The sequence below is a fragment of the Microcoleus sp. PH2017_12_PCY_D_A genome (assembly GCF_020738565.1).
Classification (GTDB): domain Bacteria; phylum Cyanobacteriota; class Cyanobacteriia; order Cyanobacteriales; family Microcoleaceae; genus Microcoleus.
Genome location: NZ_JAEQCI010000055.1, coordinates 1 through 44245, shown reverse-complemented (window position 1 = coordinate 44245; position 44245 = coordinate 1). Strand labels below are relative to the sequence as shown.

Here is a 44245-nt window from a genome sequence, read left to right as displayed (position 1 = left end):
GGCAAATTGAGTAATCCGTCAAGATGAAAATCCATAAGCTTAGCCTCTAGCGTAAAGTTCCTATATTATACAGTTTTCACCGCAAACCCAGAAGAGCCGCTGCATCTTTCCCTGATTCGCACTAATCCGCTCTAAAATTTGAATTTGTTCTGATGCTTCAGCATTGGCATAAATTGCCAATCGCGCCAACGAATCATAGAAGTAAAAATTGGGAACTCTGACCTTAGAAACAGCCACCATTAAATATTGTTCTACCTGCACTGCATTTTCCAGCGCCGCACCGTATTCGCCCAACAAATAACAAAGCTGAAGCTTGTAACGATAGAAGTCAAAAAGCCCGAACATATCGCTTGCTTGCAGGTGAACCGGCAGCATTTCCTCTTCGTTATAAGCAGCACCGATCAGCAAACAGGGATTTGCGCTTGCTCCCAATAAATTTAAGACTGCTTGCTCCGCGATTAAATTGCAGTACAACACTCTTTCTTGCTTGATTTGCCGGAGAAAATGATTGTATTGGGTAATTTCTGGCCCTAAATCTACTAAATTGTAACCACGTAAATATGCAGTGCTGCAATACTCGGCTATACCGTAGGCTGTAAATTCCCAATCTCCGGTTTCCAAACCCAACGTGTAAATTTCTAAGAAAAATTTTAAAGTATCTCTAATATGTTGCTGCCAAGGTTTAATGCAAGAGGCGACTGGTAACAATACCTTGACTCTCATCTCCGGCCTGTGAAACTGCGACACTAAAATCATAGCGAGTTCGCCAAATTGATATCCAGTTTCGAGATCGCCGATAATTCCGCAGAGAATTAATCCATAATTAGCATAACCAAAAGCAGAATCAGCAGCGTTGCCGTATTTAAGCGATAAATCGATTTGTTTTAAAGTAACTAGCGGAAACAAAGCTGGGGTTACGGTAAATGCCAGCGGAATCAAGTTCGACAGCATCCGCATTGCTGCTAAAGCTTCAGCATCCGTCATTTGTGGCAAATTAATTAAATCTTGAATCGATTGATTGGCTAATTTTGCACTTATCTGCTGAAAATCTCGCTGAAAATCTGACGGATTTGGCTGTTCAGGAAACTCTACGCCAAACATTTTTAACAAGCCAAGTGCGAGATTGACCGCTTCTTGTCCTTGGTTTCTAGCAGCACAAGCTTGAATTTTTACTTCATAAGCTTTGACTTGCTCTACCGCTGTTTTAGCCTGCGCCCAAATTATTTGCACTAATTGTTCCATCGCTGCTAAATCTCCGCCAAAATATGCAGTTTCTGCCGCTAGATTATGCAATTTTAATGTCAGTCGATACTGAGTTTCCCAGCAATCGGCGTTCAGCAATCCCAAGCCGATTGTGGCATATTTGCTGGCAGTAACATAGGCAGTTGATGCTCTAGCTTTGTGTCCGGCTGCCAAGTTTAACTCAGCGAGTTGTTGCTGTTTGTCTGACCCAACTAGCAAATCAACGCCATAGTTTAATTGATTGACAATCTCAAAAATCTTCTCATCTAGCTCTGCGGCAGATGTACGCTGGAGCAGCAGTTGTCCTATTTGCAAGTGAGTTGCTTGTTTTTGGTTTTCCGGAATCAATGAATAAGCAGCTTGCTGGACGCGATCGTGCAGGAATTTGTAGCTGACAATTTCCGCAGTCTGCGGCGCCTCTTCTCTGGCTCGTCCGAGATAAAATTTGTACACTTCAGTGGTCGGCAAAATCAAGCCTTCTTGCAATGCTTGCCACAAATTTGTTGCTGTTTCCGCTGACAATTCTTCTGTGACAGTCGCCAAAGTTTCTAAATCAAAAGAGTTGCCAATACACGCGGCTTTCTTTAACAATTCTTGCGTGGATTTTGGCATTTTTTGCAATTGCAACGCCATAAACTCAACGACATCATCAGTCAGAGCTAATGCTTTGACTTTGGCAATATCGCAGTGCCAATTACCAGCAGCAAAGTCAAACTGAATCAGCCCATCATCGTGCAGCAGTTTCAGAAATTGCGTGCTAAAAAATGGATTGCCTTTGGTTTTTTGATAAATTAGTTGAGTTAATGGTAGTGCGATGGCTTCCGCACAGGTAAGCGTATCGGCAACGAGTTGATTTAAACTCGTTTCAGTCAGCGCTGCTAATCTAATCGTATTGATTGTAGCTTGTGCTTTGCGAATTTGTTCTAGCGCCAACATCAAAGGATGAGCGGCAGCAACTTCATTGTCGCGATAAGCTCCAATTAATAGGAGATATCCGCCGTCTGATTCGCTCATCAACAACTGCATCAATTTCAAAGATGCCGAATCAGCCCACTGCAAATCATCGAGAAAAATGACTAACGGATGTTCTTTGGTGGTGAATACTTGCAGGAATTTTGGCAACAGTAAATTAAAGCGGTTCTGTGTCGCTGTTCCAGACAGTTCTGTGGCGGTTGGCTGTTGACCGATAATTTGCTCTAATTCGGGAATTACCTCGATAATTACTTGGGCGCTGTCACCGAGTGCCGCTAAAATTTTGGTTTTCCAATTTGCTAATTCAGCGTCGCTTTCACTCAGCAATTGTCCCATTAATTCTCTAAATGCTTGCACGAAAGCACCCAAGGGAATATTGCGGTTGAATTGGTCGAATTTGCCTTTGATGAAGTAGCCGCGCGCTCCGACAATTGGTTTGTGTACTTCGTTGACAATCGCGGTTTTACCAATCCCGGAAAAACCCGCGACTAACATTAACTCGCGCTTTGACTGGCTCCTCGCTATAGTTTCGGAATTAGAAATGCGATCGAACGCAGCCAATAATTGAGCAACTTCGGCTTCTCTACCGTAGAGTTTCTCTGGGATGAGGAAGCGATCGCACACATCCCGACTGGCGATCGCAAAGCCTTGTATTTTCCCACTTTCTGCAAATTGACGCCCACACAATTCTAAATCAAATTTTAGCCCCAAAGCGCTCTGATAGCGGTCTTCAGCATTCTTTGCCATCAATTTGCTGACAATCTCTGAAAGTGCCTCCGGGATTTGCGGATTGATTTGGTGCAGCAATGGCGGTTGTTTGGCAATATGAGAGTGTACCAATTCCATCGGATCGTTGCTTTGAAACGGCAACTTACGCGCCAACAACTCGTAAAAAGTGACACCCAGAGAGTAAAAATCAGTACGGTAGTCAACGCCGCGATTCATCCTTCCCGTTTGTTCGGGAGATAAATAGCCTAATGTGCCTTCGAGCCGGTTGGGATTCATCAGGGTTTGAGTTTCCCTCGGCAGCACTGATGCGATGCTAAAGTCAATGAGTTTGACTTGTTTTGTTTGGGGATTAATCAGAATGTTGGCGGGTTTAATGTCTTTGTGAATGATGCGCTGGCGGTAAAGTATATCTAATGTATTGGCGAGAGCGATCGCAATTTGGAAAAACTCCACCAGAGATTTAACTGTTTCGCCTTTCCCCGTCCATGCCTTCAGAGAAATTCCCCCGAAGTCTTCGACAATCAGCGCATAGCCGTTGCGGTAGGATTCCAAGCTGTAGGTTTGGATGATTCCGGGAAAATTTAGGTTTTTGGCGATCGTGTACTGATTGCGAAAATGCAACAGTTCGCTGAAGCTGGGATACTCGTTCCGCAAGACTTTGATGATGACGGGTGTTCGATCGCCGAGGCTGCGGGCGCGATAAACCTGGGTGCGAGTCCCTGAATAAATGCGATCGAGAATTTGATAACCTGTTAGTTCGATCATAGCAAAAAATTTTATTATTAAATTAAATTTTCTACTATTATAATCTATTGACAATCCGATTTTGCCCTCGTATAAATACTGAAAAATCCCACAAATTTCCCAACCAGCGAGCAGCTAACTGTTAACGGTTAACCGTTAACAGTTAAGAGAATTAACTCATTCGGGCTGTCAAGGCATCTCGCGCTTGTTCTCGATCGTCAAAATGGACTTTTTCGGTGCCCAAAATCTGATAATCTTCGTGTCCTTTTCCTGCAATCAGCACGCCATCTCCGGGTTTAGCGTCGATAATAGCAGCGCGAATTGCTGCGGCGCGATCGCACATCACGACGGGTTTTACGGTGGCAGGAATGCCTGCGATCACGTCTTCTAAAATGCGATCGGGATTTTCGGTACGCGGATTGTCGGAGGTAACAACGGCTAAGTCGGCCAACTCTGCCACGATTTTACCCATAATTGGGCGTTTCGTGCGATCGCGATCGCCACCGCAACCAAACACACAAATCATTTGACCGGGAATAAACGGCCGCGAAGCCTTCAACAAGTTCTCCAAACTATCTGGAGTGTGCGCGTAATCGACAATTACACTAATATCTTGATCGGAACTAATTTGCACCCGTTCCATCCGTCCCGGAACTCCCGAAAACAAAGCTAATTTCTCCACAATTGCGGACAAATCTAAACCCAATTGTAAAGCAGCACCGACAGCAGCCAACATATTAGATAAATTGAACTGACCGACTAAAGGCAAAACAAAAGCAGTTTCGCCCTTGGGAGTGTGCAGCATTCCCTTAACTCCATTGGGCTGATACTGCAAATCAAAAGCATACAAATCAGCAGTTTTGTCCGTAGTGCTGTAACTCCATACTTGCTCGGATTTGAGGCTTTCAACAATCCGCCGTCCGTAGGAGTCGTCAATATTAATTACAGCGCAATTCTTGAGGTAATCCGAACCGAACAACAGAGATTTTGCCTCAAAATAATCCTCCATATCGCGGTGATAATCGAGATGGTCTTGAGTCAAGTTTGTAAACACAGCAACTTCAAAAGAACAGCCCAAAACTCGCTGCTGTGCCAAAGCGTGGGAACTGACTTCCATCACGCCGTATTTGCATCCGGCGGTGACAGCTTCTGCTAGCTGTTTTTGCAAGTCGATCGCAAAAGGTGTAGTGTAAAGAGCAGTTTGTTGAAAACCAGGCCAGCGAGTGTAAAGCGTGCCGAAAATTGCTGCCGGCAACTGCATTTGATTGAGCAAAAATTCGATTAAATGAGTTGTTGTAGTTTTGCCGTTAGTTCCGGTAACGCCGACAAGTTTTAATTTGCTAGCAGGATTGCCGTAAAATGCGGTGGCTATTTGACCGCAAATTTGAGCCATATCGGCTACTGGGATGACGCAGGGAAGCTCTTCTAGCCCCCCCTTGCTAAGGGGGGGTTGGGGGGGTGTTTTCTCGGCGGAGGAGGTGGAAATTATGGCGGCAATTGCACCGCTGGCGATCGCACTTTGCCAAAAATCTCCCCCATCAACGCGAGTTCCCGGCATTCCCAAAAACAAATCCCCCGCCCCACAAGCATGGGAATTAGTAGATAAACCCTTGACTTCGGCATCGAGGGCCCGATGTTGGATGTCAAAGGAAATGCCGGGAAGTGTTGCTAATAATTCTCTCAATTTCATCTGAAAAACTCCTCACTTGGATGTTTTGAATATGACTTGCGCCAGAAATTGTTCGATCCGCTATCTACAAGCCTTTTCGGTGTGAAATCCGCACTCTCCGGGCCCAGAGTGCGGGCCCGGCACCCGAAGGGCTTGATTTTTTGCGTAAATCATATTATTGTGACGGATCTATTTGCAAATATTTCTGTAACATTTGCTCCAATTGTGGGACTGTACAGCGGGGAGAAGGACGAGGTAATTGTTCTTCTGGGGAAAATGCAGCGTCGCCACCAGAATTTTTGCGTTGGGAGTCAACTTTAAACAAAACTGGTACTTCGTACTGGTAAGCTTGAAACCAGTCATCACGTTCGGTAATGTCTCGTACTTCCAATTGAAACTTGAGGCTTTCAATCTGTTCGAGTTTTTCTTGCAACCCTTCGCACAAGTGGCATCCGGGTTTGCTGTACAAAATCAATCGCATCATCAGAGTACAATTAGACTTGATATTAAATTCTCGAAAGTGCGAAAAGTGCGATCCTCTTCGAGGGCTTCGCTAACGGAAGTTGGCGAACCAGACTTCGCAAGAAGCAACTCCTGGCATGATTGACCTCAACGCACGATCGAGGCTATCTTAGCATTGGTGGCGAACCGATTACTACAATTTGCCATCTCAATGCAAATGCCAGCCGATCGAACCCTACACTTTTTCTGTAAAAAATGCAAATTACGCCGGAAATATCTTGCCGAATTAAATTATTGCGTCTGCCTCTCATCATTGGGATTGTTACTATTCACTCGTCCATCAATTCTGTGGGATATGCTGACAAATTTTTCCAGACGTTGATTGCGGGGACTTGGGGCGGTTCTTGCGTGGCTTTTCTGTTCATGCTTTCAGGCTTCCTGTTTTTCAGAAATTTTAATTTATCGCTGAATTCTTATAAAGAAAAGCTCCAATCTCGGTTTTGGACTCTCCTGGTTCCCTATTTATTTTGGAACTTATCTTTATTGACTGTGGTGTTAATTGTCATGAACGTACCGGCAACGAGTGCAATTATCCAAGGGCATTACAAGGCATATATTGGGGACTACAGCTTTGCTAATTTTATAGATTGTTTGACCGGATATAAAAGCCTTTATCCGATCGCATTTCATTTCTGGTACGTCCGGGATTTAATCGCGATGGTGATTCTATCTCCGATATTTTTGATAATCGCTAGAAAGATACCTTATCTAGGTGTAGCTTTGTTTGCCGCGCCTTGGTTGCTGAATTTGCAAATTGGTTTGAGTATCCAGTGGTTGGGGCCGTTGTTCTTTTATTTGGGATGTCTGATTGCTGTTCAAAAATTGGATTTAACTTGGCTCGATAGACGAAAAAGTGCGATTATCGGTATATACTTAGGGATGGCTCTTGTGCTGGCAATGACGCAAACAGCAGACATTAAAACTTTTCAACACCAGTTTGAATGCTGCACGAGAGTAATGGGTACGGCGGCGATTTGGTGCGCTTCAGATTTAGTGTCGGGAAAGCTAGAAAAAGCTTGTTTGAATTTTTCGGGTTTGGCATTTTTTGTTTATGCTATTCACGAACCGACGGTAACAGTTTTTAAGGAAGTTTTTGACAAGTTATCAAAGCCTTCTAATTCAATAACTGTCATTGTATACTATTTGTTGACAATCATCCTGGCAACTTTAGTTACGCTGGCGGTGGGGAGTTTTTTACAAAGATATACGCCTAGGTTTTTTCAAACGGTCACAGGTGCAAGGGGATAATCGGACTATTTTGGATTTTGGATTTTAGATTTTGGATTGAAGATTTTAAGATTGAAGATGAGCAATGATTGATGGCATAATGCCTTGAAGTACAAGGTTTGTAGTGCGGACTTCAGTCCGCAGCATGAAAGCGGACTGAAGTCCGCACTACGAACTGCTTTTTGCGGACTGTTTTTGTTATAGTAATCGACCAGACATGATATAAATCCTGGTTTTGTGCTTGCTTGACTAATGAATCAAGCTTGAGTATACTTTACAAGTAGCCCTACAAAAAGGAGGCATTATGGAGTGCACCGAATACGCAGAAGCCAAGCGAAAAGCAGCCAAAAAAATTAGCGCCGATATTCGAGAACGCTGGAACAATCGCATCGTCACGCGGGGATTGCACTTGATGGGTGAAGCGGGGGCGGTGCAGTATTTAGCTGATTACGGGCGCGGCATTGGTACGGCAAAAGTTATCAGTTTTGCACTGTGTGCCGAGTCGGAAGGATATCCAGAAATGGCGATCGGCTTTTGGAAAAGAGCGTTTGAATTGGAAACGGGAGAAAAGCCGGCTAAAAACACTCCAAACAAGTCTACCACCAATGCTGCTCCTGCGGCAAAATCAAAGGCCGCGGCTAAAGTTGAGACTGCCAACAATCCAATTGTCCCCGAATTACCTCCGCACTTGCAGCCGGGAAGGATTGTGACGATGCAGCCGGTTGACGCGCCCAGCGAACGTTCTTATTATATCGAAAATCCCGAGTATTGGGGACAGCCAAAACGCGATGGCAACCGAGTTGTGGTCGTGGCGACGCTAGATAAAGTATACTACCAATCGCGATCGACTAACCTGCGGCAACAAGCGTCAATTGCGATCGATCGCACTTTAACCGACACAGCAGCTAAAATTGGCATCTTTGTTTTAGACGGCGAACTGTATTACAAAAGCTGTACGGGCAGCGAACACCGCACGGGCGCCCAAGCTGCTACAGTTAATATTGAAAGCGGTTTTCCGACAACCCAGCCCACCGCAGTTTATGCCATTTTCAAAGCTTTGTTTTTCCAGGGAAATGACCTGACCAAAACCGCCGAATCAGAAAGAATTGCCGCCGGAGTTGAAGTTGGCGAAATGCTGTTAAGTTTATCTGCGGAATTTGAAATTGTCCCGACATCTCGCACCGCAGGCGAAAAACTTTTGCTAGCGCAGCAACAGGAAGCTGAAAACAGAGAAGGCGAAGTTTGGATTTTGCACAACTGCCGCTACGTAGGCGGCAAAGATGTTAAGAAATTCCCGATGGTAAGGACTAAATACTGTCAGGAATACGACTTATTTATTGTGGGATTGACTCCGACAAAAGTTGCGGGGCGGCCGTTTAGCGCGATCGAAGTCGCGCAAGAAATCGACGGCAAATTAGTACCTGTCGGAACAGTGGGAACGGGCTTTAGCAGCGGGGAAATGCTGGAAATCGCCAGACTGCACGAGGCAAACCCCCGGGGAGTCAAAATCAAAGTGCGATCGCAGGGATTGACAGAAAGTGGCAAACTGTGGCACGCCCGATTTCTAGAATTGTGTTAAAATAGCACGGCGGTTCAAACCGCGTCTATACAAACAATGTCTGCCTCCGCAGACTGAATAAAATAACATAATTTTAGCCGTCCGGTATTCAGCGATGTCCTAGGCGGATCTGCAAATTTAAACAAATATTATCGCACAGGTTCGTAGTAAGGACTTTAGTCCTTCTTCAGCATCAGGTTCGTAGTAAGGACTTTAGTCCTTCTTCAGCGTCCTTCTTCAGCATCAGGTTCGTAGTAAGGACTTTAGTCCTTCTTCAGCATCAGGTTCGTAGTAAGGACTTTAGTCCTTCTTCAGCATCAGGTTCGTAATGAGGACTTTAGTCCTTCTTCAGAAGCAAAAGAAGGACTGAAGTCCTCACTACGAACCTAAATTAAGTCCTCACTACGAACCTAAATTACAAGTCACAAACCCAAAAACAATGATTAAAATTCTTCACCTTTCAGACATTCACATGGGAAGCGGCTTTTCCCACGGGCGCGTCAATCCAGAAACCGGGTTAAATACGCGGCTGGAAGACTTCGCGGCGACGCTGAGTAAATGTATGGATAGAGCAATTTCTGAACCCGTAGATTTAGTCATATTCGGCGGGGATGCTTTCCCGGATTCAACGCCGCCACCGTTTGTCAAAGAGGCTTTTGCGCGCCAATTCAGCCGCTTGGTTGAGGCGCAAATTCCGACGGTTTTGCTAGTAGGAAATCACGACCAACATTCCCAGGGACAGGGCGGCGCGAGTTTGGGAATTTACCGGACTTTGGGAATACCTAAGTTTATTGTAGGCGATCGCCTGGAAACACACCTCATACACACCCGCAACGGCGCCGTACAGGTGGTTACACTGCCTTGGTTGACGCGATCGACCTTAATGACTAAATCAGAAACCGAAAGCCTGTCTGTAGGCGACGTTAACCAATTATTAACCGAAAAACTGACGATCGCCATGGAAGGTGAAATCCGCCGCCTCAATCCCGAAATACCAACCGTACTATTAGCGCACTTAATGGCAGATAAAGCAAGCTTGGGCGCCGAGCGTTTTTTAGCAGTCGGCAAAGGATTCAACATACCCGTTGCCATGCTAACACGCCCTTGTTTCGACTACGTAGCCCTCGGTCACGTCCACAAACACCAAAATCTCAACGCTTCCAACAATCCGCCCGTAATTTATCCCGGAAGCATCGAACGAGTTGACTTTAGCGAAGAGAAAGAAGACAAAGGCTTTGTGTTGATTAATTTGTCACGGGGTAAAGCCGAATGGGAATTTTGCACCTTACCCGTGCGGGTGTTTCAGACGATTAAGGTGAACGTATCTGAATCGGAAAGTCCCCAAGCCGACTTGGTGAAAGCCATTGGGAAGAAGGAAATCCAAGATGCTGTCGTGAGATTGATCTACCAATTGCGATCGGAACAATTAGACTTAATTGATAACGCCGAATTGCACGCACTTCTCGGCGCAGCCCACAGCTACACAATTCAGCCGGAATTAGTCAGCCAGCTAGCAAGGCCGAGGTTGCCGGAATTGAATGCTAATAATAGTATAGAACCGTTAGATGCTTTGAAAACTTATTTAGCAAGTCGCGAAGATTTGAAAGATATTACTGAGAGTATGTTAGAAGCCGCGCGGGATTTGTTGGGAGTTGAAGAAGAAGCTTTAGTCGAATTTTAGTAAGTTATAGTGGTTCTCAGAAAGATGAGGTACGTTGTTGGGCTTCAGCCCTCTTAGTCTAAGCGGTTATAATAAGCCGTCAGTCATCTTTTTAAGAAAGGCTATATATCAATTCCGGCTGTACCGTCAGGTGATTTAACCGCAGAGAACGCAGAGAACACAGAGGAAGAGAAGAGAGAAATCAATAATTCCAATACTAACGGATTTGATATAAGTAGAGGGAAAAATGAGAATAAATAAAATTTCTGTCACCAAACTTTTTGGAGTGTTCAACCATCCGGTTTCGCTCAATATGGAAGATAGGATCGCGATTATTCATAGTCCAAATGGATTTGGCAAAACAGCCTTATTTAGGTTAATTAATGGATTTTTCAATTCACTTGACTCAGAACTTTGGACTATCCCATTTACAGAGTTCCGGTTAGACTTTGATGATGGTAGTTGTCTACAAATAACTAAATCGATCGATGCACCTGAACATGAGAAAGATAAAAATTTAATGTTTTACTTTGCTAAGCCTGGTGCAGCAAAAGAGATATTCTCACCGAATTTAATAATGGACTCAATAGATGATTTCTCAGCGGGAATCAATGTGTCTTCGGATATCACAGATGATACACTACAGTCATCAGGTGACATAGACACACCAACTCAAGTTTCAGAATTAGAATTAGAACGTATTCTCGTCTTTAAAGCTAGACAGTTAATATCAAGGTTAGCAAAGAGCGTTAAGAAAGAACCAAAATGGCTGTCAGAACTAAGAAGTTCTATCGATGTTCATTTTATCGAAACTCAACGTTTGTTAACTCCCTCAAGTTTTCCTAAACCAGCGGTAGATACAAAACACCCTTCAATGATTCCATCGGTTAGTATCTATTCCCAGGAACTCGCAGAAGAGATTCAAGCAAAACTGGCTGAATACGGTGCATTATCTCAATCCCTTGAAAGAACCTTTCCCGCAAGAATTTTTAATAACAAATCACCCTCCAATATCACAGAGAAAACGCTGCATAACAAATTAAATGAAATTGAGCAAAAGCGTTCTCTTCTCAGAGAAATTGGTCTTTTGGATAAAGACGAAAATCCTGATTTTCAAATTGAACAACATATTGATAATACCACAAAAAATATTTTGTCAGTTTATGTTGAAGATGTAGAACAAAAACTCATGGTTTTCAAGGAACTCGCTACTAAAATAGAACTTTTTACGAGAATTATTCAACAGCGATTTCTATACAAGCATATGAGTATCAGCAAAGATAAAGGTTTTACCTTTACAACGGCTGATGGTAAGCCTTTGTTGGCGACAGACTTATCTTTCGGAGAACAACACGAACTGGTAATGCTTTACGAGTTGTTATTCAGAGTTAAACCTAACTCACTGGTTCTCATTGATGAACCTGAAATTTCGCTTCACATAGCATGGCAAGTTGAGTTTCTCAAAGATTTGCAAGCAATTATTAAGTTGGCAAACTTTGACGTGCTTATCGCATCTCATTCTCCAGATATTATAGACGATCGCTGGGATTTGACAGTGGAATTGAAAGGGCCAGTTGAATGACAAATAATCTTAAACCGGATCGTATTGCCAACAAACTTCGCTTGCTGAGAACTCAATCTAAATATACTGGATCTTTTGTAATTGCTGAGGGAGATACAGATGCGCGGGTGTGGAAAAACTTGATAGATTCCACAAAGTGTCGTGTGGAAATTGCCCATAATAAGGACAATGTTGTAAAAGTGCTCAATATCCTTGAAAAGGATAACTTTGCGGGCGTGTTGGCTATTGTTGATGCTGATTTTTGGATACTAGAAGGTACTGTTACATCTAGTTCTAACTTACTATTAACTGATACTCACGATCTTGAAACTATGCTGCTGAAATCGCCAGCACTTGAAAAAGTTCTTTCCGAACACGGTTCTGAACAAAAAATCAATAATTTTGGTAAAGATATTCGCCAAACTTTACTGGAAAGTGCCAAAGTTATTGGTTATTTACGATGGGTTTCGTTAAAGTTTAATTATGCTTTAAAATTTGAAGGTTTAGCTTTTAGTAAATTTGTAGACGATAAAACCTTGGAACTAAATGAGTCAAAATTACTGCAAACTGTGAAAAATAACTCTCAAAAACTGGGACTTGATGAGGCAGAAATTATAGCAAAGATGGATAGCTTAAAAACAAATGCTCAAGATATGTGGTATGTTTGTTGCGGTCACGATATGATTTGTATTTTGTCGATCGCACTTTGCAAAGCCCTAGGCACCTGCAACTCCAAGCAAGTTGAGCCAGATGTACTAGAAAAAGACCTTAGACTTGCTTACGAGTCCTCTCATTTCCAACTGACACAACTTTACACAGCCATTCAAGATTGGGAAAAAACCAATCAACCCTTCCAGGTACTTTCTAGCCTGTAGCTTCAACTTTCCCAAAAATCTCACCCGCCGTCAACCGAGCACCATTGGCAAAATCCACCCCAGACTGAACTTTTTTACCAGCCAACTGCACCTCCCGCAATAATAGCAAACCATCGCCTGTTTGGACGATCGCCCCTAAGCCCTTCACAACCTTCACAACCTCCCCATTTGCGCCCGACAACTGGGCCAAAACAGGCCATTCCCGTTCCAAAACCCTCAACTCCGGCGGTAATTGCAGCCAATATTCCGGCCCCACCGGCACAGTTGCAATCACCTTCAGAGAGTTACCGCGAAAAGTCGTCGTGCAATTCGGGAAAAAACCCCTAACTTGATTGTGAAGGGCGATCGAACTTTTCGACCAATCCAGCACAAAATCAGCCGCCTCAATCATCGGCGCATAAGTCGCCTCACCATCATCTTGAGGTACACCTTTAACTTCCCCATCCCTCAATTTAATCAAAGTTTCCACCAACAAATCCGCCCCAACATCCGCCAACCTATCCGCCAAAGAATCAGCATTATCCAACAGCGAAATACCAGCAAAAGCCTTCAACAACATCGCCCCAGTATCCATACCAGCATCCATCAGCATAGTAGTAATTCCAGTAGCCTTTTCCCCATTAAAAAGACAGCGCTGAATCGGCGCCGCCCCGCGATACTTCGGCAAAATAGAACCGTGAACATTCACACAAGCCAAACTAGGAATATCCAGAATTTCCTGAGACAGAATCTGCCCGTAAGCCACCACCACAAACACATCAGCCTCCGCTTCCCGCAACTTAGCAAGCGTTTCCACATCCTTCTTAATTCGGCGCGGCTGCCAAACCGGAAGACTGTGATTTAAAGCCACATCTTTTACAGGTGAACCCATCAATTTATTGCCCCTTCCCCGGCGTTTGTCCGGCTGAGTCACCACACCCACAACCTCAAAATCCGGGTGACTCAGCAAACTGGATAAAGTAGGAACAGCAAAATCAGGAGTGCCAAAAAAAACAATTCTCATCAATTTTTAGTTAAGTAGAAAAGATCCCAAAAACTATAATATATTACAATACGGTTCAGTTAGCGTTGTCCGAAGAGAGAAACGAAGCAATCGCATTGTCTATGTTTCACAGTGTTTTATCGCTAGGACTCTCTTATCGGAACTGTATTGTAACCTATTGTTGCTTGTTACTTTCGCTCTGCCTGGTAACGCAGATCCGGAGGAAGAGCCTCCTTTTAGCTCGCAGCTTACATGAGAGAGGATTATAGGTGTATTTAAGTTATTAAATTTTCGCTCCTAAAATCGACTAACAGATTCTTTTTCATAGGTAGCGATTGGCTGATTTGTAATAATTGAATACAAAACATCTGGGTCTAAATCGGCTCCATTTTCCCAGTAAACCGTTCCCAAATCAGGATTAACTTTGACTTGAACAAAGTAACTCAAGTCTTGTAGGGGGGAAAAGATGCCCGTGAATTCGATCAGTTCACTGATATCAACAACTCCCTCTATACAGTCTTCAAACTTGAGATGTAGTTGATAGAATTCTAACGGTTTAACCGAGATAATATCTTTAAGCATTTTCTACTCCAACGGTGTGATAGGCTCTAAAGGAGATTGAACTCTAGCTAGTTCCCAGTTTTGCATTAGTTCTGTCTGATGAATAGCCGCCCATTCTATAACTAGACCTAAGATGCGGGGGGAAAGTTTACCTTCTAAAATCGAAAGAGTTGCGATATCAATGATAGCTTTTTGTTGATTGTAGCGGACGTGAAAATGTGGAGGCGGGTGGTCTTTGTAGGACATAGTGATGATGATACCTAAAAAACGGCTGATTTCTGGCATTATCTCGCCTTCTCCATTATCGGTTGGAAAATTATTCCTGAACTCTTTTTATACATCCAATAAATTCCAATTTGCTAGCCTAGGAACTAGGGTATTATACTATGGCAAAATCTTAACTATTTCGCACATCATCAGCCTGACACACGTTACAAGTTTGGTAATTCATTTATAGTTTTATCTAATAAATCGGGCAACTCTTCGGAATCCCTACCAAGCTACCCGATTTGGTTTTATTTTCGGATGAAGTCACCCCATCACAGGAACAAGTCTGGACTCTTCTTACACGCCCGACAAATTCCCATTTGCCAGTTCCGATAGCGAAGAGTGCTCACAGGGAAGACAGGGAGGAAGGGACAGCCAAAGCTACCGCTACACGAAAACCCCTGTTCCTGTTCGAGTTGCCCGCAGAGTTGTAGTTGCGGTTGGCAGCACGGCAATTGACCGCATTGTTGTTCCACGAACCTCCACGCTGCACTCGGAAGTGCTTGTCCCTTCTCCACCCTCTCACTTGCGCGAGAAAAATGGATACTTATTTACTATCTCAAAAAAAGGGATATTTCTCAACCTTTTTTCTCATGACTTACGCAATGAAACCGGGTTTCTACGAAAAATCTTGGTTTCTCAACTAATACCAATTTAAAAAAAGAATGCAACAGTATTCTTGTCCCCCCCCTTAGCAAGGGGGGGCTAGGGGGGGTCGAAGAGTGTTGCGCGATTTTAGTAAAATGGTATAAACATCTACCAAGAAACCCGGTTTCTACCTACCCATCGCCACTTCCCCGAAAAAAAAATTGAGCGCTAGCGCGCTAGAGGGAAAAGGAAAAAGAGCAAAGCGCAAAAGGGCAAAAGAGCAAAGAAGAGTCCTCACAGGGAAGACAGGGAGGAAGGGACAGCCAAAGCTACCGCTACACGAAAACCCCTGCCCCTGTATGAGTAGCCCGCAGAGCCGTAGTTGCGGAATGCAGCACGGCAATCGACCGCATTGCCGTCCCACGAACCTCCACGCAGCACTCGGTTACTATCTCCGCCAGTTGTCCGCGAAGTACCATCAGATGGCGCGCCATTGTAACTACCATGCCAAGGATCAGCGCACCATTCCCAAACATTGCCGTGCATATCGTACAAACCAAACCCATTCGGGGGAAAACTTCCCACCGGAGTAGTTTCTTGACGATAAAGTCCTTTCGGTGCAGAACCGTAGGGATTATTGCCGTCATAATTAACTAAATCTGGAGTAATAGTCTCCCCAAAGTGAAAAGCCGTAGTTGTTCCAGCCCGACAAGCATATTCCCACTCGGCCTCACTCGGCAAACGATAGGTTTTTCCAGTTTTCTCAGACAACTTCTGACAAAAACTTACCGCATCATTCCACGATACATTTTCTACAGGCCGTTTCTCACCTTTAAAACCAGAAGGGTTATTTCCCATCACCGCTTGCCACTGTTCTTGAGTAATGGCATATTTCCCTAAATAGAATGGCTGGGCAAAAGTTACCTGATGTTGGGGGCGTTCACTATCACTACCTTCTCCCGACGGTGAACCCATCATAAAACTACTCGCCGGGATATGCACCATTTCCAGTTTCACCCCATTACCCAAATCTTCCTCTTTTTGATAAGCTTTCCCCGACTGCTTGCTAGTTTGTTTCCCGTACTTATCCACCGCGATCATTTCAAAAGTAAATGCTTTACCTTTACTAGCTTCTTCCTCCCGCCGCAAACGTTCCGCTTCGGCTGCCTGATGTTGACGTTCCCTTTCCTTTGCTTCTTGACGCAAACGTTTCGCTTCCGCCTCCCGTTTTCTCTCCTCCAATACAGCCAAAGCCACATCGCGGATATGCAAAACACCCGGTAAACTCGGATTAATTTGCAACGCCAGATTAAAATCTTCAACTGCCCGTTCTAACTGTCCCAGCTTCTGATAAACTAACCCGCGATGGTGGTAAACACTAGCTTCATTCGGATTCAGCCGCAATACTTGGTCAAAATCAGCGATCGCGCCCTGATACTCTGCAATTTGATAATAAGCCAAACCCCGCTGAAAATTCGCCTCAAACCGAGAACCGTCTAACTGCAAAACCTGATGAAAATCTGTAATCGCCGAAGAATATTCCCCATTTTTTGCCCGTTGCAAACCCCTCCGCCAACAAGACTCAATGATACTTAACTGCAAACTCGCCCCCAAAACTCGCAAACATTCATTTAGCTTAGTTACATAGGGTTCATCATCAATCGTCAAAGCCGCCGCCAAAACATTTAATAACTGACTTTGTTCGGGAATCGGCAAACCGTGCAGCCTCAACCAATCTTGAACAGACAAATACAACTGTGCAGCAGCCCACTGCTTGTCAGCCAAAATCAACAGAGATATAGCTAAATCCAAACGCAAATCAGGAATCAGTGCCGACTCTTGTTCAGCCAAACAATCATATAATTGCTGATAATAACCAACCGCAATTTCCGTCAGAATATTCTGTTCGTCAGCGGGCATTTTTTTCAACATTTCCGGGAGTAACTGCGGTAGAAAAGGTGTTTTTCGCTCATCTGGAGGCAAAAACATCAGACAATATTCATCAACAATTAACCCCGCGATCAAAGCATGGCAAATGCAAATAAATTTTGTTAAATCATCGGAATCATTTTTGTGAAAATGATAAGGGCGATGAATTTCGCTTAAATCTTCTCCTTCCTCTAGGGCTTCCCGTTCAATTTCCAAGATTCGTAAATTTTCCTGATAGCGTTTAACTGTTTCCTCACCAAAACGAAGATCGAAATCAGCCACAGGCTTACCAGAGTCAATATACGCTTGTCGTTTTGTTTGCCAATTCACAGCCCGTTGTTTGGCAAAATCATACAATATCTCAACCCAAGGTAACTGATTGATGGGAGTTTTGTAGCGATACTTTTTGAAATTAATATGCCAAAAGCCAAAACGCAGGTAAAACTTATCATGGGTAGCGGATGAGTCTAGAATCAGGGTAGGAATCACGCGCAAACCGGCAAATAAGTTTTCCGCCGCCGCCTCTTCCCGAAAAACATTAGTCCGCCAAGAACCGCCATAAATTGTACTGGCCGACCATCGCTGATATACTTATCTAGGAAGGTTCGCAAATAGTTGCTTAAAAACTCCTCAGATACCGGAAAGTTTTGATTACCTTTAGCCGGATCGTGAGTCAATACTGGAGGTGATAAGAAAACTCGTAAAGTGGGTGTATCTTCGGGGTTGATGTTGGCAATAATGTTTTCGGCGGTGACTAGAATCGGGGAATTTTCTAAGTTTTTTTGCTTGACAATGGCGGCAATTGCTGTTTCGCGATTTACCTGAGCAATTTCTCGTGCTAGAAGTGCGTCTAACTGTTTTAATTCTAGTTGAAGTTGACGCTGTTCGGCGATGCAGAATTTTTGCAATTCAGCGCGCAATACTTCAATTTGGGCGCTGTGTTCGCGGTTGAGTTTGCCTTCATTGGCTTGAAAATCTCGATTGAGTCGGGCTAATTTGTCTTGTAATTCGCGATTCAGCGTGCCTTCATGGGCTTGAAATGCGATATTCATTTCGGCGAGGTATTTTTGTAAACCTCGGTTCAAATCGCCTTGTTCTTTTGTGATATCAAGACTGGCTTGATGTTGCAAGTTTTGGACGATGGTAATTTTTTGTTGTAATTCTCGTTGTTTGTTGGCGTTTTCAATGGCAGTCTCTGAATTAATTGTAGCAGTAACAATGCCAGTTTCTAATATGCGGTCTTGCCGATATTTTTCTGGCATAAATATGGATTTGCAAGCATCGCCTATGTTACTCCAAAATCCTTTTTTTCCTGGTAATGCTTTGGTCATAAATAATCGCTCCTAGGGTGTATGTTTAAGGGTTTAACCCTGTTGTATTAATACCCGACAGAAACCGGGTTTTTCGGAAATCTTGGGGGACAATCAAATATTTGGGAAAAAACCCGGTTTCTGGGCCTCTCGTCTACCCGACAGAAACCGGGTTTTTTGGGAGTTTTTGGGTGAGAATTAAGTATTTGGGAAAAAACCCGGTTTCTGGGCCTCTCGTCTACCCGACAGAAACCGGGTTTTTTGGGAGTTTTTTTGTAATAACGAAGTATTTGGGAAAAAACCCGGTTTCTCATCTCCCGTGTAGCCATGATTAATCAATTAAGTTTTTGCGCCGCCTCCTACTGCAAATAATAGGTGGGCTGCACCTTCTAAATTTGTATCGGCACGTCCTATTTCTTTATGGTCTACATTATAAATGTGACCATTCTCTATTTTACCGATATAATTATCCGCTGAGTGATAATTATATTTATAGACTTCTCCATTGTCTTTGAAGTAACCGACTTCCCACCCAGATGAATTATACATTGCATGGCCTCGAACATCACCGACATCAACGGTGTGACCGTTTAGCTGATGCAGATAAATGTGGCCGTTGTCCCGGATATCTATGTGGGGGTCGTTCATGGTACGATCGCCCCCAGGAACAGTGGCATAGGATGAGTTGACTGTCCAAGCTTGTTGATGATGGGAATCGAGGGCTGATGTTTGATGCCAGTCTTGATGTTGCGGGTGCTCAACCCATCCAGATTGGTGGAAATCTGGAATGATTTCTGGTTGGTTGACTGGGTGATTTAGATGCTGTGAATCTAGGGCTGATATTTGATGCAAGTCGTGGTGTTGGTGAGAGAAGTCTTGATGTTGGGGATAGTCTGCCCATCCAGGTTGAGAGAAATCTGGTAAAATATCCGGTTGGTTGGTGCGAACAAAATTAGGCTGTTGAGAGCGATCGGGTAAATGATTTTGTGGTAAGCTCAGGTCGGAATGCGGATCTGAATGTTGAACGGTGTGTGGCGTGTCGATGCCTAAAGATTGCAGAAAATCATTGAGTTGAAATTGCGGGATATTTTGTCCGGCATCGGGAAGATGATTATTCATGGCGAGTTACCAAAATAATAGCTAGGTCTTGATCGTAGCGGAAATTTTAAAATTCATACAGGGATTACGCAAAGTTGTTTTACAGGCTAGATATAGAACTATAAAGTTCAGTTAACGAAGCGTGTCATACCAAATCTGGGTATCCTAGCCCCTTTATGACTTGGCGGTTGAAACCGCGTCTATACAAACAAAGTGTCCTCGGCCGACGGTCGAAATAAAGGGGGTTTAAAACCCGGATTTGGTATCATTGCGAGGCCCGAAGCAATCACCAAGACTAAGATTGCTTCGTTCCTCGCAATGACAGATATATAGCGGTTTTCAGAAAGATGAGGTATGGCTGACAGCTTATATAACCACTAAACGTATAGGGCCCAAGCCCAACTACCTACCTCACCTTTTTGAGAATTGCTATAGATATTTATTTGTGTCAATAATTCAATGCTTTGATGTCGAGAATCTAATTAGTTATACAAGGGATTTAAAGGGTGTATCTCATTTTTATAATAAGCATTTTTTAAAGAGCGGACTGAAGTCCGGACTACGAACCTTTTTTGAGCGGAACACTGTAAATGCAAAACTGAGATGCTCCCGATTTAAACTTGTTTTTAAAACAATAAAATTATGCCATCAATTCATCCACCGCCACGCTAAAACCCGGCAACACAAGCTGAGTCTTCGCCACCTCACCAGGCTTAAATAAAACTGTCGCACCTTGAGTAATTACTAACACCCAACTACTCTTCGGAAATAGCAGCCAAACTTCCAAACAACCAGACTCTAAATACTCTTGTGCTTTGGCAAAAACATCATCAGCAAAATCGTTAGGCGAAACAATCTCAGCTAGCAGCGGAAAACTCTGCGGCAAAACTGAAAACTCTCCAACTTGCGCCAACAGTTCAGGAGTAATATAAGATACATCTGGTATCCGTCCTTTTTTCCGAGTTTGACAAGTAACTTCCACATAAACCTCGCCCCCTTGAGCGCTTGAGTCCATGTAAATGCCCCAATACCGTACTAATCTGGCTTGAATGCGACGAGTCTTTGCAGTCATTCCCGGTTTCCCTACTACTTCTCCATTGACAAATTCTACAGGATGTTTAACTATAACTTTACCGTCCGCCCACTCCGTCCCGTCAGGAGGATTTTGCATCCATTCTTCCAAAGTTAAATCTAATTGCTCTACACTAAAAGTTGTCATCTGATTCACCAATTTTACTTACCATGTCGATTTTATCATATCTGCCAAAACATGAAAAAATCCTTGAATATGGGGCAGCCAGCCAGTCGCAGCTTGTTGGCAGATACCCCACAACCAGAGTAATATATTCATAACGAACAAGTCAGTCAATGGCTATTAACCGGGAGCATCTCAATTTTGCAAGAAGCATTTTTTAAAGAGCGGACTCTACTGACGTACTACGAACCTTTTTTGAGCGGAACACTGTAAATACAAAACTGAGATGCTCCCTATTAACCGAATTCCCGCATTCGGGCGCGTCGAAATGCCTAACTTGGCAAAATATCGATCGCACTTGACAGCAATTTCTTGCGATCGGATGTGCCCGCAAGATACACTAGGAGGCGGAGTTTTCAGGGTTTTGTTTCAAAACACCTCCCCCAGACTTCTGAGATTCAACCAGTTTCACCAACCTCTAACTATCCGCGTCCATCCGCGTTCATCTGCGGTTAAAAAAATCTTCCCTGAACACTAAAAAATGATTTTATCCCAATTAGCCAAAGCCCTTAAAAAGCAACTAAAACTAGCAATCTGCCTTTTACTTGCCTTAAATCTACTAATATTAAGCGGCTGTCAAAACACCCCAAAAAATAGCGAGACAATCAAGCTCACACTGTGGCACGGCATCAATCCCCCGCCAAATCGCGACGTATTTAAAACCCTCACGGACAAATTCAACCAAACGCATCCCCACATCCAAGTAGAACAAATTTACATCGGTCAGCCTGACCAACAACTGCCAAAAATCCTCACATCAATAGTAGGAAACGCACCGCCAGATTTGCTGTGGAACAATCCCACAATTGCGGGTAAACTAGCAGAAATGCAAGGAATTCAACCCTTAGAAAACTGGCTCGACAAATCCCCCATCAAAGCCGAAATCGATCCGTCATTGTTCGAGTCAATGGAACTCGGCGGACACATCTGGTCAATTCCCCTAGGCACTAGCAACACAGGCATATTTTACCGTCCCAGCTTGTTTGCAGCAGCAGGAATCAAAGAAGTGCCGCAGAATTGGGCGCAATTAAAGCAAACAGCCCGATCGCTCGCACAGGACACCAACGGAGACGGACGCACAGATCGACACGGCATAGTGCTCCCCCTAGGCAAAGGAGAATGGACAGTATTTACATGGCTGCCATTCATGTTCAGCGCAGGCGGCGAACTCCTGAGAGAAACATCTCAAACTCCTGTACCCCAAATAGACAATCCGGGTTCTCTCGCGGCCTTGGAATTGTGGAAGGACTTGTTAACAGAAGGTTCAGCAATACTGTCAGCACCCGAACGCGGTTACGAACTCGACAACTTTATCGCGGGTAAAGTCGCAATGCAAATCACCGGGCCGTGGACTCTAGCACAATTGCAGCAAAGTGCGATCGACTACGCAGTGATGCCTATACCCGCCCTCAAGCGCTCCGCCGCTGTTGTTGGGGGTGAAAACCTATTTTTAATGAAAACCTCACCAGAACGCGAAAAAGCAGCCCTTGAATTTTTAGAGTACGTTCTTGGTGAAGAATTCCAAACTGCCTGGGCCTTGGACACAGGTTACTTGCCAATTAACTTAAAATCGAGACAGAGCCGAACTTATCAAAGTTTTGTGAAAAAAAATCCTGTTTTGGGAGTATTTTTAGAACAAATGAACTCGGCTCGATCGCGCCCAATTATCTCAGGTTACTCTCGCCTGTCAGAAAATCTCGGCCGCGCCATAGAAGCAACTCTTCTCGGGCGCAACCCCCAAGATGCTCTTAAAGAAGCTCAAGAGCGTTTGACATTAACCTTAGATATTGCTGTCAAGTGAGGTAGTCATTGGTCATTGGTCATTGGTCATTGGTCATTGGTCATTGGTCATTGGTCATTGGTCATTGGTCATGTTTTGCTGTCCCATTCGAGCGAAGGTTATTAGTCATTAGTCATTAGTTATTAGTCATTGGTGATTGGTGATGGGCAAGACAAATGGCGATTAGACAAAAATTTAGAATGGCTCTATTTCAGCAAAAAAAATGAAATACAGAATGATTTTTTTTTGGGGTATTTGTTTATTAGACTGCATTCAATCGCCAGACTCGAAGCCGGGATTAATTGGTGGAAAATCCAGTGAAAATCAGCTTTCAGGCAATTGTAGTCAGAAGCCGGGTTTTTTGCCCCGCACTTACCTGAAAGCTGAGATGTTGCGCGGGTGTTATCGGCTCGTTAGATATTATTGAGCATGGTGCCTGATGTTAGAGTGAATAGAGTTGCGATCGCCCGACACGAAAAGACACCCGCAGTCGCTCGGTAATAAATCTTTAGCAAAAACCAACAATTAACAGACCGAATGCTTAGCCATCACAGATATATTGGCAAACAAGGGATGCTCCCGCAATTTATGCCCAGATGCTATCCGTCGCACAGCAAAAAAAACCGAACCCTCAACGGCGTCACAAAAAATTATCTTAACAGGTTATTCCCTACCTACCACCCATGACCTACGATCGCCTAACAGACAGATTTTTCCTACCCCGTGCCTGTCCCGTGCTACCTACAGAAACCAAAACCAGCATCCACCTTTTCCCCAAACGACAATGCAGAAAAAGTTCCTTAACGCAATCAAAGGACATTCCTGGCGGTACTTCTTCGCAGTAGGGGCGATCGCCGCGATCTACTATTTGGCATCGCAATTCGCCATTGCCACCCTCACCCTGAGCTCAGAAATCTACCCCATGTGGCCAGCAGCAGGAATTGCCCAAGTCGCTCTGCTGCTGTTTGGGCGGCAACTGTGGCCCGGAATTGCGATCGGCGCCTTCCTGTTCCTCATGAGCGCACCGGGGGCCAACATCGGCACTGCTTTGATCTCAGCGGGCGCCAGAACCCTGCAAGCGTGGACGGGAACTTATCTGCTACAGCGCATTAACTTTAGCGCCGGACTCGATCGGCTCAAAGACGTTTTAGGAATAGTCGGACTAGCAGCCCTAGGATCTACCCTCATCAACTCCACCACCGGCAGCATCATCGTGTGCCTGAGCGGTTTATCTAGCTGGAGCAATTTTGGCACGATTTGGGGGACTTGGTGGGTGGGAGACGCCATGGGAATTTTGCTCGTCGCCCCGCTGCTGCTGACGTGGCACAAATTGCCCAAAATCTCCACCCCTCGCAAACAGATAGCTGAACGAGTGATTTGGCTGCTGCTGCTGCTAGCAATCGGCTGGCTAGTCTTCTGTTCCCGCACCCGGGCCGCCTACGCTCGCTATCCCCTAGAATACTTACCATTTCCCCTAGTAGTTTGGGCAGCCTTTCGATTCGGCCAGCGCTACACGGCCATCGCCAACTTCATCCTCTGCGGCTTTGCCATCTGGGGCATCGCCCGGGGCAGCGGCCCCTTTCTCAAACACGCCAGCAGCATCCCCCAAGCACTGTTATCCCTGCAAGCCTTCATCGCCGTCATCGCCGTTACCGGCTTAGTTTTAGCCGCCACCGTCGCCGAACGCCACCAAGCAGAAGCCTCCCTGCGCGCCAGCGAAGCCAGCCTCGCCAACGCCCAGCGCATCGCCCAGCTAGGTAACTGGGACTTAGATCGCAACACGCAGCAATTGCGTTGGTCAGAAGAAATTTATCGCATCCTGGGAGAACGCCCGAGAACTTTCGATCCCAGCCTCGAAGCTTTCTTGCAATACGTGCATCCCGAAGATAGAGAATTGGTCAAAAGCTCGATCGAAGCAGCTTTATTTCAGCAACAGCCTTACAGCATCGACTACAGGCTGCTACTCCCCGACGGCAGCAGCCGCACAGTCTGCGAACAAGCCGCCATCAACTCCCTCTACATCACCAGCACCGTCCAAGACATCACAGATAGAAAGCGGGCCGAAGCCGCCCTGCATTCTTCAGAAGAAAGATTTTCCAAGGCTTTTCACGCTTCTCCTGTTGGGATCGGCATCTGCACTCTCACAGACGCCCGCTTCCTCGATGCCAACGACAGCTTTTTGCGATCCTTAGGCTGGTTGCGGGAGGAATGTATCGGCCGCACCCCCACCGATTTAGGAATGTGGGTCAATTCAGAAGACGCGCGGCGGCTAGCCAAGGTGTTGCAGGAAGAAAATTCGATCGGCAACGCCGAAATCAAAATTCGCACCAAAGCCGGCGAAGTGCGCGACTGGCTGCTGTCAGGAGAACTCATCGACCTCGGCAGCACTCAGTGCGTTTTAATCATGACCAGCGACATCACCGAACGGTTGCGTTCCGAAGAATTCCGCCGCGCCGCACTAGCAGCCGAAGCTGCAAATCGATCTAAAACCATCTTTCTCGCCAACATGAGTCACGAACTCAGAACCCCCCTCAATGCCATCATCGGCTACAGCGAGCTCCTGCAAGAAGACGCCCGAGATTTAGGTGCCGAAGAGTTCATTGACGACCTCCAAAAAATTAACACCGCCGGCCACCACTTGCTAGGGCTGATTAAAGATATTCTCGATATCACTAAAATTGAAGCAGGTCACATCGAGCTGCACATCGAAACCTTCACCATCTTAAATCTGGTCGAACAAGTAGTCGGCACGATCGCGCCCATGGCCGACAAAAATAGCAATATCTTAGAAATACAATGCCCTGAGGATATTGGCTCGATGCAGAGCGACTTAACTAAACTCCGCCAGTCCCTGCTCAACCTCCTCAGCAATGCCTCGAAGTTTACTTCCTCGGGCGCGATTAGTTTCAGCGTAACCCGCTGCCCCGAAACCCCCGCCGAGGCTTCCCAGAGACGCAAAAAACTTGGAGCCTATAAAGGAGTTGGTCTATCAGACAATAGCTCGTCTTCCTTGTCTTCTCCACAAGATTGGATTGTTTTTACAGTCAAAGATACCGGCATCGGTATGAGTTCCGAACAGTTAGCCAGAATCTTCGAGCCTTTCACCCAAGCCGATTCCTCAACTACTAAGAAGTTCGGTGGCACTGGTTTGGGGCTGACAATTACCAAGAAATTCTGCGAAATGATGGGCGGAGATATTACCGCTTCCAGCGAATTGGAGAAAGGTTCTACTTTTACAATTCGACTGCCAGCTATTATCAACTAAATTTTGTTGTTCCTAGAAAAGTATGATAAATAAGAAATTTTGCTAGTTGTTGTTGGCTGCTGCCAATTTTATTAAGGAGAATTCAGAATTCAAAAGGCTTTAGTTATCGTCGCGAGACAAATCAATTCGTTTAAATAAATAATGATTATTAAATAACTTACAATTTTTATTGTTCTTGTGGGACGGGCGTCCCGCCCATCTCACAAATATGTGTAAATTATTTAATTCGCGATCCTAAGTTATACCATTTTTTTAAAGTTATGACAGACTTTCGCAAACTAGGGAAACGAGAGAATTACAACGTCTTGTCCTCCTTTATCTCTATCTGATCTTTATAAAAATGGTATTAAATAAGTACGATCGCGCTCAGCGCGATCTGTAACAATCAAGCAGTACCTCGGACTGTATCAGTTTTTGGTGGCTCAAAAAACCTAGTTTTGGCAGAAACCGAGTTTTTCAGCGTTAGTTCACGGTGATAATATGATACACTTTTTAAGTAGGGGGCCGATATTTAGAGCATGAGTTTGTTGACAATCTAATTTTTTTTATACTAAATATAATTAGCGCAGTTTAAAAAATTTTGGATGATAAGCTGTCGTGCAAATAAACATTGCATATTCGGGACGCTGCTCAGAGCCACGTCCCACAAGACTTGGATTATTTCTTGACATACAGTTTAAATGCCGCAACAGCTTAGAGATGCTCCAGATAGCCTTCTCGATAAAATTTGTGATAGAGTTTGAGCGCGTACCTTTTCACGAACTGTCTACCTGGGTATTGTAAAACTTCATTGAGTTTATAAGCAATTATAAACAATAATGGTATTATATTGTTGTGAGTGTTGAACAAGGAATACGCATAGCCCAAAAAACGCAAGTCTCAAATGCAACTAACAGAGAGGCACATCATTAAATCAACGGAACACCGTTTCGCCCAAATAGACGAACTAGCTTTCAAGTCCAAAAACCTCTACAATGCCGCCAATTACGTCATTCGTCAGAGTTTTATTTATGGGTGGGGCTATGTCAATTACAACGAAATGAACCGATTGATGAAGTCTCACGAAGCATATAAGGCAATGCCAGCTAAAGTAAGTCAGCAAATCTTGATGGTGCTAGACAAGAATTGGAAATCGTTTTTTGAAGCCGTTAAAGCTTACAAAGCTGACTCTTCAAAATTCACGGGTAGCCCAAAGTTGCCAAAGTACAAAGATAAGACTAAAGGGCGAAATCTTCTCGTCTACACGATTCAAGCAATTAGCAGCAAACAGTTGAAAAAAGGAATCATTAAACTTTCCGGCACTGAACTTTCAATTAAAACCCAAGTCAATCCCAACCAGATTTGTCAAGTTAGAGTGGTTCCGAAATGTGATTCCTATGTAATTGAGGTGATTTATGATGCTTGTACTGAGTGTAGTCGAAGTGAACCGGAGTCCACCCTTGGCAATGCCAACTCTGTAGCTAGTATTGATTTGGGACTGGATAATTTAGTGGCGTTAACTTCAAATCAGCCGGGATTTATCCCTTTGTTGATTAACGGGCGACCATTAAAATCGATTAACCAGTTCTATAACAAACGCAAATCCCGATTACAATCCCAGTTCAAAGGGAATCGTCAAACCTCACCCAGGATTCAGCGCTTAACTCGTTGTCGCAACCAAAAAGTTGATAATTACTTGCATCATGCTAGTCGCCTGATTGTTGCGATTTTAAATACCAAACAAATTGGGACGCTAGTAATTGGCAAGAATGCACAGTGGAAAACTGAAATTGATCTAGGGAAGCAAACCAACCAAAACTTTGTTAGTATTCCTCACTCTCGATTAATTGAAATGTTGGAGTACAAAGCTCGGTTGGTGGGAATCACAGTAATAGTGCAGGAAGAATCCTACACATCGCGGGCTAACTTCGTGGGTCTAGACCCAATCCCTGTCTATGGGAAAACAGAAAAAGAGCCAATGTTTACTGGTAAGCGTATTAAGCGAGGTTTGTACAAAACATCGACTGGTCAGTTAATTAATTCTGATATCAACGCTTCGTACAACATCCTCAGAAAAGCAATCCCAAATGCCTTCGGCAATGGGATAGGGAGCTGCGTAGCTCAGCCGAGGCGGGTTAATCCGCTCAAAGTGAAAGTGAAGGGGGAGGGACTTGAAGCCTCCCATGCCTATAAATGACTATACTTTTACCAGCTATATATACTATTAATTAAAAAGATATACTGTCAAAAGTTGCCTACAAAGCGCCCGAAATTATGCATCCCTACCTCCAGCGCCAACTCGAACAGCTCGGTTTAGCCGGCGAGTCTCCCCCTCCCACTGCCGAGCAGTGGCAGCTATTCTTAGAGCAGGTAAGTTGTAGCTACGACGGCGCTCCAAGTGGGCCGCAACCCTCGGCACTAAAGGATTTTACCTCCTCGCCCCCCGAACCTCAAGACTCTCCAACAGCTTCAGAATTCCATCGCCTGCGATCGACAGTCAACAGTTTGGGGGTGGGATTGTGTATCCTAGACGGCAAGGGGTTGGTCATCTCGGTGAATCCAGCAGCCGAACGCTTGCTGGGGTGGCGAGAGTCGGAACTTGCAGGCATTTCGCTGCTAAAGCGCATTGATCCCCAGCATTCGCAAGGCAAGAAATCCCCAGTTTTGAAGGCTCGGAAACAAAAAAACAGCAAAAATCAAGATGGGGCGATCGCACCTACACTATCTTTACAAGAGGCGATCGCCAACCGTCAACCTTGCAGCAATTGGGACGACGAGTTTCTATGTCGCGACGGCAAAATTTTATTAGTTTCCTATTTTTTCAATCCTGTAATTGAGGGCGACGAAATATCAGTCTTGGTATTTTTTGAGCAGGGAGAACACCAGCATATCTCGATGCTGCAAGCCGTTCTAGACGCTACAGATGCGGGAATTATCGCGGTTGACACTAAGGGCAATGTATGCAATTACAATCAGAAATTTGTCGAGATATGGGGTTTGTCTGACGCAGCAGAAAAGTTGAGCCGATCGCCCGCAGGCAATAGTGAAAAAAACATCGCCACAGAATTCCCCTTCGCTAGGGAACAATTAAAAGACCCCCAAAGATTTATCGAACACGCGATGAAAGTGTCGGCCCAACCAGATGCGAAAATCAGCGACTTATTAGAATTTAAAGACGGAAGAGTTATCGAATTAAATTCACTGCCATCAAAAGTTGGAGCAAACACAGTTGGCAGAACATGGAGCTTTCGAGACGTTACCGATCGCCAAAAAATAGCACAATCTTTGCAGGAGCGAGTAGAATTTGAGGCGTTGATTGCCACTTTGTCAACCTATGCGATCGCTGTGCCCGGAGCGGACATAGATGAAGGGTTCGATCGCACTCTCGAAGCCATTGCCCAGTTCAGCCGCTGTGACCGCAGTTACATATACTTGTTATCGGCAGACAAAACTCGCGCTCACAAAACCTACGAATGGTGCGCCGAGGATGTTCCGGCTCAAATAAAAGACAGCGCAGACCAACAAATAGACATCGCCCAAATCCCTTGGATTGCAGAAAAGCTCGATCGCGCCGAAGGCCTGCACATCAGAGAAATCCGCGAACTCCCGCCCGCAAATCAAGCCGAAATAGCCCGGTTGACAGGCCAAAATTTAGCAACATTTCTGGCAAACTCGCCATCGAAAACAGCAAGGGACTCCACAGGTGCGATCGCACATTCGGCAAAAACCAAATTAAACAAACCTCAAAAAAATCTGCGATCGCTAATAATTATTCCCCTAATTTGCAGTAAAAACTTAGTAGGATTTCTCGGATGCGACAGTTGCAAACCTGCTGCGGGTCGATCGACCGAAATATCAACTCCTCTCAAAATGGTAGGAGAAATGCTCGCCCATGCCCTAGAAAGGCAGCGGGCTCAAACAGCTTTGAAAGCAGCCGAAACCAAATACCGCAGCATCTTTGAAAACGCAGTCGAAGGCATATTTCAAACCACCCCAGACGGACGTTACCTCACCGCCAACCCCGCACTAGCCGCGATTTACGGCTACGAAACAGTCGCCCAAATGGTCGCCGAACTCGCAAACCTCAACAGCCAACTTTACGTTGACTCCAACCGGCGCGCTGAGTTTCTAGCCCAATTAGCCGCGCGCCACCAAGTATCAAAATTTGAATCCCAAATATACCGCCGAGACGGCAGCACGATCTGGATTTCCGAAAACGCCCGCAGCGTCTCGGACGAAAGCGGCAGCATTTTGTACTGCGAAGGCACAGTCACCGACATCACCCATCGCAAACTGGCAGAATCCGCCATGCAGTCGGCCCTAGAAGCAGCAGAATCCGCCAACAGGGCAAAAAGTACATTTCTCGCCAACATGAGCCACGAACTGCGGACGCCCCTGAATGCCATCATCGGCTACAGCGAAATGCTCCAAGAAGAAGCCGAAGACTCCGGCGATGAAACCTTCCTCCCAGATCTCGAAAAAATCCGGGGCGCAGGCAAACACCTGCTGTCGATGATCGATGACATCCTAGATATCTCTAAAATTGAAGCAGGTCGCATGGATCTCTACTTAGAAAACTTCGACATTCATGCCTTGATTGAAAGCGCTGTGGAGACGGCCAGGCCGCTGGTGGAAAAAAACGGCAACGCGGTAGAAGTCTACTGTCCAGAAAACCTCGATACCATGCACGCGGATATGACCAAAGTCCGGCAAGTGCTGCTGAACCTGCTCAGCAACGCTGCCAAGTTCACCAAAAACGGGAAAATTGCGATCGGAGTTGAAAGAATTACCAACGAACAATTAAGAATGAAAAATCAAGAGGAATCTGCCCAAATTTTAATTTCCAACTCCGAATTTTTAAGTTTTCGCGTCACCGACACGGGCATCGGCATGACACAAGAGCAATTGCAGCGAGTTTTCCAACCTTTTACCCAAGCTGACGCCTCGACTACCAAGCAGTACGGCGGCACCGGTTTGGGACTAGCTATCAGCCAGCGCTTCTGCCAGATGATGGGCGGCAGCATTGAGGCAAGCAGCACCTTGGGCGCAGGCACTACTTTCACCGTACTCTTGCCCAGCGCCATCAAACAGCCACAAATCCACAAAAAAGTCGGCGACAGCACTAGGACTTTGGATGCACCTGCCGTCGGTACGGTGCTGGTAGTTGACGATGACCCCATATCGCGGGATTTGATCGAGCGCGCCTTGGCTCGCCAAGGACTGCACATAGAAGTCGCAGGCAGCGGCGAGGAAGCCCTCATGCTCGCGAAGCAACTGCGGCCAGACGCCATTACCCTGGACGTAATCATGCCCGGAATGGACGGCTGGGCTGTGCTTTCGGCCCTGAAGGCAGATCCTGACCTTGCCGAAATTCCCGTAATCCTGCTATCCTTTGTGGGCAACAAAAGCCTCGGCTTTGCATTGGGCGCTTCGGACTACCTCACCAAACCAGTGGACGGCAAACGGCTGGTTGCTTTGTTGAACAAGTACCGACGCGACCAAGAAGGCGTTGCGGCTCACAGTTTGCCCTGTCAGATATTAGTTGTGGAAGATGACGATGCCACCCGCAAAATACTGCGGCGGATATTAGAAAAAAAAGGCTGGGCTGTGGCGGAAGCTGACAGCGGACGCACTGCTCTCGAACAGCTAGAAGTTGCTCGCCCGCAATTGATCTTGCTGGATTTGATGCTGCCAGAAATGGATGGTTTTGAGTTGATCGCCGAACTTCGCAAGTCGCATTCTGAAGATCCTATACCGATCGTCGTAATTACCGCCAAAGACCTGACTCCCGCAGAAAGTCAGCAACTCAACGGCTATGTCGATCGGGTGTTACAAAAAGGAGTCTACAGTTGCGATACTTTGCTGCGCGATGTTCGTTCTATAGTGAATGACAGGCTCGATCGCAGGAATGACTCGAAAGGCAAGGAGAACACCAATGGCTAAAATCCTGTTGGTCGAAGATAACGAAATGAACAGGGATATGCTTTCGAGGCGTCTGGCCCGCAAGGGACACGAGGTCTTTATTGCTGTGGACGGTGCTGAGGGAGTGTCGATGGCCCTCGACAAAGTACCGGATTTAATTCTGATGGATATGAGTCTACCAGTGCTCGACGGCTGGCAAGCCACGCAGCAAATTAAGGCGGCTCCTCAAACTCAAACGATCCCGGTGATTGCGCTGACGGCTCACGCCATGGCGGGCGATCGTGAAAAGTGTATCGCAGCCGGCTGCGACGACTACGACACCAAACCCGTGGAGTTTCCCCGACTTCTGGGTAAAATTGAATTGCTTCTGAAAGAGGCTATGACTTGAGAGTCCCCGCCGTAACACCGATCGGGATTCTTAAGACATTAAAGCCTCAGTAGACTTTGAGTCGGACTTAAGTACCAAATAGTTTGCTAAACTTATCCACAGTTAATTACCGAGACGAGGTTTAACCATGTTTGCCGTCAAACGAGCGCTCAAATTGAATAATAGGGAAGCGACCTTGATGGCGAAACACGCAGGATTTCGGCGCGTGGTATTTAACATGGGGTTAAGTTTGCGGACTCAAATGTACAGTGAGGGGAAACTTACAGACTCAAAGGTGATTAACGAAATTAAAAAAGTTCTCACTAATTACGTCAAAAAGCAGCCTGAATTCGCTTGGATGAACCAATTGTCTAGCCGAGTTTACCAAAACGCTTTGATTGACTTGAAAGATGCTTTTAGCCGATATCGTTCTGGTTCTTCAGGTCATCCAAAATTCGCCAGTCGTCGAGACGGTCAATCTTTTACGGTTGATTCATCTAACGGCAAAGTTTTGTTAAACGCTGGCAACACTATTAAGATTCCTACTCTGGGAACTTTTCGGCTTTACGAAGCCCTAGATTGTAGTTTTATTTCTCAAACTTTTACGATTTCAAAAGAAGGGAATCGCTGGTTTGTTTCTATCTGCGTTGATGCAGAGCGTCTCCCGGTTCAGCAGTCTGAAAGTTCTGTGGGAATCGATGTTGGTATCAAGTCATTTGCCACTCTCTCAAAAGGGCAGTTTTTTGATGCACCGAAGCCGTTAATAGCCCGTGCGAAAACCAAGCTTGCTACTTTACAGCGCCAAGCATCAAAGCAGGTAAAAGGCTCTCGAAATAAGCGTAAAACTTACAATAAGATTAGCCAGATTCATGCAAAGATAGCTCGTATTCGCCTAGATTTCCTTCACAAGTTAACAACTTATTTAGCTAAAACTTTTAAGTTAATTAAGATTGAAAATTTGAACGTCAAAGGAATGATGGCAAATCACAAGTTAGCGGGAGCAATATCTGACCTTGGTTTTTATGAGTTTAAACGTCAACTCGACTATAAATGTCAAATGTATGGAGCTAACTTGGTATTGGTAGACCAGTGGTTTCCTAGTACCAAAACTTGCTCAAATTGCGGCACAAAAAAAGATATGCCACTAAGCATACGGACTTTTGACTGTCCTGTTTGTGGCAGATATTTGGATCGCGATTGGAACGCCAGCATTAACATTTTAAATTGGGAACCCTCGGCTTGAGGGGGATAGCCTACTTATCTTGGGATAGCCGACTACCCAACAGCGTAGGAAGTAAACTCGTAATTGTATCTAAAGATGGCTTTAGATAGGTTTAGGTAAGTTTTATGAAGCAGGCAACCAATGGCTAAAATCCTGTTGGTAGAAGATAACGAAATGAACAGGGATATGCTTTCGAGGCGCCTCGCCCGCAAAGGACACGAGGTGTTGATTGCTGTTGATGGCGCTGAGGGGGTATCAATGGCGAAGACAAAAGTACCGGATTTGATTTTGATGGACATGAGCCTGCCGGTGCTCGACGGATGGCGAGCAACCCAGCAAATTAAAGCGGATCCCGACACTAAAATGATTCCGGTGATTGCGCTGACGGCTAATGCTATGGCGGGCGATCGCGAAAAGTGTTTGGCGGCAGGCTGCGACGATTACGACACCAAACCTGTGGAATTTCCCCGACTTCTGGGTAAGATTGAATTGCTTCTGAAAGAGGCCGTGCAATGAAAACTGACGAGGGCAACGTCCTGGTTGTTGACGATAATGAGGTAAACCGCGATTTGCTGGCCCGCCGACTTCAGCGTCAAGGCCACGCGGTGACTGTTGCTGAAGATGGTCTCCAAGCTATGGCACTGATGCGTAGTGAGCCTTTTGATTTGGTACTCCTGGACATTATGATGCCGCAAATGAACGGCTATCAAGTTCTGGAACATCTGAAAGCAGACGAGCAGTTGCGCCACATCCCAGTGATTATGATTTCGGCGGTGGACGATATCGACAGTATTGTCCGCTGTATTGAATTAGGGGCGGAGGATTATCTTTCTAAACCGTTCAATCCCGTATTGCTCAAGGCTCGGATTAGTGCCTGTCTGGAAAAGAAGCGGCTGCGGGATAAGGAACAAACTTATCTGCGGGAGTTGGCCGAGGAAAAGGAAAAGTCCGAGCGTTTGCTGCTGAATATTTTGCCGGGCCCGATCGCGCAGCGCCTCAAAGAAGGAGAAAATACGATCGCCGACAGTTTCGCGGAAGTTACTGTCATGTTTGCCGATTTGGTCGGTTTTACGAAGCTTTCGGCTCATTTGTCGCCCGCGGAGTTGGTGGAATTGCTCAACGAGATTTTTTCGGCTTTTGACGAATTGGCCGAGCGCTACGGACTTGAGAAAATTAAGACGATCGGCGATGCTTATATGGTGGTTGGCGGTTTGCCAAAGCCCAGCGACAACCACGCCGAAAGTATTGCTGAAATGGCGATCGACATTCTAGCAGCAATGGCTCAAATCCGCACCAAGGGAGGACAGCCGCTCAACATCCGCATCGGCATCCACACGGGCCCGGTAGAAGCCGGTGTCATAGGCACTAAAAAATTTACTTACGATTTGTGGGGAGACACAGTAAATACAGCTTCCCGGATGGAATCTCAAGGCGTCCCCGGCGGCATTCAGGTGACAGTTGCTACCTACGAGCGCCTGCGGAATAAATATGTTTTTGAAGAGCGCGGCGTGATTTCGGTGAAAGGCAAAGGCGATATGATGACTTATCTGCTTGTGAGCAGAAAGGCTTAATTAGTCCGAATAGAATGGGGCATTGGGCATTGGGCATTGGGCATTGGGCATTGGTAACTAATATCAACAGCCAACAGTTAACAGTCAACAGTCAACAGTCAACAAATTATCAAATGAACGTAAATTCTAACCTTTTAATGTACGCCCAATGGGCGGGAATTCTATCAGCAGCCTTGTTTGTTTTAACGATCGTAGCATTTATCTTCAAATGGGGTTTTCGCTTTCGATTGGTAGGAGTGAGCAGTTTTATGGTAGTAATTGCTGCGAGTATATTCGGTCTCGGTTTAGGACTGTTTACTCGCACCGAAATTCCCGGTGCAGTGCGCTATTCTTTGGTTTACGATACTGGCGGCGCTCAAACAGTAGTTACCGTGCCACCTTCGATTACTGAGTCGGAGTTAGAAGCAACGATGCAGCAAGTGGCTGCGGATTTGTACTCTCCAGGGCGATCGGGAAGCGGAAGAGATTACATGACAATCCGCGTTCGGACGGTGGTACATCCTGAGCCTGGTCTGTCTCAGCCGCTGTTTTTGGGCGAGGTGCGGCGATCGCTCGCGACGAGATATGATGACAAAATGGCGATCGACATCTACCCCGAAAAAGTCGCAATTCTGAAAAAGTATCAAGTCTCATAAATCCTGTAAGGGCGGGTTTTACAAACAAGAATTGCCTAAAACCGACAATAAGATAAAACCCGCCCGCACCAACGACAAATCAAGTATAAACAATATAAAATTATGACTAAAAATTCTGAAGAATTACTAACAAATCTATTCAATCTTTCCAACCCCTACAATCCTTTACCCGCAGGCGACCCGCGATATGTTGACTGTCGGGAAGTGCGAGGAGATGACAATATTACCGTAGACCTGGGCCTAAATATTCAGCGTTCCCAAGAGATGACTTGTCAGTTGTATGCCGGACATTTTGGTGCAGGAAAATCAACCGAATTGCGGCGACTAGAACAGTATTTGAAAGAACAAGGTTATTTTGTAGTTTATTTCGCGGCTGAGGAACAAGATATCAATACCGAAGATACGGAATATACAGATATTTTGCTGGCTTGTACCAGACATTTATTAGAAGCAATTAAAGATGCGGACTCAAAACCTTTACTCGATTGGATGAAAAACCGCTGGAACGATTTAAAAGATTTAGCCTTGACAGAAGTATCTTTTGAAACATTGAGCTTAGAAATGCAAATTGCTCAGTTTGCCAAACTGACGGCGAATGTGAGAACCGAACCTAGTCTGCGCCAAAAAATTAGAGAAAAAGTTAATCCTCACACTACCAGTCTGATTGAGGCGCTGAATCAGTTTATTCGAGATGCTAAAAAAAAGTTGCCCGATAAATATTCGCAATTGGCAATAATTGCCGATAATTTAGATAAGATCGTGCAGTTTTCTAAAGACGGAGGAGAACGCAGCAATCTCGACGAAATTTTTTTAGACCGCAGCGAACAACTCAAAGCTTTAGATTGTCATATCGTTTATACAGTACCAATTTCGATGGTGCATTCCAATCGCGCGGCCGATCTGAGCAATAACTATAATAACGCTCCGCAAGTTCTACCGATGATTATGGTAAACAATCCCAGCGGTGAAGTTAATCAAGCGGGACTTGCTAAAATGAAACAGGTGATTGAGAAACGGGTGAAACAAGTCGAACCCAGTTTATCTCTAGAATTAGAAACACAATGGTTTGAAAACAGAGAAACACTAGAAAAGCTGTGTTTGATGAGTGGGGGACACGTCAGGAATTTGCTGTCGATGTTGCAAGAAGCTATAAATCGTACCCAAGATTTGCCAATTACTGCAAAAGCGGTGCAAAGGGCAATTACGAACTTGCGGAATATTTATAGAAGAACCGTTAATAAAGAAGAATGGTCAATTTTAGCGAAAGTATCTGTCTCTCACCGGATACTTAATGACAAACAGCACCGCGATTTGCTATTTAACCGCTGTATTTTGGAATATCGATACTATGATGAAGAAGAAGAAATGCAGAATTGGTATAACGTTCACCCGCTAATTAAAGGCATTCTGGAATTTAAGGAAGCAGTTGCACAACTTGAGCCATGACATCGGAAATCATTGATTGGGACGAAGATTTGCCACCAGCAACACCGGAGGAAGAATATGAATCTCTGGTACGCACTCTCAGACGGACAAATGGTTTCCGGTTGTTGTTTGTGGAGTGTGTGCCGTCGGAGGGGAAACGATTGATTGCGAAAGTTCAAGCAGATTTCCCTCGGAAAAAGGTTGAGGTGTTGCCGCTGGATGAGTCGGTTTATAATTTTTATAATTTAATTGAAGAGTTACCAAAACGAGATGAAATTAATATTTTGTTTGTGACAGGCTTAGAATATTCGTTTGATGAATACGAACGAGAAAAAAGGGCGATCGGATGGGAAAGCAAGGATATTTATTCTTACAGTTGGCGGGGAGTGCCACCTGTTTTAATGAATATTAACCAGCAGCGAGAGCGTTTTCTAGATAATTTTAAAATTTGTTTTGTTTTTCTTTTGCCTAAGTTCGGTATTGAATATTTTATTCATCGCGCGCCGGACTTTTTTGATTGGCGATCGAGTTTATTTAAGTTGTCAATGGATAAGGAAAGCTTGCAAGCCGAATCAATGCTGGCTTGTTCGGAAAGATGGAAGTTAGAACAATATCTAGCTTTGACTCCCGAAGCGCGGAAACGGGAATTGGTGAGGATTCAAGGTTTAATTGATGAGGATGGGCAAACACCAGAACAAAAAGCTGAGTTGTTTTATGAACAAGGTTTATTGTATGACTTTGCCGAACAATATGCAAAGGCGATCGCCTCCTACGACAAAGCCTTAGAAATCAAACCAGATAAACACGAAGCCTGGAACAATCGGGGCAATGCACTGGGTAATTTAGGCAGGCTTGAAGATGCGATCGCCTCCTACGACAAAGCCTTAGAAATCAAACCAGATTTACACGAAGCCTGGTACAATCGGGGCATTGCACTGGGTAATTTAGGCAGGTTGTCTGAAGCGATCGCCTCCTACGACAAAGCCTTAGAAATCAAACCAGATAAACACGAAGCCTGGTACAATCGGGGCATTGCACTGGGTAATTTAGGCTTGCTTGAAGATGCGATCGCCTCCTACGACAAAGCCTTAGAAATCAAACCAGATAAAGACGAAGCCTGGTACAATCGGGGCATTGCACTGGGTAATTTAGGCAGGCTTGAAGATGCGATCGCCTCCTACGACAAAGCCTTAGAAATCAAACCAGATAAAGACGAAGCCTGGAACAATCGGGGCATTGCACTGGGTAATTTAGGCAGGCTTGAAGATGCGATCGCCTCCTTCGACAAAGCCTTAGAAATCAAACCAGATGACACATCGGCATTTTATAATAAAGCTTGCTGCTATGCGTTACACGGTCAAGCTGACTTATCTATTCAAAACTTGCAGCGCGCGATTAATCTAAATCCTGACAAATACCGAGAAATGGCAAAAAATGACTCGGATTTTGACAGAGTGCGATCGCACCCTCAGTTTCAATCCTTGATTCAAGAATAAATAGATAGACTGAAAGTTTATCTGTCTGGGGTGATATTTTTTACACCTCAGCCCGATCGCCCTTTGCTCTCTTCTACGCAATTCCAGAAAAAGCTTAGTAAAAATACATACATTCAAATCAACACCGCCGACAAAATCACTTAGAATTCAACGAGAAAAAATTGAAAAAGTTCCCCAGTTTAGATAAAATTGTCAACAATAACAAAACAAGGTACAATCGCCACCATTAGATGGCAGATGGCGAAAAACATCGCATATAAAAGAAAAAACGACAATTTTACATAATGAGGTGAAAACCCTTGCAAAAATTAGCTAACAGAGAAAAAGCGATCGACTCTGGGGAACAATCCATATCAGCCAACGCTCAAAACGCTCAAACGCTGTACGATCGCGGTAACGCCCTAGAATCAATGGGACGCTTGTCCGCAGCGATCGAATCTTGGTCAAAGGCGATCGAACTCGAACCAAAATTTCACGAAGCTTGGTACAACAAAGGCGTAGCCTTCAGAAAGTTGGGACAGCTACCGGAGGCAATCTCGGCGTACAACAAATCTTTAAAAATTCAACCAAAAAATACAGAAGCGTGGTACAATCGCGCGAATGTTTTGCGGAAGCTCAACAGACTCTCAGAAGCGATCGCTTCCTACGAACAGGCGATCGAACTCAAGCCAGACTATCACGAAGCTTGGACGAACCGCGGCAACACCCTCGTCAACTTGGAAAAATTCTCAGAAGCCCTCGCATCCTACGACAAGGCGATCGCCATCAAAGCAGACTACTCGGAAGCTTGGTACAACAAGGCATTTGCGCTGAAACAGTCGGGGCAAATATCGGACGCGATCGCATCCTACGACAAAGCGATCGAACTAAAACCAGACTTGCACCAAGCTTGGTACAACCGCGGCTTGGCCCTAGCGGAGGAAAAACTCTACGCCGAAGCGGTTGCTTCCTACGACAAAACCCTGCAATTGCGCCCGAATTCCCCCGAAGTTTGGAACAAACGCGGCACGGCGATCGCCCAAATGGGACAATTTAAAAACGCGATCGCGTCCTGGGACAAAGCGATCGAACTCAAGCCAGATGACAGCGAAACCTGGTACAACCGCGGCTTAGCTTTAGTAAACTTAAAACGCTTTAAAGAAGCAATCGCTTCCTGGGACAAAACCTTAGAGTTGCAGCCCAACAACATCGAAGCCTGGTACAACCGCGCTGTCGCCCTCAAAAAAATCGATCGCTTTACCGAAGCGATCGCTTCCTACGATCGCATTATCGCCATCACACCCGACGATCCAAATCTTTACTATCAAAAAGCTTGCGTCTACGCCCTAGAAAAAGCAGCAGGCGATCGCAAAAACAGCCCCAAAGCTGTAGCAACCAGCATTCAGAAAGCGATCCAAAACTTATCAAAGGCGATCGAGCTAAATCCGGAAAAATACCGGAAACTGTGCCAGAATGACTCTAAATTGCGTACAATACGGGAAGAAGTGCGGTTTTTAGCTTGATTTCAGGGTAGCAATGATTGATGGATACCGATGCCGCACTGCAACCTTTGTAGGCAAAACAGCACCACAACTCCCAATCATGCAAACCCTAGACAAAACTCAAGCAAAATTCGCTCAACTCGCAGCGCATCTGGGCGAAGTTACCGACATTGAATCAGCCTCATCGCTGCTGCATTGGGATCAGGCGACTTATATGCCCGTCAAAGGTGCAACTGCTAGAGGCCGTCAGTTGGCCACACTCAAACAAATATCCCACGAAAAATTTACCGATCCCAAAATTGGCGAACTCCTAGAAGACTTGCGTTTCTACGAACAAACCCTCCCCTACGATTCCACCCCAGCTAGCCTGATCCGGATCGCACGCAGAGATTACGATCGCGCCGCCAGAGTCCCCGCCACCTTCATGTCCGCACTCTGCCGCCACCAAGCCGACTGCTACGAAGCTTGGGCCAGGGCCAAAGCAGCCAACAACTTCGCAGCCGTCGAACCCTATCTCGAAAAAACCCTAGAATTAAGCAGGCAGTACGCCGACTTTTTCCCCGGATACGAACACATTGCCGATCCTTTGATCGATCGCAGCGACTACGGCATGAAAGTATCCCTGCTGCGCCCGCTGTTCGCCCAACTGCGTCAAGAATTAGTGCCAATAGTCGAAGCCATCACCTCACAGCCTCCCGCCGACGACTCCTGCTTGCACCAACACTTCCCACAAGCTCAACAGCTAGAATTCACCCGCACAGTCGTAGAACGCATGGGCTATGACTTCCAACGGGGACGCCAAGACACCACCCTGCACCCCTTCATGACGAACTTCTCGATAGACGACGTGCGAATCACCACCCGCGTCTACGAAGATCACCTCGATCAAGCACTCTTCAGCAGCATCCACGAAGCCGGACACGGCCTCTACGAACTCGGCAATTCCCCGGAATTTGAAGGTACGCTACTCGCTGGTGGCATTTCCTCCGGCGTGCACGAAAGCCAGTCGCGGCTTTGGGAAAATCTAGTGGGGCGCAGCCGCGGTTTTTGGCAGTATTTTTACCCGCAATTGCAAAGCCTATTTCCGCAGCAGTTGGGCGCAGTATCCGCAGACGCATTTTACCGCGCCATTAACAAGGTCTCGCGATCGCTCGTCCGCACCGATGCTGACGAAGTAACTTACAACCTCCACGTCGCCATCCGCTTTGACCTAGAATTGGCAATGGTAGAAGGCAAATTAGCAGTGCGAGACCTCCCCGAAGCCTGGAACGATCGCTATAAAACAGACCTCGGCGTTGTCCCCGCTACTGACAGCGACGGTGCGATGCAGGATGTTCACTGGTACGTTGGGACGATCGGCGGAATGTTTCAAGGTTACACCCTCGGCAACTTAATGAGCGCTCAATTCTACGAAACCGCACTCAAAAACCATCCCGAAATTCCCGCACAAATAGAACAGGGAAACTTTAGCGTACTCCACGACTGGCTCAAACAAAACATCTACGACCACGGCCGCAAATACACTGCCGTCGAATCGATCGATCGCGTCACCGGTTCACCTTTAACTATCGATCCGTTTGTGCGCTACATTCGCCACAAATACGGCGAATTTTATGTCATTTGAGGGAGAGCAATTTCCTATTGCAGACTTTAAAATGAGATTAAAAAAAGTAGGCGCCTAAAAAAAGGGTGGTACTAATACAGTATCGCCCTTTTTCACAGCGAAAATCAAAAATCTCAAATAAGGGAGTATCTATGTCTGAACTCTTTGAGGCTGTTATTAGCAGCGACGAAAAAACCGACTTGCGACAATTTGTCAGCGATTTGCGGGCTTTGGGAAACAAATATTTACTGCGAAACGATATAGTTAGCGCTTTTGCCGCCTACTGCACCAAATACGAAAAGTCCCAACAGTTTCATCAATCCTCTCATTTGAGCAAACTGATTTACTACGTTCAGGAAATTATTCTCGAACCAGGCAGCCTTTGCGTCCTGCTGCGGCCCAAAATTGCTACAATGGAAATAGTGCGAGTTGGAGATGACTTGACACTGGAGCGGATGACAGTGCAAGAATTGCTCGACGTGCGCGATCGCTACGTCAACCACTTTCACCCCCAAGAAGGCGACATCCTCGAACTAGATTTCGGCCCGTTTTACGACTATTCCCCCTCCATTCGCGACCCCAAAAACATCGGCAAAGGAGTGCAATTCCTCAACCGCTACCTGTCCAGCAAACTGTTTCAAGACTCCAAACAGTGGCAGGAAACTCTATTTAATTTCTTGCGGATTCACCGCTACAACGGCGTACAATTACTAATTAACGATCGCATAAAATCTCAAGAACAACTTTCAGAACAAGTCAAAAAAGCCCTCACCTTTGTCAGCGAACTTGCTGAAGATGAACCCTACGAGAGATTTAGATTTGTCCTGCAAATGATGGGTTTGGACGCAGGTTGGGGAAATACCGCAGCCCGCGTGCAGGAAACTCTAGGAATTCTAGACGAATTAATTGATTCCCCCGATCCCCAAACCCTAGAAGCATTTATTTCTCGGATTCCGATGATTTTCAAAATCGTCCTAGTTTCTCCTCACGGCTGGTTCGGCCAAGAAGGAGTTTTGGGGCGGCCGGATACGGGCGGTCAGGTAGTTTACGTCCTCGATCAAGCCAAGAATTTAGAGAAACAACTGCAAGAAGACATTCATCTTGCCGGTCTCGATAGTTTAGGCGTCAAACCCAAAGTAATTATTCTCACCAGGTTAATTCCAAACAGCGACGGCACGCGCTGCAACGAACGTTTAGAAAAAGTTCACGGCACAGAAAATGCTTGGATTTTGCGGGTTCCCTTCCGCGATTTCAATCCCAAATTGACTCAAAATTGGATTTCGCGGTTCGAGATTTGGCCTTATTTGGAAACTTACGCGATCGATGCGGAAAAAGAACTGCTGGCTGAGTTTCAGGGCAAGCCAGATTTAATAATTGGCAACTATTCTGACGGAAATTTAGTGGCATTTTTGCTGTCTCGCAAACTCAAAGTTACTCAGTGCAATATTGCCCACGCCCTGGAAAAGTCTAAATATTTGTTCAGCAATCTCTACTGGCAAGAATCTGAAGAAAAATACCATTTTGCCCTGCAATTTACTGCGGATATCATTGCCATGAATGCGGCTAATTGTATTGTCAGCAGCACCTATCAAGAGATTGTCGGCAAACCGGATAGTGTCGGCCAGTACGAATCTTACAATTGTTTTACTATGCCGGATTTGTACCACGTCGTCAACGGCATTGAACTGTTCAGCCCTAAATTTAACGTCGTGCCGCCGGGAGTGAACGAAAGCGTGTATTTCCCCTACACGCGCAACGAAGATAGGGTGCAGGGCGATCGCGATCGGCTCAACGAACTGCTGTTTACCCTAGAAGACCCCGAACAAGTGTTCGGAACACTCGACGACCCGCAAAAGCGCCCTTTATTTTCCATGGCCAGGCTCGATCGCATTAAAAACATGACCGGCTTAGCAGAATTGTTTGGAAAAAGCAAGGAATTGCAAGAAAAATGCAACTTAATTCTAGTAGCCGGCAAGCTGAAAGTCGAAGAAACCGAAGACTACGAAGAAGCCGAAGAAATTAAAAAGCTCTACGCAATTATCGAGCAATACAACCTGCACGGTAAAATTCGCTGGCTGGGAGTGCGGCTGTCCAAAAGCCTGTCCGGCGAAATCTACCGGGTAATCGCCGACGGCCAAGGTATATTTGTACAGCCAGCCTTATTTGAAGCTTTCGGCTTGACAATTCTCGAAGCAATGATTACCGGGATTCCGACTTTCGGGACGCAGTTTGGCGGCCCGCTGGAAATCATTCAAGATGGGGTAAACGGATTTTATATTAACCCGACAAACCACGAGGAAACCGCCCAAAAAATTCTCGATTTTTTATCGAAATGCGAACAAAATCCCAACTATTGGTATGAAATTTCAACGCGAGGAATTGACAGAGTTTACAGCACGTACACCTGGAAAATTCACACTACCAAACTGCTGACTCTGGCCCGGACTTACGGTTTCTGGAACTACTCGTCCAAGGAAAACCGCGAAGATATGCTCCGCTACATAGAAGCGCTGTTTTATCTGATTTACAAGCCGAGAGCGAAGGCTTTACTGGAGGAACACGCACAGCGATAAGTGGGAATTTTTGGTTTGTAGGGGCCGGTTGAGACAAAAAACTGGGCCGGTACGTAGTTGCGATGAAAGCGCTCCGATCTATAGAACCCATTTGAGATCTTTGGGCGATAGCGTAGAATCAAGGCAGAGTAGGTGAATTTGAGTAAATTGAGGTGAGAAATGGGGTATTCAAGTGAC

At 45.4% G+C, this 44245-nt stretch carries 30 protein-coding genes; 20 read left to right on the top strand and 10 right to left on the bottom strand.

All coding sequences use genetic code 11. The features are described 5' to 3' along the window. Window positions 1-60: 60 nt before the first annotated feature. The 3 genes from JGK39_RS17410 to JGK39_RS17400 form a co-directional block, all read right to left on the bottom strand. Entirely contained in the window at window positions 61-3708 is a 3648-nt protein-coding gene (locus JGK39_RS17410) for a serine/threonine-protein kinase PknK (protein WP_293296950.1), read from the bottom strand. Between the two features lie 151 nt (window positions 3709-3859). Beyond that, entirely contained in the window at window positions 3860-5377 is a 1518-nt protein-coding gene (locus JGK39_RS17405; protein ID WP_293260414.1) for a UDP-N-acetylmuramoyl-L-alanyl-D-glutamate--2,6-diaminopimelate ligase, read from the bottom strand. Between the two features lie 154 nt (window positions 5378-5531). Then, window positions 5532-5837, bottom strand: coding sequence for a glutaredoxin family protein (locus JGK39_RS17400; RefSeq protein WP_293260423.1), 306 nt, complete (start codon window positions 5835-5837; stop codon window positions 5532-5534). Window positions 5838-6073: 236 nt separating this feature from the next. On the opposite strand from JGK39_RS17400, the gene JGK39_RS17395 reads away from it, so the two are divergent. From JGK39_RS17395 to JGK39_RS17375, 5 genes are all read left to right on the top strand, one after another. After that, window positions 6074-7126, top strand: coding sequence for an acyltransferase (locus JGK39_RS17395; RefSeq protein ID WP_293260411.1), 1053 nt, complete (start codon window positions 6074-6076; stop codon window positions 7124-7126). A 283-nt stretch (window positions 7127-7409) separates the two neighbouring features. Further along, on the top strand, window positions 7410-8684 hold the full coding sequence (locus JGK39_RS17390; RefSeq protein WP_293260408.1) for an ATP-dependent DNA ligase: 1275 nt from the start codon (window positions 7410-7412) through the stop codon (window positions 8682-8684). Between the two features lie 418 nt (window positions 8685-9102). Continuing rightward, the gene (locus JGK39_RS17385; protein WP_293260405.1) at window positions 9103-10344 is read left to right on the top strand and encodes an exonuclease SbcCD subunit D; all 1242 of its coding nucleotides are present in this window, start codon (window positions 9103-9105) and stop codon (window positions 10342-10344) included. Window positions 10345-10570: 226 nt separating this feature from the next. Beyond that, on the top strand, window positions 10571-11905 hold the full coding sequence (locus tag JGK39_RS17380) for an AAA family ATPase (RefSeq protein ID WP_293260402.1): 1335 nt from the start codon (window positions 10571-10573) through the stop codon (window positions 11903-11905). Then, a complete protein-coding gene (locus tag JGK39_RS17375; protein WP_293260399.1) occupies window positions 11902-12759 on the top strand; it encodes a DUF4435 domain-containing protein in 858 nt (285 codons plus the stop codon). Before JGK39_RS17380 ends, JGK39_RS17375 begins: the two co-directional genes overlap by 4 nt. On the opposite strand, the gene fmt is transcribed toward JGK39_RS17375, so the two are convergent. From fmt to JGK39_RS17340, 7 genes are all read right to left on the bottom strand, one after another. After that, the gene (gene fmt / locus JGK39_RS17370) at window positions 12749-13762 is read right to left on the bottom strand and encodes a methionyl-tRNA formyltransferase (protein WP_293260396.1); all 1014 of its coding nucleotides are present in this window, start codon (window positions 13760-13762) and stop codon (window positions 12749-12751) included. The two genes, JGK39_RS17375 and fmt, sit on opposite strands and share 11 nt — an antisense overlap. Window positions 13763-14038: 276 nt before the next feature. Next, complete coding sequence (locus tag JGK39_RS17365; protein WP_293260393.1) at window positions 14039-14323, bottom strand: DUF2442 domain-containing protein; 285 nt, start codon at window positions 14321-14323, stop codon at window positions 14039-14041. A gap of 3 nt (window positions 14324-14326) precedes the next feature. Next, window positions 14327-14587, bottom strand: coding sequence for a DUF4160 domain-containing protein (locus tag JGK39_RS17360; RefSeq protein ID WP_293260389.1), 261 nt, complete (start codon window positions 14585-14587; stop codon window positions 14327-14329). Between the two features lie 864 nt (window positions 14588-15451). After that, window positions 15452-17575: an SUMF1/EgtB/PvdO family nonheme iron enzyme gene (locus JGK39_RS17355; protein ID WP_293260386.1), complete on the bottom strand. Its 2124-nt coding sequence runs from the start codon at window positions 17573-17575 to the stop codon at window positions 15452-15454. Beyond that, a complete protein-coding gene (locus JGK39_RS17350; RefSeq protein ID WP_293260383.1) occupies window positions 17572-18417 on the bottom strand; it encodes a hypothetical protein in 846 nt (281 codons plus the stop codon). Before JGK39_RS17350 ends, JGK39_RS17355 begins: the two co-directional genes overlap by 4 nt. A gap of 318 nt (window positions 18418-18735) precedes the next feature. Next, entirely contained in the window at window positions 18736-19515 is a 780-nt protein-coding gene (locus JGK39_RS17345) for a hypothetical protein (protein ID WP_293260381.1), read from the bottom strand. Between the two features lie 619 nt (window positions 19516-20134). Next, window positions 20135-20713, bottom strand: coding sequence for a Uma2 family endonuclease (locus JGK39_RS17340; RefSeq protein ID WP_293255744.1), 579 nt, complete (start codon window positions 20711-20713; stop codon window positions 20135-20137). 262 nt (window positions 20714-20975) lie between these two features. Between JGK39_RS17340 and JGK39_RS17335 the strand changes: the two genes are divergently transcribed. From JGK39_RS17335 to JGK39_RS17265, 15 genes are all read left to right on the top strand, one after another. Then, entirely contained in the window at window positions 20976-21227 is a 252-nt protein-coding gene (locus tag JGK39_RS17335; protein ID WP_293255747.1) for a hypothetical protein, read from the top strand. A gap of 3 nt (window positions 21228-21230) precedes the next feature. Continuing rightward, window positions 21231-22550 (top strand): ABC transporter substrate-binding protein, encoded by a 1320-nt coding sequence (locus tag JGK39_RS17330; RefSeq protein ID WP_293296949.1) that lies wholly within the window; start codon window positions 21231-21233, stop codon window positions 22548-22550. A 763-nt stretch (window positions 22551-23313) separates the two neighbouring features. Continuing rightward, window positions 23314-25794, top strand: a complete 2481-nt coding sequence (locus tag JGK39_RS17325) for an MASE1 domain-containing protein (RefSeq protein ID WP_293296948.1) — start codon at window positions 23314-23316, stop codon at window positions 25792-25794. A gap of 883 nt (window positions 25795-26677) precedes the next feature. Continuing rightward, window positions 26678-27970, top strand: a complete 1293-nt coding sequence (locus tag JGK39_RS17320; protein WP_293255756.1) for a transposase — start codon at window positions 26678-26680, stop codon at window positions 27968-27970. Window positions 27971-28047: 77 nt separating this feature from the next. Then, window positions 28048-31716: a response regulator gene (locus JGK39_RS17315; protein ID WP_293296946.1), complete on the top strand. Its 3669-nt coding sequence runs from the start codon at window positions 28048-28050 to the stop codon at window positions 31714-31716. Continuing rightward, window positions 31709-32083, top strand: coding sequence for a response regulator (locus tag JGK39_RS17310; RefSeq protein WP_293255799.1), 375 nt, complete (start codon window positions 31709-31711; stop codon window positions 32081-32083). The genes JGK39_RS17315 and JGK39_RS17310 overlap by 8 nt, the downstream gene beginning before the upstream one ends. A 127-nt stretch (window positions 32084-32210) precedes the next feature. Next, a complete protein-coding gene (locus JGK39_RS17305; RefSeq protein ID WP_293255762.1) occupies window positions 32211-33305 on the top strand; it encodes an RNA-guided endonuclease TnpB family protein in 1095 nt (364 codons plus the stop codon). 120 nt (window positions 33306-33425) lie between these two features. Then, window positions 33426-33800 (top strand): response regulator, encoded by a 375-nt coding sequence (locus JGK39_RS17300; protein WP_293255765.1) that lies wholly within the window; start codon window positions 33426-33428, stop codon window positions 33798-33800. Continuing rightward, entirely contained in the window at window positions 33797-34855 is a 1059-nt protein-coding gene (locus JGK39_RS17295) for an adenylate/guanylate cyclase domain-containing protein (protein ID WP_293255768.1), read from the top strand. Before JGK39_RS17300 ends, JGK39_RS17295 begins: the two co-directional genes overlap by 4 nt. Before the next feature lie 14 nt (window positions 34856-34869). Further along, window positions 34870-35490, top strand: a complete 621-nt coding sequence (locus JGK39_RS17290) for a Ycf51 family protein (RefSeq protein ID WP_366048911.1) — start codon at window positions 34870-34872, stop codon at window positions 35488-35490. A gap of 102 nt (window positions 35491-35592) precedes the next feature. Beyond that, window positions 35593-36936 carry an AAA family ATPase gene (locus JGK39_RS17285; RefSeq protein ID WP_293255771.1) on the top strand — a complete coding sequence of 448 codons (1344 nt, stop codon included), beginning with the start codon at window positions 35593-35595 and terminating at the stop codon, window positions 36934-36936. Further along, window positions 36933-38411: a tetratricopeptide repeat protein gene (locus tag JGK39_RS17280; protein ID WP_293255774.1), complete on the top strand. Its 1479-nt coding sequence runs from the start codon at window positions 36933-36935 to the stop codon at window positions 38409-38411. The genes JGK39_RS17285 and JGK39_RS17280 overlap by 4 nt, the downstream gene beginning before the upstream one ends. 299 nt (window positions 38412-38710) lie before the next feature. Then, complete coding sequence (locus JGK39_RS17275; RefSeq protein WP_293255777.1) at window positions 38711-39913, top strand: tetratricopeptide repeat protein; 1203 nt, start codon at window positions 38711-38713, stop codon at window positions 39911-39913. A gap of 79 nt (window positions 39914-39992) precedes the next feature. Continuing rightward, complete coding sequence (locus JGK39_RS17270) at window positions 39993-41516, top strand: carboxypeptidase M32 (RefSeq protein WP_293255805.1); 1524 nt, start codon at window positions 39993-39995, stop codon at window positions 41514-41516. 131 nt (window positions 41517-41647) lie between these two features. Beyond that, the gene (locus tag JGK39_RS17265) at window positions 41648-44068 is read left to right on the top strand and encodes a sucrose synthase (RefSeq protein ID WP_293255780.1); all 2421 of its coding nucleotides are present in this window, start codon (window positions 41648-41650) and stop codon (window positions 44066-44068) included. Window positions 44069-44245 lie beyond the last annotated feature (177 nt).

Excerpts from the sequence above, each read along its gene's own strand:
- JGK39_RS17285 (WP_293255771.1), top strand. The coding sequence starts at position 35,593 with ATGACTAAAAATTCTGAAGAATTACTAACAAATCTATTCAATCTTTCC.
- JGK39_RS17265 (WP_293255780.1), top strand. The coding sequence starts at position 41,648 with ATGTCTGAACTCTTTGAGGCTGTTATTAGCAGCGACGAAAAAACCGAC.
- JGK39_RS17345 (WP_293260381.1), bottom strand. The coding sequence starts at position 19,515 with ATGAATAATCATCTTCCCGATGCCGGACAAAATATCCCGCAATTTCAA.
- JGK39_RS17300 (WP_293255765.1), top strand. The coding sequence starts at position 33,426 with ATGGCTAAAATCCTGTTGGTAGAAGATAACGAAATGAACAGGGATATG.
- JGK39_RS17305 (WP_293255762.1), top strand. The coding sequence starts at position 32,211 with ATGTTTGCCGTCAAACGAGCGCTCAAATTGAATAATAGGGAAGCGACC.
- JGK39_RS17330 (WP_293296949.1), top strand. The coding sequence starts at position 21,231 with ATGATTTTATCCCAATTAGCCAAAGCCCTTAAAAAGCAACTAAAACTA.
- JGK39_RS17410 (WP_293296950.1), bottom strand. The coding sequence starts at position 3,708 with ATGATCGAACTAACAGGTTATCAAATTCTCGATCGCATTTATTCAGGG.
- JGK39_RS17360 (WP_293260389.1), bottom strand. The coding sequence starts at position 14,587 with ATGCCAGAAATCAGCCGTTTTTTAGGTATCATCATCACTATGTCCTAC.
- JGK39_RS17375 (WP_293260399.1), top strand. The coding sequence starts at position 11,902 with ATGACAAATAATCTTAAACCGGATCGTATTGCCAACAAACTTCGCTTG.
- JGK39_RS17335 (WP_293255747.1), top strand. The coding sequence starts at position 20,976 with ATGCTCCCTATTAACCGAATTCCCGCATTCGGGCGCGTCGAAATGCCT.
- JGK39_RS17350 (WP_293260383.1), bottom strand. The coding sequence starts at position 18,417 with ATGACCAAAGCATTACCAGGAAAAAAAGGATTTTGGAGTAACATAGGC.
- JGK39_RS17385 (WP_293260405.1), top strand. The coding sequence starts at position 9,103 with ATGATTAAAATTCTTCACCTTTCAGACATTCACATGGGAAGCGGCTTT.
- JGK39_RS17390 (WP_293260408.1), top strand. The coding sequence starts at position 7,410 with ATGGAGTGCACCGAATACGCAGAAGCCAAGCGAAAAGCAGCCAAAAAA.
- JGK39_RS17395 (WP_293260411.1), top strand. The coding sequence starts at position 6,074 with ATGCAAATTACGCCGGAAATATCTTGCCGAATTAAATTATTGCGTCTG.
- JGK39_RS17280 (WP_293255774.1), top strand. The coding sequence starts at position 36,933 with ATGACATCGGAAATCATTGATTGGGACGAAGATTTGCCACCAGCAACA.
- JGK39_RS17340 (WP_293255744.1), bottom strand. The coding sequence starts at position 20,713 with ATGACAACTTTTAGTGTAGAGCAATTAGATTTAACTTTGGAAGAATGG.
- JGK39_RS17380 (WP_293260402.1), top strand. The coding sequence starts at position 10,571 with ATGAGAATAAATAAAATTTCTGTCACCAAACTTTTTGGAGTGTTCAAC.
- JGK39_RS17295 (WP_293255768.1), top strand. The coding sequence starts at position 33,797 with ATGAAAACTGACGAGGGCAACGTCCTGGTTGTTGACGATAATGAGGTA.
- fmt (WP_293260396.1), bottom strand. The coding sequence starts at position 13,762 with ATGAGAATTGTTTTTTTTGGCACTCCTGATTTTGCTGTTCCTACTTTA.
- JGK39_RS17325 (WP_293296948.1), top strand. The coding sequence starts at position 23,314 with ATGCAGAAAAAGTTCCTTAACGCAATCAAAGGACATTCCTGGCGGTAC.
- JGK39_RS17400 (WP_293260423.1), bottom strand. The coding sequence starts at position 5,837 with ATGCGATTGATTTTGTACAGCAAACCCGGATGCCACTTGTGCGAAGGG.
- JGK39_RS17290 (WP_366048911.1), top strand. The coding sequence starts at position 34,870 with ATGGGGCATTGGGCATTGGGCATTGGGCATTGGGCATTGGTAACTAAT.
- JGK39_RS17365 (WP_293260393.1), bottom strand. The coding sequence starts at position 14,323 with ATGCTTAAAGATATTATCTCGGTTAAACCGTTAGAATTCTATCAACTA.
- JGK39_RS17310 (WP_293255799.1), top strand. The coding sequence starts at position 31,709 with ATGGCTAAAATCCTGTTGGTCGAAGATAACGAAATGAACAGGGATATG.
- JGK39_RS17405 (WP_293260414.1), bottom strand. The coding sequence starts at position 5,377 with ATGAAATTGAGAGAATTATTAGCAACACTTCCCGGCATTTCCTTTGAC.
- JGK39_RS17315 (WP_293296946.1), top strand. The coding sequence starts at position 28,048 with ATGCATCCCTACCTCCAGCGCCAACTCGAACAGCTCGGTTTAGCCGGC.
- JGK39_RS17320 (WP_293255756.1), top strand. The coding sequence starts at position 26,678 with ATGCAACTAACAGAGAGGCACATCATTAAATCAACGGAACACCGTTTC.
- JGK39_RS17270 (WP_293255805.1), top strand. The coding sequence starts at position 39,993 with ATGCAAACCCTAGACAAAACTCAAGCAAAATTCGCTCAACTCGCAGCG.